General features: G+C 54.6%; 44 protein-coding genes, 2 tRNA genes and 3 pseudogenes (2 of these 49 cut by a window edge). 20 read left to right on the forward strand and 29 right to left on the reverse strand.

What is annotated here, in order from left to right; all coding sequences use genetic code 11:
* Together RHK62_RS00975 and RHK62_RS00980 are read left to right on the forward strand one after the other, a co-directional pair.
* Positions 1–358: the 3' end of a phosphoketolase gene (locus RHK62_RS00975; protein WP_206200674.1), read on the forward strand. Its footprint begins 1,841 nt before the window's first position; 358 of the gene's 2,199 nt are visible here — the last part of the coding sequence; its start codon lies beyond the left edge, outside the window; it ends in the stop codon at positions 356–358.
* Positions 359–364: 6 nt separating this feature from the next.
* Positions 365–1,555 (forward strand): Coenzyme F420 hydrogenase/dehydrogenase, beta subunit C-terminal domain, encoded by a 1,191-nt coding sequence (locus RHK62_RS00980; RefSeq protein WP_206200675.1) that lies wholly within the window; start codon positions 365–367, stop codon positions 1,553–1,555.
* 73 nt (positions 1,556–1,628) lie between these two features.
* Here the strand turns inward: RHK62_RS00980 and psbA (RHK62_RS00985) are convergent, their stop codons facing one another.
* Positions 1,629–2,711, reverse strand: coding sequence for a photosystem II q(b) protein (gene psbA, locus RHK62_RS00985; RefSeq protein ID WP_181494996.1), 1,083 nt, complete (start codon positions 2,709–2,711; stop codon positions 1,629–1,631).
* Between the two features lie 312 nt (positions 2,712–3,023).
* A complete protein-coding gene (gene psbA, locus RHK62_RS00990; RefSeq protein WP_206200677.1) occupies positions 3,024–4,106 on the reverse strand; it encodes a photosystem II q(b) protein in 1,083 nt (360 codons plus the stop codon).
* Between the two features lie 263 nt (positions 4,107–4,369).
* Between psbA (RHK62_RS00990) and RHK62_RS00995 the strand changes: the two genes are divergently transcribed.
* Positions 4,370–5,557, forward strand: a complete 1,188-nt coding sequence (locus RHK62_RS00995) for a TRC40/GET3/ArsA family transport-energizing ATPase (protein ID WP_206200678.1) — start codon at positions 4,370–4,372, stop codon at positions 5,555–5,557.
* Between the two features lie 19 nt (positions 5,558–5,576).
* Positions 5,577–6,278, forward strand: a complete 702-nt coding sequence (locus RHK62_RS01000) for an ABC transporter ATP-binding protein (protein ID WP_399377877.1) — start codon at positions 5,577–5,579, stop codon at positions 6,276–6,278.
* Here RHK62_RS01000 and RHK62_RS01005 read toward each other — a convergent pair.
* Together RHK62_RS01005 and purD are read right to left on the reverse strand one after the other, a co-directional pair.
* Entirely contained in the window at positions 6,275–6,568 is a 294-nt protein-coding gene (locus RHK62_RS01005; protein ID WP_206200680.1) for a DUF3082 domain-containing protein, read from the reverse strand. The two genes, RHK62_RS01000 and RHK62_RS01005, sit on opposite strands and share 4 nt — an antisense overlap.
* Positions 6,565–7,869, reverse strand: a complete 1,305-nt coding sequence (gene purD, locus RHK62_RS01010) for a phosphoribosylamine--glycine ligase (protein WP_310453131.1) — start codon at positions 7,867–7,869, stop codon at positions 6,565–6,567. The genes RHK62_RS01005 and purD overlap by 4 nt, the downstream gene beginning before the upstream one ends.
* A gap of 559 nt (positions 7,870–8,428) precedes the next feature.
* Here purD and RHK62_RS01020 point away from each other — a divergent pair.
* Positions 8,429–9,104: pseudogene (locus RHK62_RS01020) on the forward strand (IS630 transposase-related protein).
* Here RHK62_RS01020 and RHK62_RS01025 read toward each other — a convergent pair.
* The 8 genes and pseudogenes from RHK62_RS01025 to RHK62_RS01060 all read right to left on the reverse strand — a co-directional run.
* A pseudogene (locus RHK62_RS01025) lies at positions 9,057–9,608 on the reverse strand (type III restriction endonuclease subunit R); the annotation flags it as partial. The pseudogenes RHK62_RS01020 and RHK62_RS01025 overlap by 48 nt on opposite strands.
* A gap of 65 nt (positions 9,609–9,673) precedes the next feature.
* The gene (locus tag RHK62_RS01030; protein ID WP_310453133.1) at positions 9,674–13,108 is read right to left on the reverse strand and encodes a DEAD/DEAH box helicase family protein; all 3,435 of its coding nucleotides are present in this window, start codon (positions 13,106–13,108) and stop codon (positions 9,674–9,676) included.
* A gap of 2 nt (positions 13,109–13,110) precedes the next feature.
* A complete protein-coding gene (locus RHK62_RS01035) occupies positions 13,111–14,979 on the reverse strand; it encodes a DNA methyltransferase (protein WP_310453134.1) in 1,869 nt (622 codons plus the stop codon).
* Between the two features lie 42 nt (positions 14,980–15,021).
* Positions 15,022–15,760 (reverse strand): annotated as a pseudogene (locus RHK62_RS01040) (DEAD/DEAH box helicase family protein); the annotation flags it as partial.
* The gene (locus tag RHK62_RS01045) at positions 15,760–17,697 is read right to left on the reverse strand and encodes an AAA family ATPase (RefSeq protein ID WP_310453136.1); all 1,938 of its coding nucleotides are present in this window, start codon (positions 17,695–17,697) and stop codon (positions 15,760–15,762) included. The pseudogene RHK62_RS01040 and the gene RHK62_RS01045, both read right to left, overlap by 1 nt.
* Positions 17,694–20,240 (reverse strand): DUF559 domain-containing protein, encoded by a 2,547-nt coding sequence (locus RHK62_RS01050; RefSeq protein ID WP_310453137.1) that lies wholly within the window; start codon positions 20,238–20,240, stop codon positions 17,694–17,696. Before RHK62_RS01050 ends, RHK62_RS01045 begins: the two co-directional genes overlap by 4 nt.
* A 311-nt stretch (positions 20,241–20,551) precedes the next feature.
* Entirely contained in the window at positions 20,552–21,421 is an 870-nt protein-coding gene (locus RHK62_RS01055; protein ID WP_310453138.1) for a DNA methyltransferase, read from the reverse strand.
* 437 nt (positions 21,422–21,858) lie between these two features.
* Positions 21,859–24,702, reverse strand: coding sequence for a UPF0182 family protein (locus RHK62_RS01060; RefSeq protein ID WP_310453139.1), 2,844 nt, complete (start codon positions 24,700–24,702; stop codon positions 21,859–21,861).
* A gap of 102 nt (positions 24,703–24,804) precedes the next feature.
* Between RHK62_RS01060 and RHK62_RS01065 the strand changes: the two genes are divergently transcribed.
* Positions 24,805–25,344, forward strand: coding sequence for a peroxiredoxin (locus RHK62_RS01065; RefSeq protein ID WP_310453140.1), 540 nt, complete (start codon positions 24,805–24,807; stop codon positions 25,342–25,344).
* Between the two features lie 4 nt (positions 25,345–25,348).
* On the opposite strand, the gene RHK62_RS01070 is transcribed toward RHK62_RS01065, so the two are convergent.
* Positions 25,349–26,194, reverse strand: coding sequence for a tetratricopeptide repeat protein (locus RHK62_RS01070; protein WP_310453141.1), 846 nt, complete (start codon positions 26,192–26,194; stop codon positions 25,349–25,351).
* Between the two features lie 135 nt (positions 26,195–26,329).
* Here RHK62_RS01070 and RHK62_RS01075 point away from each other — a divergent pair, with 135 nt between their 5' ends.
* From RHK62_RS01075 to RHK62_RS01085, 3 genes are all read left to right on the forward strand, one after another.
* Positions 26,330–26,557, forward strand: a complete 228-nt coding sequence (locus RHK62_RS01075) for a hypothetical protein (protein WP_206200692.1) — start codon at positions 26,330–26,332, stop codon at positions 26,555–26,557.
* Positions 26,558–26,569: 12 nt separating this feature from the next.
* Complete coding sequence (locus RHK62_RS01080; protein WP_302677774.1) at positions 26,570–27,595, forward strand: ABC transporter permease; 1,026 nt, start codon at positions 26,570–26,572, stop codon at positions 27,593–27,595.
* 70 nt (positions 27,596–27,665) lie between these two features.
* Positions 27,666–28,103 carry a peroxiredoxin gene (locus RHK62_RS01085; RefSeq protein ID WP_310437896.1) on the forward strand — a complete coding sequence of 146 codons (438 nt, stop codon included), beginning with the start codon at positions 27,666–27,668 and terminating at the stop codon, positions 28,101–28,103.
* Between the two features lie 68 nt (positions 28,104–28,171).
* Here the strand turns inward: RHK62_RS01085 and RHK62_RS01090 are convergent.
* Positions 28,172–28,258 (reverse strand) — tRNA-Ser (locus RHK62_RS01090).
* Positions 28,259–28,352: 94 nt separating this feature from the next.
* Here RHK62_RS01090 and RHK62_RS01095 point away from each other — a divergent pair.
* The gene (locus tag RHK62_RS01095; protein WP_310453142.1) at positions 28,353–29,036 is read left to right on the forward strand and encodes a class I SAM-dependent methyltransferase; all 684 of its coding nucleotides are present in this window, start codon (positions 28,353–28,355) and stop codon (positions 29,034–29,036) included.
* A 34-nt stretch (positions 29,037–29,070) separates the two neighbouring features.
* Here the strand turns inward: RHK62_RS01095 and RHK62_RS01100 are convergent, their stop codons facing one another.
* The 5 genes from RHK62_RS01100 to RHK62_RS01120 form a co-directional block, all read right to left on the reverse strand.
* Positions 29,071–29,424, reverse strand: a complete 354-nt coding sequence (locus RHK62_RS01100; RefSeq protein WP_310453143.1) for a hypothetical protein — start codon at positions 29,422–29,424, stop codon at positions 29,071–29,073.
* The gene (gene cbiD / locus RHK62_RS01105; RefSeq protein WP_310453144.1) at positions 29,425–30,528 is read right to left on the reverse strand and encodes a cobalt-precorrin-5B (C(1))-methyltransferase CbiD; all 1,104 of its coding nucleotides are present in this window, start codon (positions 30,526–30,528) and stop codon (positions 29,425–29,427) included.
* A gap of 5 nt (positions 30,529–30,533) precedes the next feature.
* Positions 30,534–31,214, reverse strand: a complete 681-nt coding sequence (locus tag RHK62_RS01110) for a HEAT repeat domain-containing protein (protein ID WP_302677043.1) — start codon at positions 31,212–31,214, stop codon at positions 30,534–30,536.
* Positions 31,215–31,321: 107 nt separating this feature from the next.
* Positions 31,322–33,760, reverse strand: a complete 2,439-nt coding sequence (ppsA, locus tag RHK62_RS01115) for a phosphoenolpyruvate synthase (RefSeq protein WP_310453145.1) — start codon at positions 33,758–33,760, stop codon at positions 31,322–31,324.
* Positions 33,761–34,120: 360 nt separating this feature from the next.
* The gene (locus RHK62_RS01120) at positions 34,121–35,416 is read right to left on the reverse strand and encodes a glutamate-5-semialdehyde dehydrogenase (protein WP_302677045.1); all 1,296 of its coding nucleotides are present in this window, start codon (positions 35,414–35,416) and stop codon (positions 34,121–34,123) included.
* Between the two features lie 121 nt (positions 35,417–35,537).
* Between RHK62_RS01120 and glgA the strand changes: the two genes are divergently transcribed.
* From glgA to RHK62_RS01145, 5 genes are all read left to right on the forward strand, one after another.
* Entirely contained in the window at positions 35,538–36,962 is a 1,425-nt protein-coding gene (gene glgA / locus RHK62_RS01125; RefSeq protein ID WP_302678627.1) for a glycogen synthase GlgA, read from the forward strand.
* A 20-nt stretch (positions 36,963–36,982) separates the two neighbouring features.
* Entirely contained in the window at positions 36,983–38,281 is a 1,299-nt protein-coding gene (locus RHK62_RS01130; RefSeq protein WP_310453146.1) for a recombinase family protein, read from the forward strand.
* A gap of 136 nt (positions 38,282–38,417) precedes the next feature.
* The gene (gene hrcA / locus RHK62_RS01135; protein WP_206200703.1) at positions 38,418–39,476 is read left to right on the forward strand and encodes a heat-inducible transcriptional repressor HrcA; all 1,059 of its coding nucleotides are present in this window, start codon (positions 38,418–38,420) and stop codon (positions 39,474–39,476) included.
* Positions 39,477–39,569: 93 nt separating this feature from the next.
* Complete coding sequence (gene carA / locus RHK62_RS01140) at positions 39,570–40,718, forward strand: glutamine-hydrolyzing carbamoyl-phosphate synthase small subunit (protein ID WP_206200704.1); 1,149 nt, start codon at positions 39,570–39,572, stop codon at positions 40,716–40,718.
* Positions 40,715–41,593, forward strand: a complete 879-nt coding sequence (locus RHK62_RS01145; protein WP_206200705.1) for a carbohydrate ABC transporter permease — start codon at positions 40,715–40,717, stop codon at positions 41,591–41,593. Before carA ends, RHK62_RS01145 begins: the two co-directional genes overlap by 4 nt.
* Here RHK62_RS01145 and RHK62_RS01150 read toward each other — a convergent pair.
* From RHK62_RS01150 to RHK62_RS01185, 8 genes are all read right to left on the reverse strand, one after another.
* Complete coding sequence (locus RHK62_RS01150; protein ID WP_310453147.1) at positions 41,586–43,613, reverse strand: IMS domain-containing protein; 2,028 nt, start codon at positions 43,611–43,613, stop codon at positions 41,586–41,588. The genes RHK62_RS01145 and RHK62_RS01150 overlap by 8 nt on opposite strands.
* Positions 43,614–43,837: 224 nt before the next feature.
* Positions 43,838–44,296, reverse strand: coding sequence for a hypothetical protein (locus RHK62_RS01155; protein WP_302677050.1), 459 nt, complete (start codon positions 44,294–44,296; stop codon positions 43,838–43,840).
* A gap of 25 nt (positions 44,297–44,321) precedes the next feature.
* Positions 44,322–44,852: a hypothetical protein gene (locus RHK62_RS01160; protein WP_302677051.1), complete on the reverse strand. Its 531-nt coding sequence runs from the start codon at positions 44,850–44,852 to the stop codon at positions 44,322–44,324.
* 42 nt (positions 44,853–44,894) lie between these two features.
* Positions 44,895–45,488: a 2OG-Fe(II) oxygenase gene (locus RHK62_RS01165; RefSeq protein WP_206200709.1), complete on the reverse strand. Its 594-nt coding sequence runs from the start codon at positions 45,486–45,488 to the stop codon at positions 44,895–44,897.
* 33 nt (positions 45,489–45,521) lie between these two features.
* Positions 45,522–46,751 (reverse strand): LPS export ABC transporter periplasmic protein LptC, encoded by a 1,230-nt coding sequence (gene lptC, locus RHK62_RS01170; RefSeq protein WP_302678631.1) that lies wholly within the window; start codon positions 46,749–46,751, stop codon positions 45,522–45,524.
* Positions 46,738–47,433, reverse strand: coding sequence for an NYN domain-containing protein (locus RHK62_RS01175; RefSeq protein ID WP_149821272.1), 696 nt, complete (start codon positions 47,431–47,433; stop codon positions 46,738–46,740). Before RHK62_RS01175 ends, lptC begins: the two co-directional genes overlap by 14 nt.
* A 65-nt stretch (positions 47,434–47,498) precedes the next feature.
* Complete coding sequence (gene metG, locus RHK62_RS01180; RefSeq protein ID WP_206200712.1) at positions 47,499–49,088, reverse strand: methionine--tRNA ligase; 1,590 nt, start codon at positions 49,086–49,088, stop codon at positions 47,499–47,501.
* A 13-nt stretch (positions 49,089–49,101) separates the two neighbouring features.
* Entirely contained in the window at positions 49,102–51,168 is a 2,067-nt protein-coding gene (locus RHK62_RS01185; RefSeq protein ID WP_310453148.1) for a hypothetical protein, read from the reverse strand.
* 60 nt (positions 51,169–51,228) lie between these two features.
* Here RHK62_RS01185 and pxcA point away from each other — a divergent pair, with 60 nt between their 5' ends.
* Positions 51,229–52,614 (forward strand): proton extrusion protein PcxA, encoded by a 1,386-nt coding sequence (pxcA, locus tag RHK62_RS01190; protein WP_310453149.1) that lies wholly within the window; start codon positions 51,229–51,231, stop codon positions 52,612–52,614.
* Here the strand turns inward: pxcA and RHK62_RS01195 are convergent, their stop codons facing one another.
* Entirely contained in the window at positions 52,615–53,031 is a 417-nt protein-coding gene (locus RHK62_RS01195) for a heavy metal-responsive transcriptional regulator (RefSeq protein ID WP_302678636.1), read from the reverse strand.
* A gap of 123 nt (positions 53,032–53,154) precedes the next feature.
* Between RHK62_RS01195 and RHK62_RS01200 the strand changes: the two genes are divergently transcribed.
* Positions 53,155–53,235: transfer RNA gene (locus tag RHK62_RS01200), tRNA-Leu, on the forward strand.
* Positions 53,236–53,239: 4 nt separating this feature from the next.
* Here the strand turns inward: RHK62_RS01200 and cax are convergent.
* Positions 53,240–54,310, reverse strand: coding sequence for a calcium/proton exchanger (gene cax, locus RHK62_RS01205; protein ID WP_302678637.1), 1,071 nt, complete (start codon positions 54,308–54,310; stop codon positions 53,240–53,242).
* 12 nt (positions 54,311–54,322) lie between these two features.
* On the opposite strand from cax, the gene folB reads away from it, so the two are divergent.
* The 3 genes in view from folB to gcvT are tightly spaced (each overlapping or abutting the next) and all read left to right on the forward strand, a layout consistent with a single transcriptional unit that may run on beyond the window.
* On the forward strand, positions 54,323–54,706 hold the full coding sequence (gene folB / locus RHK62_RS01210; protein ID WP_255521478.1) for a dihydroneopterin aldolase: 384 nt from the start codon (positions 54,323–54,325) through the stop codon (positions 54,704–54,706).
* Positions 54,690–56,726, forward strand: coding sequence for a thioredoxin domain-containing protein (locus RHK62_RS01215; RefSeq protein ID WP_310453150.1), 2,037 nt, complete (start codon positions 54,690–54,692; stop codon positions 56,724–56,726). Before folB ends, RHK62_RS01215 begins: the two co-directional genes overlap by 17 nt.
* A protein-coding gene (gcvT, locus tag RHK62_RS01220) for a glycine cleavage system aminomethyltransferase GcvT (RefSeq protein ID WP_302678638.1) crosses the window boundary here: on the forward strand, positions 56,719–57,671 show its 5' portion. 124 nt of this gene lie beyond the right edge of the window; 953 of the gene's 1,077 nt are visible here — the first part of the coding sequence; its start codon is at positions 56,719–56,721; the stop codon falls past the right edge of the window. Before RHK62_RS01215 ends, gcvT begins: the two co-directional genes overlap by 8 nt.

Below are 57,671 nucleotides of genomic sequence, written 5' to 3' on the forward strand. Positions count from 1 at the left end.
CGTGTATAGTGCCCTACCCCAGTTGGAACAGCTCGGCTATCGGGTGCGCATTGTCTCGGTCATTAACCCCCGCCGCCTATATCGGCCTACGGATGTGGCTTGGCAAACCTGTGCCGAACCCGATGGTGGCTTTGCCGATGAGGCCACCTTCCAACGACTTTTTGGTGGTGATGCCCTTTTGGGAGTCACGGGCGGGCCTGCGGCACTGTTGGAGCCAATTCTTTTGCGTGCCACCTGTCCCCGCGATGTCTTGGCTTGGCAACGGGGAGAAACGACGGCTAGCCCCGCCGAACTCATGGCCTACAATGGCCTCACTCCCGAAGCGATTTGCGATCGCGCCCGTTCACTGCTGAAGTAAGTGCCCATGACTGCTGCCCATCAAAAAGCCCGTGCCCTCAAGCCCGGCAGCCCTCGCCCCGCCAAAGCCCTCTGTAGCGAGTGTGGTCTTTGCGACACCTACTATATCCACTACGTCAAAGAGGCCTGTGCCTTCCTCAATCAGCAGTTTGAGACTCTCGAGCAGCAAAGTCATGGCCGTGCCCGTGATCTTGACAATTGGGATGAGTGCTACTTTGGCGTTCACCAGCAGATGATGGCGGCTCGCAAAACCGAACCCATTGCGGGGGCGCAGTGGACGGGCATCGTCAGCAGTATTGCCATTGCCATGCTGGAGTCGGGGCGGGTTGAAGGGGTGGTCTGCGTTCAAAATAGCGAGAGCGATCGCTTTACCCCCAAGCCCGTGATTGCCCGCAGCCGTGAAGAGATTCTCGCTGCTCGCGTCAATAAACCGACCCTGTCTCCCAATCTATCGGTTCTCGAGCAGGTGGAACAATCTGGACTCAGGCGGCTGTTGGTGATTGGGGTTGGCTGTCAAATTCAGGCGCTGCGAGCGGTACAGGACAAACTGGGTCTTGAAAAGCTCTACGTCCTAGGCACTCCCTGCGTGGACAATGTCACCCGTGCCGGTCTGCAAAAATTCCTAGAAACCACCAGCCGATCGCCCGCAACCGTCATTTACTACGAGTTCATGCAAGACTTTCGGGTGCATTTCAAGCACAGCGACGGCTCCACGGAAACCGTGCCCTTCTTTGGCCTCAAGACCAATCAACTCAAGGATGTCTTTGCCCCCTCCTGCATGAGTTGCTTTGACTACGTGAATGGCCTTGCCGATCTGGTCGTGGGCTACATGGGCGCCCCCTTTGGTTGGCAGTGGCTGGTGGTGCGCAACGAGCTTGGCCAAGAAATGCTTGACCTCGTGCGCGATCAGTTAGACATTCAGCCTGTTACGAGTGCCGGCGATCGCCACGCTGCCGTGCAACAAAGCATTCCTGCCTACGATAAAGGCGTCACGCTCCCCATGTGGGCGGCGAAACTAGTCGGCCTAGTAATTGAGCGCATTGGTCCCAAAGGGCTTGAATATGCCCGCTTTTCCATTGACTCCCACTTCACCCGCAACTATCTCTATGTGCGGCGCAACTATCCCCAAAAACTGGCTGCTCACGTGCCCGCCTTTGCCAAAAAAATTGTTGATCAGTATCAACTCCCTGCTCAATAATCGCGACAAAAAAAGCCCCCCTGTGGGGAGCGATATTTGGACTTATCACTAGAGAGGTTTAGGAGCGACCTGTTTAGGCTTCAATGCTTGGGGCAATCATCGCCACAGGAGCCGATTCACCGCTTGCCAAGTCGAGGGGGAAGTTGTGGGCATTACGTTCGTGCATCACCTCAATCCCAATGTTGGCGCGGTTGATGATGTCGGCCCAAGTATTGATGACATTCCCTTGCGCATCCACAACGGAGTGGTTGAAGTTGAAGCCATTGAGGTTAAAGGCCATCGTGCTAATGCCAAGGGCAGCAAACCAGATGCCCACCACTGGCCAAGCAGCGAGGAAGAAGTGCAGCGAGCGGCTATTGTTGAAACTGGCGTATTGGAAGATCAGCCGACCAAAGTAACCGTGAGCTGCCACGATGTTGTAGGTTTCTTCCTCTTGACCAAACTTGTAGCCATAGTTGGTGGATTCGGTTTCGGTGGTTTCACGGATCAGGCTGGAGGTCACCAGAGAACCGTGCATAGCGGCAAACAGGGCACCACCAAAGACACCCGCCACACCCAGCATGTGGAAGGGGTGCATGAGGATGTTGTGCTCAGCTTGGAACACAATCATGAAGTTAAACGTACCGGAAATGCCCAGCATCAGGCCATCGGAAAAGCTGCCTTGACCAATGGGGTAGATCAACAGCACAGCCGTTGCCGCTGCCACGGGAGCCGAGAAGGCCACGGGAATCCAAGGCCGCATCCCCAGACGGTAGCTGAGTTCCCATTCCCGACCCATGTAGCAGAAAATGCCGATCAGGAAGTGGAAAACAATCAGTTGATAAGGACCACCGTTGTAGAGCCACTCATCGAGGGAAGCAGCATCCCAGATCGGGTAGAGGTGTAGCCCAATGGCATTAGAGGAGGGCACCACTGCCGCTGTAATGATGTTGTTGCCATAGAGCAAGGAGCCAGAGACAGGCTCACGGATACCATCAATATCCACGGGGGGTGCCGCAATAAAAGCAATGACAAAGCAAATCGTTGCGGCAAGGAGCGTCGGGATCATGATCACCCCAAACCAGCCAATATAAAGGCGGTTTTCTGTGCTGGTAATCCAATCGCAAAAACGCTCCCACAGATTCGCTGTCTGACGACGTTGCAGAACTGTAGTCATAGTCGTTATGAATCCATGAATAACAACAGAACTTAAGCAGCAGCAACGAACGCTGCAAGCTCCTATTTATTGATTATATGGTTATATTTCTGAGCGGCAAGGGGTTTGAGGTCGGCTTTTATAGAATCAAAAGACCTTTGTCTATCCATTGACTTTTATCAATCTTTTAGATTGACGTTGGGCGGGTAGCAGCGTCTCTGAGACGTGGTTTCTTACCGTGTTGAGCGTGTTAATGCCTGTGGGCTATAACGCAATAAAAAACCGCCCCTAGGGCAGGAGCGGCTGTGTCAAAGTTCAGCAGATGAGTGTTGCTTAGCTGTTGATGCTGGGAGCAATCATGGCCACAGGAGCAGATTCAGCGCTAGCCAAGTCGAGGGGGAAGTTGTGAGCATTGCGCTCGTGCATCACTTCCATACCCAAGTTGGCACGGTTGATGATGTCTGCCCAGGTGTTGATCACGTTGCCCTTGGCATCAATGACCGAGTGGTTGAAGTTAAACCCGTTGAGGTTGAAGGCCATCGTGCTGATACCCAGAGCGGTGAACCAAACCCCGACCACCGGCCAAGCGGCGAGGAAGAAGTGCAGCGCACGGCTGTTGTTGAAGCTGGCGTATTGGAAGATCAAGCGACCAAAGTAACCGTGGGCAGCCACGATGTTGTAGGTTTCTTCCTCTTGACCGAATTTGTAGCCGTAGTTGGTGGATTCCGTTTCGGTGGTTTCACGGATCAGGCTGGAGGTCACCAGAGAACCGTGCATGGCGGAGAACAGTGCGCCACCAAAGACACCGGCCACACCCAATTGGTGGAAGGGGTGCATTAGGATGTTGTGCTCAGCTTGGAACACAATCATGAAGTTGAAGGTACCGGAGATACCGAGGGGCATCCCGTCAGAGAAGCTGCCTTGACCAATGGGGTAGATCAAGAAGACCGCAAAGGCAGAGGCCAAGGGAGCGGAGTAGGCCACGCAAATCCAAGGCCGCATACCGAGGCGGTAGCTGAGTTCCCACTGGCGCCCCATGTAGCAGGAGGCACCCAACAGGAAGTGGAAGACAATCAACTGGTAGGGGCCACCGTTGTAGAGCCACTCATCGAGGGAAGCAGCTTCCCAAATGGGGTAGAAGTGCAAGCCAATGGCGTTGCTGGTGGGCACCACTGCACCAGTGATGATGTTGTTGCCATAGAGCAAGGAGCCAGAAACAGGCTCACGGATGCCATCGATGTCCACAGGGGGAGCAGCGATGAAAGCAATCACAAAGCAAATGGTTGCGGCCAGCAGGGTGGGGATCATAATCACACCGAACCAGCCCACATAGAGGCGGTTATCGGTGCTGGTCACCCAGTTACAAAACCGCTCCCACAAATTCGCGCTTTCGCGACGTTGGAGAGTTGTGGTCATAGTCGTGATAAGTCCAAATATATTTCCCGTTACAAACCCTTGAAAACAGTTATAAACTGCAAGGGCTTAAGCATTAACTTAATATTTGCCCCAAGGGATCGGGGAGAGGCCTAAATTATTGTTAGTAAAGCTAAATAAGTAGTTGTATTTATTTATTTTTCTTAATGATTTTATTTCCATTGATTGCGAGCGATCGCCCCCCCTGAGGACAAGCTCAAGGGTTAAGATATTTTAAGCAACCGTGTTTAGGGCAGGGCCTTCCCATGCGCGTAATTTTAATGACTGGCAAAGGTGGCGTTGGTAAAACCTCAGTGGCGGCAGCAACGGGGTTACGCTGTGCTGAGTTGGGGTACAAAACGCTGGTGCTGAGCACCGATCCCGCCCACTCCCTTGCTGATAGTTTTGACCTTGAATTGGGGCATGTCCCTGTGCCCGTCGCCGAAAATCTCTGGGGAGCGGAACTCGATGCTCTCATGGAACTGGAGGACAACTGGGGTGCGGTGAAGCGCTACATTACCCAAGTCTTGCAGGCGCGCGGGCTAGAGGGCGTTCAAGCTGAAGAATTGGCGATTTTGCCGGGGATGGATGAAATTTTTGCCCTTGTGCGCATGAAACGCCACTATGACGAAGGCCAATACGATGTCTTAATTATTGACTCTGCCCCCACAGGTACGGCACTGCGGCTGTTGAGTCTACCCGAGGTGAGCGGCTGGTACATGCGCCGCTTCTATAAACCCCTACAGCGGATGTCCGTGGCCTTGCGACCGATTGTGGAGCCAATTTTCAAGCCCTTGGTGGGGTTCTCTTTGCCCGATCAAGAGGTGATGGATGCGCCCTATGAATTCTATGAGCAGATTGAAGCCCTCGAAAAAGTCCTCACCGACAACACGCAAACCTCAGTGCGCTTGGTCACCAATCCAGAAAAGATGGTGATTAAGGAGTCGCTGCGCGCCCATGCCTATCTTAGCCTCTATAACGTGGCCACCGACTTAGTCATTGCAAACCGTATTCTGCCGAACACGGTACAGGATCCCTTCTTTGCCCGCTGGAAAGAAATGCAGCAGCAATACCGTCAAGAAATTCACGACAATTTCCGCCCGCTACCGGTGAAGGAAGTGCCCCTGTTTGCTGAGGAACTCTGTGGTTTAGCGGCACTGCACCGCCTGAAGGAGACCCTCTACGCTGATGAAGATCCAGCTCAGGTTTATTACCAAGAGCAAACGATTCGGGTGGTGCCCAGTGATGGCCAGTACAGCCTTGAACTCTATCTACCGGGGGTACCCAAGGAAAAAATTGAACTGAACAAGACGGCAGATGAGTTGAATATCCGCATTGGTAACCATCGTCGTAATATGGTGCTCCCCCAAGGATTAGCAGCACTGCAACCGGTGGGCGCGAAAATGGAGGCGGACTACCTGAAAATCCGCTTTGCTAGTGCCACCAGTAGCTAATTCGGCTAATCAATGACTGATGAGACTTGCCACTGTGACAACAACTGGGCTGGCGATCGCCACCACCAATCTGACTAAAGTTTATCGTTCTGGCCATCACGAGACCCCTGTTCTTCAGGGCATTAACCTGCAAATCCAGCGCGGTTATATCCATCTGCTAATGGGACCTTCGGGGTCAGGGAAAACCACCCTGCTCTCGATTTTGGCTGGCATTCTTGCCCCCACCAGTGGCCAAGTGGTTGTCTTAGGCCAAGAGATTACGCAACTGTCCAAGGCTGCACTGGCAAAATTTCGGCTGCAAAATATTGGCTTTGTCTTTCAGAGTTTTAATCTTTTCCCCGCCTTGACCGCACTGGAAAATGTTGAAATTGCCCTCAATCTTAAGGGCATTAAAGGTAAAAAAGCGAAGGAACAGGCAGCAGCGCTTCTCAAGGCCGTTGGCTTGGGCGATCGCCTCGACTTTGTGCCCGCAAATCTTTCTGGGGGTCAGAAACAGCGAGTGGCCATTGCCCGTGCCCTAGCGGGTGAGCCGCAGATTATTTTTGCTGATGAACCGACGGCTTCCCTGGATTCCCAAAATGGCCAACAGGTGATCAAAATTCTCTACAAGCTAGCAAAGCAAAAAGGCTGCACAGTGTTGATTGTTACCCATGATCCACGGATTACAGCCATTGCCGATCGCATCACCAAAATCGAAGATGGCAAAATTAGCGACGGTTAAGCCTGCTCCCGTTGTACCCAGCGTTCCCAAAGCAGTTGCAGCGTCAGCGCCACCAGACCCACGGCAATAATGCTAAAGACCCCCGTTGCGAGGGTACACAAGCCCACCACAAGGGTGCGCACGGCCACGGCCAAGCTATAAACCAGTTGATTGTGGTAGCTCACTGCGTGAGTGGCAAAGACGTAGGCGATCGCCCCTGTTAGCCGATAAAGGAGAATCCCAAGCGTGCCAGCAATCAGCGCACCAGTTAAACAGCGTAATGGGTTAGTTTTTGGGGGGAGGAGGGTCATGGATGGTATTCACCTTTGTGAGCCGATGATTCCAGAATACGGTAGCCAATGTCACGACGATAGTAGCAGTCGGCAAATTCAATGGCGCTGACGCCCGCATAGGCCTTGGCTTGAGCCGTGGCAAAATCAGGAGCCAAAGCGGTAATGTTCAATACCCGACCGCCATTGGTGTACCATTGCCCCTCTTGCCAGCGCGTTCCAGCATGGAAAACGAGAACCCCTTGGGCGATCGCTGCGGGAATACCCTGAATCACATCCCCCTTGCGGTAACTCCCCGGATAGCCCCCCGCCGCCATCACGACGGATAGAGCTACCTCATTGCGCCATTGCAACGCTCCCAAACTGGCTAAGCGTCTCTCGACACAGGCCAAGAGCACCTCAATCAGAGGGGTTTCCAAGAGGGGGAGGACGACTTGGGTTTCAGGATCACCAAAGCGACAGTTAAATTCCACCACGTAGGGATCCCCTGCGGACGTCACCATCAGACCGGCATAGAGCACCCCACAGTAGTGGATTCCCCGATCCTGCAACGCCCCAAGGGCAGGTTCAAGAATCGTCTGTTGAATTCGTTGCATTAACTCTGGTGTCACCCAAGGGACAGGGGCATAGACCCCCATTCCTCCAGTATTTGGACCTGTGTCCCCTTCGCCAATGCGCTTGTGGTCTTGGGCGGGCAGCAGCGGCAGAATGGTTTTGCCATCCGTAACGGCGAGTACGGAGACCTCTTGCCCCTCTAGTACTGATTCAATGACCACCTGTTGACCAGCGGCGCCAAATTCACCCCCAAAAATCCGCTCGAGGGCAGCGATCGCCTCCCCTTCGGTGGCCGCTACCGTCACTCCTTTACCTGCCGCTAAACCATCGGCCTTAATGACAATGGGTGCCCCTTGGGCTTGAACATAACGAGAGGCCGCCTCATAATTGTCAAACACTGCTGCTTTGGCCGTAGGAATCTGAGCCGCCTGCATGAGCGCCTTTGCCCAAGCTTTACTGGCTTCAATTTGTGCGCCGGCCTTGACCGGCCCAAACACAGGGATGTTCAACGCCTGTAGGTGATCGGCCAAACCCACTGCCAAGGGAACCTCTGGCCCGACAACCACTAAATCAACGTTATTCTCTTTGGCAAATTCACCAATACCCGTGAGGTCGGTGGCTGCAATGGCCACATTCTCACACCGCTCCAGGCAGGCTGTGCCCCCATTACCGGGGAGACAATAGACCTGTGTCACGCGAGGAGAATCGAGTAATTTCCAAGCGATCGCGTGCTCTCGACCACCACTGCCAACGACAACGACCTTCACAGATGCACTCCAAAAAGATAAGCCATATTTTGAAATCAATCTTCAGGAGACTATCAAGTTTATCAGTCAATAGGCAACGTTCTCTCCAAAGGTAAAATGATTGGCTTATTCCTTTGCAGAAGTATTGAACAACAGTTTGAAGAGGTAGGAAAAAGAGAAGAAATATTGTATTCTTCCCTTAAAAGATTAAAAAACAGTCAATTTACTATGGCATCTTTTGGAGCTATTGTCAAGTCTATTCTCAGGCGCCTCAGCCCTTGCGACTATCCCGTCCTGAACTCACAACTGCTCTTCAAAATCTGGCTGACGTACATTTTGGACGCCAGCTTAAACAGTATGAGAGCCTTGTTTTATCGGCTCAATCAGTCAGGAATAACAGCCGTTTTCACAAGGATGACGAGAAACAGTAATCTGGCTATGGCGTAAAGTTACGTCCTATCAAGATATTGACCCGAATAGGAAACGGCTGTTCAGGTAGATATAGCTATTTCGAAAGGGAGTGAGATATTTTCAAGAGGGATAGGCTATACTCAAAGCGTCATGAATGTTACTCAAGAATATGAGCTATAGCTTGGACTTACGAGAGCGGGTTGTCTCCTATATCAAGCAAGGTGGCAAAATCAGTGAAGCGACTCAAATTTTTCAGGTCAGTCGCGCCACCATCCATCGCTGGCTGAAGCGAGAGGACTTAGCGCCCACGGTTGTCCCCCGTCGTCCTTGGAAACTGGATTGGGCGGCCTTAGCAGCGGATGTTGCTACCCATCCCGATGACCGTTTAATCGACCGTGCCCAGCGATCGAGTGGAGTCTGAGTATGGGTGGTCAGCGCGAGGCCAACGAATTGATGGAGAGCGAGCGGGGAAGCGTCAGAAAAGAGAGAGTTTAGTCGCAGGACGGTATAGATACCAGAAAGACTTCATCGCCCCAATGCTGTTTTCAGGATATTTGAATGCGTTATGTGAGTTGGTTGAGTCAGTACTGTTTGCCGGCGTTAAAGAGACCGTCGTTGTTTTAAAGAGACCGTCGTTGTTGATGATGGATAATGCACCGATTCATCCCCAAGGGGGGATGCAGGCAGTGGTGAAAGCGGCGGGTCACGCGGTGTTATTTTTACCGAAATACTCTCCTGATTTGAATGTGATTGAGCACGACTTCAGTGTGTTGAAGCGAGCGCGGATGTATGCAGGGTCAAACAGTTCGATTGATGAGGTGATTCGCAAGTATTGTGCTGGATAATGTCTCATTCTTTATTGGAATAGCTATATCCTGAATCTCACCGGGCGTCTTCGCTACTTCCGCGCGCCATCGCCCGAAGCCGCCGTGCGCGTTCACAGCTTCGCACCACTCTGCAAGATACTGACGCTTCACCTTGTCCTGCTCCGTATCCTGACCCTTTGTTTCTAGAATCAGATGATCACCGTTCTTCAGCCGCACCAGGAAATCAGGCCGATACTTGCGCACCACACCACGATAAACGTAGAGCACTTCGAAGCCTAGGTGGTCATTCTTGACCCAGGCAGCCACCGCGTCACTGCTGTCGAGCGCGAAGGCGTCGGACGCTTCCCATGTGCTGTCGTAGACGCAGACGTTGATATGGGATTTCTCCGTGCGCTCGCAGGGCTTGCCCGTGTACCAAGTGCGCATCTCGCCTGTGGAGCGGATAGGATGATCGCGGTCGAAGACCGGCTCGATGCGATCGGTGTTCTCCTGCCGAACCGCCTCCCATATATGCTGCACGACTTCTTCTCTCGCTTCCACCTCATCAAGCACCTTCGAGGCGATGTGCAGGATGCGCCTCAGAGTCATCAGGAGCGAGCCAGTTCGTGGAGCGCCGCGAGTGCCTGCAACCATTCCCTCAGCGCCCTCCACGCCTCGTCAGGATCGGTCAACGCAACCTCAGCGTGGGCTACCCGCGTATTACGGAATTTGTTAACGCGCTCCAACACCTGGTAGAGTGCGCCGAATTTCGGGGATGAAAAGGTCTGACGGACTGCTTTCCATATCCCATCGGCGAGCATTTCGCTCTGACGGGCGTAATCCAGACAAAAGAGCAGCGTCCCCAGACGTTGGATAGAGCGGCCAAAGACCAAGTTATCGCGTAGATAGCGCTGGTTTTTCTCTAACAGCGACTGCTCGCGCGGATTCAGGTGGCTCAGGTCAGGGCTAAAGAAGGCGATAGAGGCATCTTTGTTTGCCGGGATAACGGGCCTGAGCCGTTTTTCCAAAATGCGCAGGGCATAGTCGTCCAGCGAACCCAGGAGCGGTTGAAAGGCATGAGCCAGGGTAGGATGTCGGGATTGAATCGCATGGTCCAGTAGCGACACAGCCTGGCGCATCAGGTCAGCGATCTCTGCCGGCGGTTGCGCAACGCCGGCTTCTTGCAGGACGCGCTGAAACAAGGCTTCGGATTCCGATTGAACGGTGGCTTTTTGCAGGGGCAACGTCTGTTGCTTTGTTTTCCACTCCTCCAGCAGGGTCTTCAAAGACGGCTCGCAGGTGCGCGCCAGCTCTGCAATGGTGGTAGCTGTTCCCTGCTGGAAAAGGTGATAGGGCACATAGAGGTAATGCCAGCGCGCCTCCTCGCTGGATGCAGTCTTGCACCACTCCGCCGCAGCGCTGGCTTTGAGCGGTACCAGCTCATCCTGGCGGCCCTTCAATTCCACCAGATAATGGTCACCACCTTCCGCGCGTACAATGAAGTCAGGGACATAGAACGCACGTTGGCCGTCTGGCTTCAGATAGTCTATCATCAACTTCTGTGGACCAGCGTTTTTTGCAAAGGCCACCACGTCTTGCGCCGTGTCCAGAAAATCGGTGAACACCTGCTCAAAATCGTTGTCACAGGGCACGAGGTTGAACATGGTGCGCTGTGCGGGCAGGGCAGGGCGCTTGTTGTGGCTGGTAGCCTGATAGGGTTTCCAGGTGGAGAGACGCTGCCCGCGGCTGATGCGCTGGCGCTTTTTCTGGCGCACCGTCTTTTCCAGAATTAGCGGCGTAAAGGTGGCGCGGATGTGTTCGAGCACATCCAGGTCACGCATCCGGTGGTCTACTTCGCCGCTATACAGGCCCACCGGGCGCTCAAACAGTACCTCGGCGATAAAACGTTCGACCAACGGAGCCAGTACCTGATGTGGGTTGCTGATACGGCAGGTGCGCCCCAACATCTGGGCAAAGTAGGCCGGCGCCGACCAAGCGTTGTTCAACAGCCCAGCATCCAACTTCATCGTGGCCACGATCTCGTCGGTGAACAGGTGTCGCTCTTTATACTCAATATACTCAATGGGGCCTTCCCGTTTTTCCCCGATGGGTAACGGCTGGAACCTAGCGTGAAACGCCTCACGCACCTCCTCAAAGGTCAGCCCCTGCAGATCCTGGGTGGTCTCAACGGCATCGGTAAGCAACGGGATTTCGATCTCCAGTGCCTCCACGTCCTTGTGCTCGTGGTCCACGAAAATCGTGACCGTCTGCTTGAAGACCTCCCGCACCGGCAATACGGCAATATCCAGCCCCTCTTGTGCCAGTTCATCCTCATAGAGTTTGCGGAAGGCAGGATGTTCAATAACAGTAACGATCTCCGGCGTCTCACCCAGGGGGAACATGCGGCGCAGGCCGCGCCCTAGGGTCTGTTCCGGTAAGATGCCCGATTTGGCGGAGTAAGGGCGCAGGGGCACGATTGTGGTCACGTTGCGCACATCCCAGCCCTCGCGCAGCATCATCACCGAAACCACGCAGCGGAATTTGCTATCGGGACTATCCAGTTCGCGGGACATCTCGCGCAGCGCCCGGAGGTCGTCCGGCTTCATAGCCGTTTCGTTTTCCACGAATTCCTTATAGGTTCTGCCGCCGCGGGTCACCTTCTTGATGCGGCCTTTCAGGCGGGTATGGATGTTGAGCACGCGCCCTTTGAGCAAGGGGAAAGCATCGCTATCCAGATAATCGGCGATTTCGTTGGCAGCCTGGGCGTCCTCCGTCATCACAAAGAGCAAAGGTTTGCGCACTTTGCCCAATTCATCGTAGGTTCTGGCATAGCGCTGATAGCCTAATTGCAGGTGCATTCCGTAGCGTTCGTGGGCCGGCGTCTTCTTATCGCCGCGCACGACGAGTTCCTCCGATTCGCCTAGGACTGGCACTTTGACGATGCCAGCATCCACCGCTTCACCCAAAGGGAAGTCCACCACGATGTGACGAAAGAGCGAGCCGTCGTTGTGTTTGGGCGTGGCCGTAAAGTCCAGTTGCAGACACAGGCCTCGTTGGCCGCGCCGAAGGCTTTCTTCGTGCAGGGCGTCAATGGCACGGTTCCAGGCAAGGTCGGGATCGTGCAGGTGGTGGGCCTCGTCGTTGAGCACCATCAGGCGCGGATGGGTGGTGATGCGCGCCCGCAGGCTTTCCCCCGTGTCCAGCGCCCGGCCACGCACCACCGGCGGCCCAAAAATGGCGGACGCCCCTTCCTCAGATGTCTCCCCGCCGTTGTCGCGGCTGGGATAGAGACGGTGGATGTTGGTCAGGTAGATGGCGCCGGTCGTCGTCGCGCCGCCGGGTTCATCCTGCAGCACCACCTGCATCTGAAAGTCAGTCCGCCATTCTTCCGGGATAAGCGGGTCCGCATAAAAGATGGCGCAATTCTCAAAGTCGTCTTTCAGGCGCTCATAGACGGTCAGGTTGGGCGCGATGACCACGAAATGCCGCGCTAGGTCGGAGTTCGGTTCGTAGAGGCTGTGAAAGTAACTCCAGACGACGGCAAGGCTCATAATCTTGGTCTTTCCCGCGCCGGTGGCGATCTTGGCGCAGTACCTCGCCCAGCGATCCTGCTCCGGCGGGATGCCCAAAGCTAGGTCGGCCAGTTGTCCATCGCCGAATTCAGTGAGCAATCCGGCCACGTTGCGCACGCGGCGCAGTTCGTAGAGATAGATGAAGGTCTCGATGGCCTCCCGCTGCGCCCAGTGATAGCGGAAAGGGATCAGGTCGCCGGCTTCGTTCTTGACCAGATGCTCGTTGTTGAACCAGTGATTCAGCAGCGTGCGGGAAGTCTCGCAAACGCCGGCATAGCCGCCCCGCCGCCAGGCATCCACCTCGGCGCGGATAGCGCGCACCAGCGGCATCTTGCTAGGACGGCGCCCCGGCGCGATGATGGCCGGTTGCCCGGGCTGCGGGTTGGGCAGGCGATGCATCGTCGGCTCTTCCCACGGCTTGAAGAGCGGCTCTAGGGCAGAGACATTCTGCTGCGTGACTTCAAAGGGCATATCTACACCTCCACATTCAGCACCACGGTGGTATCCACACCGAAGACATCAATCACCTTCACTGCGATTTGATGTTTGCCAAGCGCTTCGTACGTCCAGCCCAGATCGCTGCGGGTCTTGAGCGAGCGGTCTTTGCGGGTGCGGAAGTCCTGCCAGTGGTGCTCGAAGGGTTTATCGGGCGAGTAGTCAAAGTCCACCGCCCAGAAGTCAATGAAATCAAAGGGGCTGCGCACGGCTCGCTCGCGCAGGGCGGCCAACTCGGCTTCGGGCGCCTCTGCTAAGGCCGGGGTGAAGCGCACCAGCTCCACATCAACCTTGCCATCCTTGACGATGGCGCGGGCTTCCAGCGCGCCTGCCTCGAAGAACTGCACCTCTCTGCGGTTCGGCTCCATGATCTCGCGCGGGATGTATTTCAGGCGGATGACCACGCCGGTCTCGGCTTCCAGCGCCTCCTTTTTGCGGCTGAGTTCCATCTCAAATTCCCAGGCCAAGCAGTGCACCTCGCGCCCGCCGACCTGACGCACGGCTTCGGCCACGGCGCGCAGTTCGTCATAGGAGAAGATGCTGTCTATCTGATCCACATGGACGTAGGCGGGGCCTTTCTTGCCGTACAGCAGCGGATGGGGCGGGTTGTCCAGCGGCGCCGCCTTGTAGAACTGCAGCACGATGCGGCGGTGCTCCCCATCGGCGCCCTTCAGCCGCTCCAACTGCCACCACTGCCGCTCGTAACGCCCCAGATTGTAGACATCGAAGGAGCGGTAAGGCTTTCCCGCTTCGTGCAGTTCGCGCTGCACCTGGATCAGCCGTTTGCGCGTGGTGTGGATGGCGTAGCGCCCTAGGTCCACGCCGATCCAGCGGCGCCCCAGTTTCTCCGCCACCGCCAGAGTAGTGCCGGAGCCGCAGAAGAAATCCGCTACCAGGTCGCCTTCGTTGGATGAGGCGAGAATGATGCGTTCTAGAAGGGCTTCCGGTTTTTGAGTTGGAAAACTTTCACGCTCAGGCTGGTTACCTCTAAGCGCAGGAATATCCCACACATCGCGGCAATTAACAAGAGTATACTGTCCGTTCTCGTCTGTGTGAATTTCTATGTTGGAGAATCCGTACTTGTGCATCAGATAAGATTTCTCTTTGAGGGGAATCCATACCGCAGCCATTGGGTTCTTGGCGTAAAAATGGATAGTATCGTGCTTCTTCCCAAACCCTAATTTTTCTGGCACACCCCCTGTTTTGTAAAACCAAATGACTTCATTAACATAGTTATCTGGTGAGAATACTTGGTCAAGGAGCAGTCGGAGATAACCTGTTACTCTATAGTCACAATGCACATAAATACTCCCCCGCTCACTGAGCAAATCTCGCATCAGGGTCAGCCGCTCATACATCATGTGCAGATAAGAATCCGTCCCCTTGCCCCAGGTGTCGCGGTAAGCCACGGCCTCCAGGATGGACTGTTCCTTCTGCACCGCGTCGCCCTCTTCGCCGATCTGCACCTGCATGGTGAAGTCGGCGCCCACGTCGAAGGGCGGGTCAATGTAGATCAGGTCAATCTTGCCGCGGAACTGCTCCAGCAGGGCGGCCATCACCAGTTTGTTATCACCCCAGACGAGCATGTTGCGCCAGTCGTCGCGATGGGCTTGCTGATGAAACTCCTCTTCTGAGAATGGCAAGCCCAGTTGTCGCGCCTGGGCTTTGCGCGCATCGCGTGGCTGGTCTATCGTCTCGATGCGCTGCAAGGGCAGCGGCGACGTGGGGAGCTTGACGGGTCGGCGGTTGCCGTACTCGTCGTACTTCCCTTCCCAGACCAGCTCGGTCTTCATACGGGAGAGGGGATGCGGGTTGTCTGGGCCCCAGTCACACTTCTTTTCCATCATTCACCTCTTCTCCTTGCGTACTGGATCTTCGTCCTTGCCCTCCCTGACCCCGCGTTTGTCCACAGACTTGCGTTTCTTGATCTGGTCTTCGCTTTCCCAGGCGAGGGCGTGCCAGTTGCGCACCAGCACTTTGCCTTGGCGCAATTTCTCGAGCAAGGACGAGGGCTTCGTAGTAATTGCCGTCCGCGGCGGGGTAAAGCACTTCCAGACGCTTTTTGACCGTCAGCCCCGGGGCGATGACCAGCACGTTTTTGGAGAAACGGGCATCCTGCGGGTTGGCCACCTTGTTCAGGACCTGCCAAGCGATGACCAAGGCCATGACGATGGTCTTGCCCGAACCGGTGGCCATCTTGCAGCATTGGCGGATGTACTCGCCGCCATCGCCGGGGATTTCGATGCCGGTGCGCTCAGCGGGGGCGGCCTCGGTCAGCCAGATGAGCGTCTCCACCGCCTCCAGCTGGCAGAAGAAGAAGCGCCGCCGGTCAAAGTTTTCGGGGTCGGTCCAATGTTCCAGCAGCCGCTTGGTGATGCTGGTGACGCCCGGATAGCCCGCCTCGCGCCAGGCCTTGACGCGCGGGCGGATCTGGTTGACCAGCGGAATCTCGACGAAGATGCCCGGGTCATCGAAGGCTTTTGAGCCGGGCGTCGCCACCACGTACCCCGCCGGGCGGCGGCCCTCCACCAATTCGAAAATACGCGTCTCGCGGTCGTAACGCCAGTGCCGCTGCGGCTCCTCGTAGGGCGAGTTGATGATCAGGCGGTCAATGGTGGTGCTGGGCATCAATTTTCCTCTCTATTTTCATTCTTATTAGCAAACTCCATGATCTTATTGCAAAGCTTCTCGAGAGAATCCGATTTCTTGCCAGCATCCCAAGCTATCTGGAGTCTCGATGCAATGTGCAACGCGTTCTTCTGTAGATTCCCGGCAGACCCGTATTTAGCATCTGCCTCAGATCGAAACTCATCCCAGTTCTCTTTTCCAATCTCTTGCTCAACCACCTGCCCGATGTCTGAGGACCACATGACTACAGCGGCCCCCCAGAACGTACTGGTCGGGAACGGCTCAGGATCAGATACACCGCATAACTTGAGGATTGCGCTGTTGTCTCTGCGGTGTTGCTCCCTGCTTCCGTTTTTGTCCGGCTTGTCGCCGTCCGAATCCAGTACCGCGAGAGTCGGGATCTGCAGGCACCTGGCTACCGCGAGAGGTTGAAGCATCCGACTTTTTCCACCGGTGGGGACAATGTGACAGCCGAGTCGTCTGAACTCATCCCACCGGTTGAGCAAGTGAAGGTAGGTGGTCAAATATGCAGTATCCTCTAGCCCCTCGACGAATACGATCCTAGACGCGAAGAATATTTCGCTGAGCTCAGGCTGGAGTGCTTGATGGATCTTTGCCAACTGCTCGCTCGGTTCGACAGGTTGCTGGCCTTTCACAGCCGCAATTTGATTTGCCACCTCTTGATGGGTGGTCCTAGTAATAGACGAAGCACCATTGACCTTGCGGACCATCCGGACACTCTCGAATCTCTCACCTGATATGAAGTATGGACTGTGGGTTGTAACCAAGATTTGAGAGTTCTGTTCGCTCAGCTTCACGAGCACGTTATAAAGATGCCTTGCTTGTGGGGGATGCTGATAGAGCTCCGGCTCCTCACAGGCGAGAATCAGCCGTGGATCTGCGTCGTCTCTGTCAGAGAGTTCTTGGAGCAGTGCGAGAATAAACGAACGTTGAAGCCCGTGCCCGAAACGTGTAAGCTCCCCTTCAAACCCTGCCTCACCGAGAATGGCCTGAGCAAAAGGCTCATCAACACGTACCGCCTTTTCGGGGTCTTGGTACCATTGCACTCGAAGCGTTGCGTCTTGATGCGCCCACTGCACAAGCCGATTTCGCAGAGCTGTAGATATTTCGGTTAGCTGTGCCTGACTATCGGCAAGGAGTTGTCTGTACTTCTCCTGCATTTCCTTGCGGATGGGATCAAATGACTCCCTGAGGTTGACTTTGGACCGAACCGTGCGGCTCAAAAGCTTCCCTAGGGCTGTGTCCTTAGACTCTTTCTGCTCGCTAGCCGCTTCCTTCACTGCGGGCACGTACACCCACTGGATGTATTTCTCGAGAAGGTTTTTACCCTTTGATACACCATAGAATTCGTCCGCACTAGGGAGTTCTTCGCACAATTCCGGGTGCTTTTCTTCATACTCACGAAGTGCTTGGACCATTGCATCCTTTGTGCCAGGATGCGGAAGATCAGGGTACTTCTCTCGCACCCTGGTGTATATATCCTTCAGCTCAGCAACCTTTTTCCCAGCTTTTTCGGCTTCAAAAAACAGCGCGAAATCCTTGATAACCATCCGGCGACCGTACTGCTTTACTTCGGCTGTGTTTGCAACAGGATCAAATTGTGCCTCAACTGAGACAACCAATTGATCATGGCGCACATAATGCTGGAGTTCATTCTTAGCTTCCTCTGAGAAGTCTGTAAAAGTGATCGTTATCTCGATAGGATCCGTTGTGTTTTTGGCATGGAAATCCTCCTCACTGAGCGAACGCGTGTTGAGACCGGGTATCCCTGATTCACCAAAGAAGACGTTGAGGGCATGCAGGACACTTGACTTCCCTGAGCCGTTGGCTCCGACGAAGCACGTGTAGTCATCAAGTTCGATAGTCTGTTCCTTTATCGAGCGGAAGTTTCGAATGCGGACGGATTTGATCTTCATGTGTCAATCTCCATAATCTTCAAACTCTCGATCCCCCGGTCGTCCACGATCTTGACCGCGATGCGCTTGTGCTCGCCCGGCTCGAATGGCAGCGACACCGTGCCGCGATAAGCCTCAATCAGTTCCTCGTCGATCTCGGCCTTGAGATTGCGCGCCAGTTTCGCCCAGCCTTCGCCCTCGCCCGCCATCGGGAAGAAGACTTGACGCGGGTAGAGGCTGCGCCCATCATAGTCGGTATCCAGCATCCAGACGGCAATCTTGTCCGCCCCGCCCGACTCGACCCCGCCCGTTTTCGTGTTGTAGTAGTCGAAGCCGTGCACCTCGACCACGTATTTGTCGTCGTCCTCCCGACGCACTTCCACGTCCGGCTGGCCGATGAGCCAAAACGATTCGTTGCTGGCGCGCTTTTTCTTGAGGTCGTCGGTGAGCAGATCGGCGTTCATCTGCACCTTCAGAAACTGCATACCCGCGAGTTCCGGCTTCATCTCGTCAATATCCTTGGCGGCTTCCGGGTCGAACTGGAAGGCGGCGAAGACCAGCAGTTTCGGCTTAGGGACAAGCTGCTGGGCTTCTTCCCATGCCCGTTGCACTTGGCGCTGTTCCAGCGGCGCGTGTTCAGGGCCGAAGGAGACCACCACGCGCATCGGGCTGTCGGCCGGGCCGGTCTCGCGCACCGAATCGGCACCTTCGTCGCTGGGGCGCGTCTCGCCGTCGGCGTGCAAAAAGCGGCAGCCGGGCAGCGGCTCTAGGCGCGCGAAGCGGATGTACTGCCCCGCCTTGCCGCGGATGCCGGCGCGCAGCAGTTCGTCGCGCCATTCGGCCTGGCGCAGCGTCTCGCCCGAGCGGGCGATGGATGTGTCGGCTGGTTGGGATCTGGCTTCGAGAATCTCCTCCGGCGACTTGACCGCCGGCGCGGGCACCGCCTCCACGGTGAACGGCCCGGTCACGCGCACCTTCTTGCGGTCTACGAAGGGCTGGTCGTAGAGCGTCTCCTGCGGCGCGTGGCGGGCGATCGCCTCATTCATGGCCTTTTGCATCGCGCGGCGGGCGGCATAGAAGGCGTCAAAAGGCTTGCGGGCCGCTTCGGGCCAGTCGGCAGGGAACTCAAAGGGCACCTCCCACTCCACCAGCTCATTGACCTTGACCGCCTGGCCGGCGGGCATAGTGAAGGTGGCGCTGTCCGGCGCGGCAAAATCCACGAATTGCCCGGCGCGGCCGCCTTGCGTGACCTTGAAACGGGGATAGCCCTCACCCCCGGCCCACCTGCCCCCGTCAGGGGGTCTCCCAGCGGGAGAGGGGAGACGGAGCGCGGCGTTGAGGTCTGCCAGCGCCTGTTCGATGGCCGGGTGCATGCGGGCGTAGATGCCGTCGATCTCTGGGTTGTTGGCGATGGACTTGAGTGTCACATGCGGCACGGTCTTGTACTTGAAGCCGCTGCCCACCCCCTCTTCGGGATGCGCCAGCTCGTAGTAGTCGAAGGCCGCGGTCATCAGGCGCTGGCGGGCGAGGGTGAGCGCCACGCGCGAGGTGTCGCAGGTGATCCAGCGCCGGCCCCACTGCTCGGCCACATAGGCCGTCGTGCCGCTGCCGCAGTTGTGTACGGCGCAGACTTCCGTTATAAACGAGTGAGCGTCCTCTACTTCTAAATCGTAAACCTCTTCCTCGGACAAGTCTCTAACCACCTCCACAAGGCGCACGGGAACGCGGTCGGGACCGTGGAACAGGATGTCTCCCTCTTGTATCTGCTCTGCCTCCATCCACTGGGCATACTCTGGCGAAAGTTGCTCTTTACACGCCTGTCCAATAGCAGTGCAAACCCCTTCGAGATTATGCTCTACTTCTGCGGCGGGAACACGCAGCACTTTTAGATTCAGCGCGTGCATGAACTCATCGCGGACACGGTCATGTTCCATGGCGGCCGGAGTGCCATGAGCCATGGCGCCGTCCACTTCTACCACTAAGGCAGCTTCACGGCAATAGAAATCGGCGATATAGGGGCCAATAGGGTGCTGACGTCTGAAGGTAAAGCCCAACCCATTGCCTCGCAAGACTTTCCAAAGTTTCCGTTCAGGCGGAGTCATTTCCTTGCGGAGTATTTTGCTTCTGCCGCGCAGCGCCTTGGGAATACCTGACCAGTCGGAATGTCCACCCAGGCTGTGCGGTCGTCTGTGGGCCAACACCCTGTGATCGGGCGTAAGCCATAGGGTTTGCCCGCTAAGGTCGTGCCGGATGCCGATCATCACGCCGCGATACATTCGCCGTATCGTGCGCACGACGCGATGGGGCAAGCCGTCATGCGCCAGCAGGTAGTCGCCGGGCTGGATGTCTTCGATGGCGATGAGGGTAGCCCCCCTGTCATCCCCCCGCACGCGGGGGGATAGGGCTTCTCCCTCCCCACGTGTGGGGAGGGTCGGGGAGGAGCCGCAAACCCACACCCTCGTCCCCTTCCGCACACAGGTCGGGTCGAACACCAGGTCGCCAAGGTCGGTGGTCAGCGGCAGTATCATTCCAAAGGTTGTCAATCTGCTGGAGAGGAAAATCATCAAAGCATTGCTTGTATCTTGGAATGTTGCCGGTGTCGTATAGTCTGCAAGCGGTAATAAGGCGTTGCATTCCCTCCCTATGTGTGCGCCAGCTTTTCCTTTGTGCGGATATGATCCTTCCTGAGAACTCAAAGTCATAGGTGCAAGACTCGGTGTAACCAGAAGACTTGAGGTCACCCAAAGCCAGCCTCTTTGATCCTTCAATTTGGTCAAGCTCGGTTGACAATGCACGAATTGGTTTTACCTCTCCACTCGGCAACTCTACGAATCCAAACCAGGATTCATCAAGACTCTTCTCCGTGTAAAGCTGCCTATATTTCACGCCCTCCCTGTTTTTCGCATACCAAATTAATGATATCGTGAACTCTCGGTAATTCTCCAAACCCAAGAGGCGATGTTTTGCGGAAAGATATTTGTCTTACAAAATTCCCCGCCCCGAACACCTCATCCATCAACTCCCGCACGTGGTGCACGTTCTCGTCACTGATCTGCACGAAGATGCTGCCGCTCTCGGTGAGCAGTTCCCGCGCCAGAAGCAGCCGGTCGCGAAGATACGTGAGGTAGGAGTGGATGCCCAGCTCCCAAGTATCGCGGAAGGCGCGGATCTGCTCCGGCTCGCTAGTTAAGTCCTCGTCCTTGCCGTCCTTCACGTCGCGTTTGTTGACGAAGGGCTGGAAGTTGGAGCCGTAGCGGATGCCGTAGGGCGGGTCAATGTAGGTCATCTGCACCTTGCCGGCCATGCCCTCCTTTTCCAGCAGCGAGTTCATCACCAGCAGCGAATCGCCGGCGATCAGGCGGTTGCTCCAGTCGTGCTTGTGTTGGTAGAACTCGACGGCCTTGTGCAAGGGTTCTTGGTGCTCGACCTCGAACAACCCCAGTTGCACCGGTTCCTGTTGCCCATTTTTCTTGCGCACCGCCTCGATAATTGTGCGCGGGTCAATGCGCTCGTGGACGTGCAGGGAGACGGTAGGAACTTCAAACGAGGTATGCTCGGCTTTGCCCGCCCAGACCAGTTGCGGGTCGAGGTGCGGGTCGTAGGCGTAGCGCTTTTTCTGCTGTCCGGTGTCGGGGTCGGTTTCGGGCGTGACCAGCCCAACGGGCAGGTTGTTGACGCGCGCTTTGTCCCGATGCTCGTAGGGTGCGATCGGACGCTTGGTCTCGGTCTTCTTTTTTCGGGCCATCAAGTCCTGTCTGCAGATTGGTGGTTTTGAAAGCTAAACAGTAATTAAACTGCAATAGTAGATACGTATGCAAGGACTTAATTTGTAACGATAAACAGCATAGAGACCCCATACTTAACCTGCTATCTAAGCAAAATACCCAAACAGAACAATGGCCTGAGTATCGAAAGTGAGTGCGCTTTTACCTGCATTTCTGCAACAAGTATGAGTCGGATTCTGGCAGCCTGCACTAGCTTCCAAGAGACAGACGGTGAAATAACAGGCTGAAGCCCAGCAGTCGATTGGTTATTACAGACCCCTCCTCTCGCCATTTAGTCAACCAAGGGGAAAAGCCCACTCCGAAACCATGGAATCTGTCACTGCTGATGAGAAATCAGGTGCTCCCATTACGGAAGTAATACCAATTAAACTATCTTTCAACGTTTCTGCGATGAAAGTTAATCAGGAAACAGTTTTTGCAAAGCCTCCTCTAGGGTAGGTGCCATCACAATCCGCTGGTTATCCATAACAATGACCCGTGCCAAGGTGGGCAGTTGATTTTGATCGGCTTCGAGGTAAATGGGTTCGACGTAGAGGAGCGATCGCTCGATGGGGATAATGAGGAGATTTCCCTGCACCGATCTTGACCCTTGGCGATTCCAGAGGGAAATTTGCTGTGAAATCATTGGGTCTTGATTGATCCGCGCCTCCATTTGTTCAGGGCCAAAGACCAGTTCTTGCTTGGGAAAGACGTACAGCAGGAGCTTGCCATAGTTTTGACCATCGGAGCGAGCCGCTAGCCAACCAATGAGGTTGGGACGATTCACGGGCGTAAAAGGAACAAGCAGAATAAACTCCTCAGTGTAGCCAATGGGCAGCTTGGTAATCAGATAGTAAGGGGCAACGGCTTGGGGCTTTTCGCGGTAAATCTCCTTGGGAATTTGCCAGAGGTCTTCGCGGTTGTAAAAGACCACGGGATCCGTCATGTGGTATTTCAGGAGTTGTTCCGACTGCACCTGCATCAAATCAATGGGATAGCGAATGTGGCGGTAGAGGCGGTGGGGCATGGCACTCAGGGGATGAAAGAGGGTTGGAAAAACCCGCTGCCACGTGCGAATTATGACATCGTCGGGTTCCACCACATAAAACGTGACATCGCCGTTATAGGCATCCACCACCACTTTGACAGAGTTGCGAATGTAATTAAAGGAGTGCTCGCCGGGATCGCCATAGGGATAGTAGCGACTGACGGTATAGGCATCAATAATCCAGTAGAGATAGCTCACCCCTGTGGCGCTAGGACTGGCGGCAATGTCCTGTTCAGAGCGTGGATCGGCGACCACAAGGTAGGGTTCACTGTCAAAACGTAAAAAGGGGGCGATCGCCCGCACCCGCTCTTGAATTAAGCGACGAAAAAGTACCCGTGAGTCCGGTCGTAAATTGGGGGTCAACAGCAGTTGCCAGTCACCAAAATAGACACCGTAGACCAAGCGCCGCCACCAACTGGCAATGGGAACCCCCCCCGTACCGTCGTAGTGGTTATAGACATTTTCGGCGCCACGGGGAAAATCCAGCTCTGGAACCGCCGAAGGGGCAAAGACATAGGTATGGGTAAGTTCACCGTAGTAGATCCGGGGGTAGAAAAAGGGAATGCTTTCACGGATTTGCGGCGGATCGACCAGTAGCTCACCCGTATCGCCAATATCGCGGACAAAGTATTTGGGCAGACCATTGGCTTCGGCGGTATTCACGGGACTCATGGTGAAGCCATAGCCGTGGGTAAAGACCAAGTGCTCGTTAATCCAAGTACGGGCAAAGCGCTGAACCGCACTGTAGTCCACTTCGCGAGCGGCAATGAGGACTTGGCGAATTTCTGATTGGTCTTGCTCAGGGGATAGTTTGAGATAGTAGCGATCCAAAAAGGCCGCTGGAAACCGATAGTAGGAGCGCAGTTGTTGCAGTTGCCGGTTCGTTTCTAAAAGGGGGCGGGTATCCCAAAGGCGGATATTGCGGGTGGTGGCGGCGTTGGCAGCAATGATCTCGGCGTTGAGGTTATTTTCCGGCTGAAAGGGTTCGACCCGCATTTTTTCAAGGTTAAAGCCTTCGCGGGTGTGGGTAATGGTGCGTTGAATGTAGGGGAGTTCCCGTTGCAGTTGATTGGGTTGAACAATGGCCGCTTCAATGGCTGTGGGCAGGAGCCAATCGGCAATCAGGATGACCACTAAATAGCCCAATGTAAAGCCAAAGAGGCCGGGGGCGATCGGTCCTAGCCGCCGCTGCCCTTCGCCGCCCCGTCGAATCGCTGACCAAGCCAGTAAACAGGCGACGCCAAAAGCCGAGGCTGAAAGCCAACCATAGAGGGGTAAGCGTACAGTGACGTCGGTATAGCCGGCGCCAAAGGCAGCCCCATTGGTCGAATAAAGAAGTTTGTAGCGTTCTAGCCAGAAGCTAAAGGCCACTGTGGCAAAGACAAAGGCACTTAAGCCCTGTAAATGCCGCCGTTGCGATCGCACGAAGCCGAGGAATTTGCCATGACTGAGACTTTCATTGGCAAGGAGATAACCCAAGGCCGTTCCCCCTAAGCCGACAACACTGAGGTTCACCAGCCATAGGCGCAACAGTTCCCACAGGGGGATTTCAAACAGGTAAAAGCTAATGGAATGGCGAAATAGCGGTTCCGTATGGGGATCACTGGCGGCAAACAGTCCCTTGAGCACCACCGGCCAGCTCAGGCAGGCGATCGCCCCCATGGCAACGCTCAAGAGAATTGCAACCCCCTGAAAGAGGCGCAGGGGCAACCACAACCCCAGTACCAATGCCGCCAAACTCGGCACGAGTAGCCAAGGATTCTGCACCACTAGAAGTGATAGCTCTGCCACCCGCCAGACACTCAATTGCGGCAGCAGAGGGCTGTTAAAGGTGATTTCTGAACGCTGTTGCCACAGTTGCAGCGCGATCGCCCCAATGTGGTAAGTAGCAACAATTAGCAGCCAAGTTAAACCGCTAGCACACAACAAAAGCCGCCACAGCCCCAGCCCCCGATAGGTACTCTGGGCGGTCAGGGTGGGCTCGAGGGTCACGGTGCGTTGCCGCAGGAGCCAGTGTTGCTGCCAGCCATAGAACAGTGCCGATGCCCCCGCAACCGCCAGAAACAGTACAGCTTGGACACTCCAGCGCTGCCAGACCACCGCCAAATAGCCCAGTTGATCAAACCAGAGACTTTCGGCAATGAAGCGACACAAGCCAACCCCAAGGGCGATCGCTAGAACCAGACCACCCAGCCAGCGCAGCCAGCGGGGCATCAACTGTACAAGAGGGAGTGACGGCATCAACCTCGAAAAATCGTTAAAACTACGGTACAGTGCAGCTAGATGCTTTCCTAAGGCCAGTTTAGCGATTTAACCATGTTCTTGCGCTCACTACTTGTTGCCCTTTTGAGTTTGATTCTGTTTCTGAGCCCATCAGTTCCCAGTTGGGCTCTCGGGGGTGAATTGCCGCCCCTCAATGCCCCAGCACCCGACTTTTCTCTTCCCAGCAGTGTCGATGGCCAGCCGATTTCCCTGAAGGATTATCGCGGCAAGTGGGTGGTGCTGTACTTTTACCCCAAGGACTTTACCGCTGGCTGTACCCTCGAAGCCCAACGCTTTCAGCGGGATATTGAGCAATTTCATGCCCACAATGCTGAAGTCATTGGCGTCAGTGCCGACTCCGTGGACTCCCACGAAGATTTCTGTGACAGTGAAGGCTTGACCTTTCCCCTCCTCTCTGACCCCGATGGCCGCGTCAGCAAGGCCTATGGCTCCTGGTTGGGGTTTGTCTCGCTGCGCCACAGTTTCATCATCGATCCTGAGGGGATATTGCGCGAGCGGTTTGTCAAAGTGAATCCCGCGATCCACAGTCAGGAGGTACTGGCTCGCCTAGAGGAACTGCAACAGCAAGTTTAGGCCTCTATTGCTGTGGCGGGGGTTCAGGGGTTGCTGGAGATTCCTTTTGCACCTGCTGCGCCGCCTGCTGAATGGCATCTTTATACTTGGCGGGTGCAAGTTCCACGGCTTTGGCATACAGAGGCGCAGCTTCTGTCTTTTTCCCCTGTTCCGTCAGTGCCATCGCTTGGGCAAGCACCGGGCGAAAATCGTTGGGGTTTTCTTTGCCCAGATTTTGGAAGAGGGTCAGCGCCTCATCGTAGCGTTTTTGCGCCATATAGACATCGCCAAGGAGAAGTTGTACCGCCGTGACATCGACGCTCCCTAGTTGGACTTTGTTGGCTTGCTCTGCCCCTTGCAGGGTCTCTTCAATGAGGCCAATGGCCGCTTGGGGGCGATTTTCCTTCAAGTAGAGATCCACTAAAGCCCGCAGGGCATTGAGATTGCCGGGGGATTTGGCCAGAACCCCCTGAAAGGTTTGGGCAGCCCCCTCGCGATCGCCCGTTTGCTGCTGTGCCTGTCCCAGCAGAATCGCATAATCTGTTTGTTCGGGGCGCTGAGCAGCTAAGCGGCGCAGGGGGTCAATGACGCTAGCAATTTCTCCTTTGCCCAGTTGAATCAGTTGCAGCCGAGCCAGCACCAACCCTTCTAAGGCTGTGGCATTGTTGGGTTCACGCTCCAGCACCAGTTGGTAGCCTTTTTCTTGGGCTTGCAGTTCGGCAACTTTGTCAGTGGCGGCAGGACTGGTCACGGGGCTTGGCGTGGGTTGCGCTGGGCTAAAGGCACTGCTGAGCAGGGGCATCACCGAAATGGCAATGAAAGGAACCACGCCCAACAGCAAAACCAAAAGGGTGAGCCACTTCTTGCGCATTGTGCCTCCTTGAGGGTGCCCAGCATTTCCAGTGCCAGTATGATTCTAGCCTAGGAGCCGAGGGGAATCACGGCCAATTTTCAGGTCGGCCACCTTCCCCCTGTTAAAATTTGAGCAATTCCTCGGAGAGCTGCCATGGGTGAACTAACGCCAGAAACCATCAATTGTGCAGAGGCCTGTGTCAATGGCTGTGTCTTGGGCGATCGCTGTCCCAACCGTGAGTACATTGCTGCCGCCACCAAGTTTATGAATGATACGCCCCTCGATCAAATTCTGCAAATTGCAGCGGATAGCTATCCCAAACGTCTTTTGGCCGCGATTGAGCGCGATCGCCAGCGAGCGGCGAACCCACCTCAAGAATAACTCGAGCAATTCATGTCTCGTCTGCGTGCATTGCAGGGGTACCTGCTCCTGCGGCTTTTACTTGCGCCGCTGATGCTGTGGACGATTGTCACCGTCGTCTTTTTGCTGCTGCGAGCCACGCCGGGGGATCCCGTGGATGCGATTTTAGGTCCCCGTGCCCCGGTGGCTGTCAAGGAAGCCTTGCGAGAACAATTGGGCTTGGCTCAACCCCTGTGGCAGCAATACTTGACTTACTTAGGGCAACTCCTGCGATTTGATCTGGGAACCTCCCTCACCAGTCAAGGGGAAGCCGTCACGAGTATCATTGCTCAGCATTTCCCTGCAACGGCAGAATTAGGCCTTGCGAGTCTGGCGATCGCCTTTGGTTTAGGGGTGCTCATTGGCAGTCTGGCTGCGGTCAAATCTGGCACTGCTTGGGATATCGGAGGGCGTCTCTTTGGCATCATCACCTATGCCTTGCCCCTCTTTTGGCTGGGGATGCTCTTGCAACTGCTCTTTGCGGTGAATCTGCGTTGGCTTCCCTTGGGTACCCGCTACCCAATCACGGAAACACCCCCCCAAGGTCCCACAGGGCTGTACCTGCTGGATGCGCTCCTGAATGGTAATCTCCACCAACTGGGAACTGCTTTTAGTTACTTGCTCCTGCCTGCGTTGACGCTGGCGATCGTCCTCAGTGGTATCTTTGAGCGCATTGTGCGGGTGAATCTCAAGCAAACCCTAGTGGCCGATTATGTGGAAGCCGCCCGTGCCCGTGGTATCCCTGAGCATCGGATTCTCATTCACCATGCCCTCAAGAATGCCTTGATTCCAGTGATCACGGTTTTGGGGCTGACCCTTGCCAGCCTCTTGGGGGGAGCCGTGTTGACAGAGGTGACGTTTTCTTGGCCGGGGCTGGGTCAGCGACTCTACGAGGCCATTGCTCTGCGGGACTATCCAACCGTACAGGGCATTGTGGTTTTCTTTGCCGTGATTGTGGTTGCCGCCAGTATTCTCATTGACTTGCTCAATGCTTGGATTGACCCCCGCATCCACTACTAACTTTTTGGCATCTGCCGATAAAATAAAGAACAAGCACGTAATAAAACTTAACATTAGGAGGTTATCCCCCATGGCTTTAGCCGTTGGTACACCCGCCCCTGCCTTTACTGCCAAAGACACCCATGGCAATACGGTGTCCCTCAGCGACTTTGCGGGCAAAACTGTGGTGCTCTACTTCTACCCTAAGGATGACACCCCCGGCTGCACCAAAGAGGCTTGTAGCTTCCGTGACAACTATGCCGCCTATCAGGGCAAAGAGATTGTCGTTTTGGGGGTGAGTACCGATGACGAAACCTCGCACCAAAAGTTCACTGAAAAATACAACCTTCCCTTTCCCCTCTTGGCAGATGTGGACAAATCCATTACTAAAGCCTACGACGTGGATGGCGGCGGCTACGCCAAGCGAGTTACCTATGTCATTGACGGCAATGGCATCATTTCCCATGTCTATACCAGCGTCAAAACCGATACCCACGCCACCGACATTTTGGCGGATCTCGGCTTATAGGTGACTCTAAAAAGTCATCATTGGGTCAGGCGGCTGGAGAGGTTCTGGCTGCCTTTTTGTTGATTGAACGGAGAGAGAGGGATTCGAACCCTCGGTGACATCACTGCCACACTCGATTTCAAGTCGAGCGCATTCGACCACTCTGCCATCTCTCCCAGTATCCTATATTGTACCCTCAGCTAGGATAAGGTAGAGCCACAAGAAGTCGCTGCCGGAAATACTCCCATGAGTTTTAGTCCAGAGTACCTAATGACAACAGAAGCCTTAGCCCATAACCAGAAAAGAATGGACGGCTATTTTGGGGATTTTTTTGGCCTGATGCGGAAGGCACTCGTTGCTGGTGGCTCAGAGCTGGGGTTAGGAATGACCCTATTTTCTCTAGCCGTAAGTATTCGCGCTACTCGGATCATTGAAATTGGACGTTTTAAGGGCTTTTCAACTCTCTGTCTAGCAAGTGCCCTACGATTCATTGATATTGGCTGGCAAGAACCACAACAACATAAGCAGCGACCTGACATCAATTACAACGAATTTGAAGCGCCGAAAAAACGACAACTGCTTTCAATTGATCCATTTCCAACCAAGGAAGCTGAGGAATTAATTCTTGAAGCAAATCTTGAAAACTATGTTGAATTTATTAATACCCGTTCAGATGAAGTCACGATTGACGGTTTAGTTGATCTCATTTTTATTGATGGCGATCATAGTTATGAGGGGTGCAAAGCGGATGTTTTTAATTATGTGCCTTGGTATTTACGACCGGGTGGCTACTTTATTTTGCATGATTACTATGGCTGGTATGATGCTGAAGGTAATAATAACTCACCCGTGAAGCAAGTTATTGATGAATTGATTGCAGAGGAACTATTTGAGCATATCTTAATTGATACTGGCTATCAATCTTTTACCGTCTTTAGAAACCCCAATCCTTAGTAGACTGCTTTTCTTAGCTTCTATGAGATCAACCCTAACTCTGAGATAGATATTCGTTAATGTTCAGTTCATCACTAACATTGATATTGGGATTTTCCTCATCGGGATAGAATACAATTTCTAATCCCACTCTACCCTTATGCCAACCCGTCTTATCGAGCATCATAACTCTTGCTGAGCAACCTCTAACTAATGGTGGAATCAATCTAGCATCATTAAAAATAAGATTTAGAAATTCTCCTGGATAAGTAATATCAGTATTACGGTGTTTGTAAATAATTCTTGAGTTATCATCTTCATTCGGGATAAAACGAATGACCTCTTCGCGATCAAGAACATGGCAGTTTGTACTCATAAGTGCTGGTACACATTTTATTGAGTCTTTCACTTAGTATAGCCTAATCCTTGTCAAAATTAGGTTTCCTGCCTCGCTGATGGCAACAATTTGGCGATCGCGCCCAAACAAGGCACATCCCACCTGTAATGACCGCCCCATGGGAGCAGCACAATGGGCATGGATATAGGTAATGGCGCGCTCATCAATGCGGTTGGCAATGTGGCTGAGAATCTCAGGCAAGGCTTGGGGAGCCATTGTTGCTAAAAATTTGAGGGCAGCTTCAACCGTTGGTGCTTGCCACACCTGATGCAGAATCTCTGGGTCTAAACCTGCAAGGGCACAAAAGGCGGTGAGAATTTCTTGGCGAGCATCCGCAAGGTGGTGATGGGTATGGAAAATGCCGCCAGCGAGTTTAATTAATTTGCCGTGGTAGCCCAAGAGGAGCAACTGTTGAACCTTGTGTTGAGCAGCGGCCACCAGCATTGGCCCTAGCCAATTGGCAGTTTTTACACACAGGGAAGGGGGAATCTGGAGTTGCTGCGCCACCTGAAGGCCGTTCTCGCCAATACAAAAGACGAGGATGGGAGATTTTGCTGCCTTCTGGGCTAAGTCCTCGCGATAGCGATCCAGTTGCTCCGAGGCTGTGAGGGGTTGGGCTAAGGCAGTGGTTCCCAGTAGGGAGAGTCCCTCAACAATGCCAAAAGCCGCATTCGAGGTGCGCTCTGCCAAATCTCGCCCTTGGGGCAGGAGAATCGTGACGGCGATCGCCCGCTCCTTAGGACAATAGAGCAACAGGTTAGTGGTTAACAACAAGCGGGCATAGCGATAGATAGCTGCCTCGCCCGTGGCGCGATCGCGCCCAACCCCAAAGCCTCCCTCAATGTGAATTTTGGGAGCAGTTGCAAGGTCTTGCCAGCGCACCCAAGCCCAGATCGGGGTATGGCGGGTGAGATCAAGGGGATCACTGGGTTCACTGTAGGTAATGGCTAAGGCCTGTTGGGCATCTAAGCATGCCCCTTGGGCAATCCTAAAGGTTTCACAGCGGTTGGGGCGCAGCAGCGCAAGGGTGATTTCCTTAGGACAGGTTCCTTCCGTAAGGCAACGCAATGCCGCCACCGCCGCCGCCGCCGCAAAAACTGGTAGCGTATAACCCACGGGTGTTAAGTAGTTAACTGAGCCAAACTAGTGCGAGCCGCTTCGGCAACCGCTTCCGCAGAATCAGTGGTCAACTGTTCCAGCAGGGGGCGAGTCTCTGGAGTGCCAATTTGGCCAAGGGCGATCGCTAGGCGATGGCGGACTTGCCAATCGGGATACTCGACAAACTGCCGCAGCTGGACAATGCTTTCTGGTTGTTTCAGTTCACCCAAGGAACCAATGGCGGCTAATTTCACCAATTCTTGGGGATTATTGAGGGCTTCCGTGAGCAGCCCAACAGCAGCAGGATTGCCTAGGGCACCCAAGGCGGCAATGATACTAAACTGCAACAGCCAATCATCGGTACTGTGGTAGGCCGTTTCTAAATCTTCAAGGGCAAAGGGAACTTGTAGGGCAGCCATCGCATCCGCTGCAGCAGCACGGACATCCGTTTCGCTGTCATGGAGCAGGCGATCGCGCAACAGGTCATGGGCTTGATTGAGATTGACGTGCCCAAGGCTGGCAATTTGACTCACCGCAGCGTAGCGGACACGGGAATTTTCATCTTGGCTGAGGGGTTGAATGAGCCGAAAGGCATCGTTGGGGTCAAGGCTACGCAGTTGATTGATGCCCCGCAGGCGATCGCCCACATCCGCTGAGGTAATGAGTTCCTGAATTGCTGCTGTGTCCACGCCAATATTCTCCACCTGATTCCTTTGATCCTACTGGGTTGCGTCACCCACAGAAAAGGGCAGAGCGATCGCGGCTTCAATTCTCTGCCCTCAGCTTAGGCGTTGTCACTGGGTTGTGCACTCTAGACCTGTTTTTCAGCCTCAGCAATTTGCAGCATCGTCTTCAGGACGGAGTCGGGGTTGAGGCTAATGGAGTCAATCCCTTGCGCCACCAAGAATTGAGCAAACTCAGGATAGTCACTGGGGGCTTGACCACAGATGCCAATTTTGCGCCCCTTGGCCTTCGCTGTTTGAATCGCTTGCGCCACCATGCGTTTGACCGCTTCATTGCGTTCATCAAACAGGTGCGCCACCAAGGCCGAATCGCGATCCAACCCCAGTGTGAGTTGCGTCAGGTCATTGGAGCCAATGGAGAAGCCATCAAAGACCTCGGCAAAGGCATCCGCCAACACCACGTTGCTGGGGAGTTCGCACATCACATAGACTTGCAGACCATTTTCCCCTTGCTTCAGCCCATGTTTGGCCATCTCTGCCAGTACTCGCCGTCCTTCCTCTGGGGTACGACAGAAGGGAATCATCAGAATCACGTTCGTCAGCCCCATCTCATCGCGGACTTTCTTCATGGCGCGGCATTCAAGGGCAAAGCCTTCGGCATAGTTGGGGTCGTAGTAACGGGAAGCGCCCCGCCAGCCAATCATTGGGTTTTCTTCATGGGGTTCAAACTGGCGACCGCCCAAGAGGTTGGCGTACTCATTGCTTTTGAAGTCGGACATGCGTACGACCACAGGCTTGGGATAAAAGGCGGCAGCGATCGCCCCAATCCCCTGAGCCAACTTATCGACAAAGTATTCCGCCTTGTCGGTGTAGTTTTGAGTCAGCTCGGCAATTTTCAGCTTCGCCACCTCATCGGTCAACTCATCGTAGTGGAGCAATGCCAAGGGGTGCGCCTGAATGTGGTTAGCAATAATGAACTCCATACGTGCCAACCCCACCCCATCATTGGGAATTGCCGCCAAGCTGAAGGCTTCCTCGGGGTTACCGACATTCATCAGGATTTGGGTGCGGGTTCGCGGCAGATTTTCCAGAGCCACTTCCTCCACATGGAAGGGCAGCAATCCTTGATAGACGTGCCCCTCTTCCCCTTCAGCACAGGAGACCGTGACCTCAACACCATTGGGGATGGTTTCGGTGGCATCGCCACAACCGACAATGGCAGGAATGCCCAACTCACGGGCAATAATCGCCGCATGGCAGGTGCGTCCCCCCTGATCGGTGACAATGGCACTGGCTTTTTTCATGATGGGCTCCCAATCAGGATCCGTGCGGTGGGTCACCAGCACTTCCCCCGCTTGGAACTGATCGATATTGCGGACATTGAGAATGACGCGGGCACGGCCTTGGCCAATCATTTCGCCAACTGCCCGACCTGTGGCAAGGAGCGTTCCTTTTTCTTTGAGATGGTAGCTGCGCAGCACGTTCGTGGCTTTTTGGGATTGGACGGTTTCGGGGCGCGCCTGCACGATAAAGAGTTCACCTGTGAGGCCATCCTTTGCCCACTCAATATCCATCGGGGTGTAGGTTCCCCGCAAAGCAGAGTAGTGCTCCTCAATGAGGCAGGCCCAGCGGGCTAGGGTGAGGATTTCTTCGTCGCTGAGGGCAAATTGTTTCCGCAGGGGCTCAGGCACGGGTTCATTGCGGGTGAGCTTCGTTCCGCCAAGGGCATAGACCATGCGAATTTCTTTGGTGCCGAGGGCTTTTTTCAGGATCGGCTTATAGCCCGCCTTCAAGGTTGGCTTAAAGACCAAGTATTCATCGGGGTTGACGGCGCCTTGAACAACGTTTTCACCCAAGCCATAGGCGGCCGTGATCAGGGCAGTGTCCTTAAAGCCCGTTTCTGTGTCAATGGAGAACATCACCCCAGAGCAGGCCAAGTCGGAGCGCACCATTTTTTGCACCCCCACCGACAGGGCCACATTGAAGTGGTCAAAGCCTTTGATCTGGCGGTAGGAGATCGCCCGATCCGTAAAGAGTGAGGCAAAGCAGCGATGACAGGCGTCGAGAACGCCCTTGAGACCATGGACATTGAGGTAGGTTTCCTGCTGACCGGCAAAGCTAGCATCGGGCAAATCTTCAGCGGTGGCACTGGAGCGAACCGCCACGTCCGTATTCGGGCCATAGCGATCGCACATTTTTTGGTAGGCGGCAGCAATCGCATCCGTCACTTCTTGGGGAAACGGCGTGTGCAAAATTAGCGAGCGAATCGCTTGCCCCACGCGGTGGAGTTCTGTGACATCCTCGACATCGAGACCTTCAAGGAGCCGCCGCAGTTGGGTATCAAGATTTCCCGCTTGGATAAAGTAACGGTAGGCATAGGCTGTGGTCGCAAAACCATCGGGGACATTAATGCCTTTGGGCGTCAGTTGTTGGAGCATTTCCCCCAAGGAAGCGTTTTTGCCCCCCACTAGGGGCAGGTCTTTGCAGCTCAAGGAATTCAGTTCTAAAACAAACGCTGTTTCCCGATGGGTCACTTCACTGGTTGGTCTAGGGATGGATTGAGTCATTGTTATGCTCCCAAACATTAAGTTTCATTGATTAAATTGCCGTTTGCTGTCCCTCTGGGGATGCAACAGCAGTGCTTGAGCCGTTAAAGTTTTGAGTGTCTTTGGCTCCCTTTGCTATCGTGAATCTGTGAATCACCTAACTGCACGCAATTCCCAAGTCAGACTTGTCCGTTGCCAAACGCAGGCTGCTCCTTTGCTCAGACACTGGGTAAAGCACGCAACACATTTCCAACGGAGACTGGATAGGCAAAGTTTGCAGCGGTCATCATCTGCACGGTGGTTAAATCACTATTGCCCTATATCTCCATTCTGAAACAGAAAAATTGGCTGTGTTTGTTGCTTAACAATCCCTTAAATTCGTTAGGATTCCAAATCACGATGGGTAAAGGGTTTGGCATTGGCGCCGCTATAGGTTGCCACAATGTGGCCATTCCCCACCAGTTGGTATTTGTAGGTAACTAATCCCTCTAGCCCCACCGGGCCTCGCGGCGGTAGTTTGTGGGTACTGATACCGACTTCAGCGCCAAAGCCATAGCGGAAGCCATCGGCAAAGCGGGTGGAGCAATTGTGAAAAACGCCAGCGGCATCCACCTCTTGCAGAAAACGGGCGGCGGCGGCAGCATCCTCGGTAACAATGGCTTCAGTGTGCCCCGATCCATAGGTGGCAATGTGATCCAGCGCGGCATCGAGATCGGGAACAACTTTGATGGAGAGGATCAAATCGCAGTATTCTGTCGCCCAGTCGGCTTCACTGGCAGGGGTCATGGGCACAAGGTGGCAGGCGATCGCATCCCCCCGCAATTCCACCCCTGCTTTCTCAAGGGCAGCAGCCACTTTGGGTAAAAAGGCCTCGGCAATGCCCCGATGGACAAGAAGCGTCTCAATGGCGTTACAGGCAGCCGGGTACTGGGTTTTGGCGTCGAGGGTAATGGCGATCGCCTTCTCCAGATCCGCAGCGACATCCACATAGAGATGACACAGACCATCGGCGTGCCCCAGCACAGGAATCCGCGTGTTGTTCTGGATATAACGTACAAATTCATTGGAACCCCGCGGAATGATCAGATCAACCCATTGATCCAGTTGCAGCAATTCCGTAATTTCTGCCCGCCGCATCAGGAGGGCGATCGCCCCAGCGGGCACTGCCGACTTTTCTAGCCCTCTGTGAATGGCCTGCATAATCGCTTGGCACGAGCGACTCGCCTCCTGTCCTCCCTTGAGAATGGCGCCATTCCCCGATTTAATTGCCAAGGAAGCGATCTGCACGACGGCATCGGGACGCGCTTCAAAAATTACCCCCAGCACCCCCAAAGGGCAGGTGACGCGACTGAGAATTAAGCCTGTATCCAATTCGCGATGGAGTTGGCGCTGACCTAGAGGATCCGCAAGGGTCGCCACTTGACGCACCCCGGCGATCGCCGCCGCTAGTTTACTGGGACTCAGTTCCAACCGCGCATAGAGAGAAGGATTGAGCTGATTGGCCTTGGCCTGCTCACAGTCGGCAGCATTGGCCGCCAGAATCTCCTCCCGCGCCGCTTCAAGGGCACAGGCCACCTGCTCTAGGGCATCATTGCGGGCAGTGGCATCCAGCTGAGCCAACAGACGCGCCTGCTCATGAACTTCTTTGACCCGTTGCACGAGGGGAGAATCTGCCATAGGGGTTGCCAATTCCAAAGACGTATAAGAGCGATCGTACGCCAAATTGTCCCGCACTTGTGGTAGGTTAACGGCAATTGCGTTGCCCTAGAATTGGCCAAAAAACAGGTTCAGGAGGATCATGCGAATTCTATTTGTTGCTGCTGAGGCGGCACCGCTGGCGAAAGTGGGGGGCATGGGAGATGTGGTGGGTTCCCTGCCCAAGGTGTTACGCCGCATGGGACATGATGTGCGCATCTTTATGCCCTACTATGGCTTCTTGCCCGACAAGGTGGAGATTCCCAAGGATCCGATCTGGATTGGCCATGCCATGTTTCAGACGTTCCATGTCTATGAAACGGTGTTGCCGGGGTCGGATGTTCCCCTTTACCTGTTTGGCCATCCCTGCTTTAATCCCCGCCGCATCTACTACGGGGAGGATGAGGACTGGCGGTTCACCTTCTTTGCCAATGGGGCAGCAGAATTTGCTTGGAACTACTGGAAACCCCAGATTATCCATTGCCACGATTGGCACACGGGAATGATCCCAGTGTGGATGCATCAGGATCCCGACATCACCACTGTGTTCACCATTCACAACTTGGCCTATCAAGGGCCCTGGCGGTGGCGCCTCGAGCAAATTACTTGGTGTCCGTGGTACATGCAGGGGCACAATACGATGGCAGCAGCACTGCAGTATGCCGATCGCGTCAATACGGTTTCGCCCACCTACGCCGAACAGATTAAAACCCCCGAATATGGTGAGAAATTGGAAGGGCTGCTGTCGTTTATTAGTGGCAAGCTCTCCGGCATTCTCAATGGCATTGATACAGAGGTCTTTGATCCCAGTACCGATCGCGCCCTTGTGCAAAACTACACCGTAGATACCCTTGAGCGGCGTAAGGCCAACAAAATTGCGCTCCAAGAGGAACTGGGGTTGGAGGTGAATTCCGGTGCTTTCTTGGTGGGGATGGTCACCCGCTTGGTGGAGCAAAAGGGGTTGGATCTGTTGATTCAGGTGCTGGATCGCTTTTTGGCCTACACCGATAGCCAGTTTGTCCTCTTGGGAACGGGCGATCGCTACTACGAAACCCAAATGTGGCAAATTGCCTCACGGTTTCCGGGGCGCTGTAGTGTCCAGTTGCTCTACAGTGATGTCCTGTCGCGGCGGATCTATGGCGGTGCCGATGCCTTCATCATGCCGAGTCGCTTTGAACCCTGTGGCATTGCTCAGATGATTGCCCTGCGCTATGGCTGTGTGCCGATTGTCCGTCGCACGGGTGGCCTTGTGGATACCGTCTCTCACCATGATCCAGAGCGGCAAACGGGAACGGGCTACTGCTTTGACCGCTATGAACCCCTTGACTTCTACACCTGTCTAGTGCGGGCGTGGGAAGGGTATCGCTACAAACGGGAGTGGCACACCCTCCAGCAGCGGGGTATGCGCGAGGACTTTAGCTGGACAAAATCAGCACTAGCCTACAATGCCCTCTATAACTCCATTTATGGCTTGCCGCCAGAGACCATGCCCAATCCTAGTCCAACCCTAGTACCGGCAACGACCTGATCCTCAGGACGATGTAATGTGTGGTCATTATTGCCTACGAGTACATTGATCCCCTCTGGCAGCCCCTCCCCGATCCCCAAGGGTGGGGGCAGGAGATTGACCACTGGGTACTGGATGTGGAGGCTGCTCGGCCGCAGTTGCGGTACTGGTTGCAGCGGTTAGCACCGGGCTATTGGCTGTTACACCAATTAAGTGCCCTTGGCCAAACGGTGATGGAAGTGAGCGATCGCCTGCGGCAACTGGAGGCAGCGGGTATTATGGTGATTGCCCTAGCCGAAGGCTACGTAAGCGATCGCCCCCCCAGCGGAGATCAGCTGCTATCCCTTTGGGATCAAGTAAAGCAGCAACTCCATCACCACACTCTCTGCCATGGCCATGCCCGCAATCGCCTCAAGCATCGTCCGCCGCCGGGTCGTGCTCCCTATGGCTATCGCCGGGGCAAAGAGCACTATGTCATTGATCGAGCGGCAGCCGTTGTCGTCAAGGATTTTGTCGAGCATTTTCTCCTCTATGGCTCCCTCAGTGCAGCGGTGCGCTTTATTGCCACCACCCACCACAAGCAGATTAGCGTAGCGACCGGTCGGCGCTGGTTGACCCACCCCGTCTATCGCGGCCATCTGTACTACCAAGGGAAAACGGTGATTCCTCAGACCCATGCCCCCCTGATTGCCCCCGATGAAGCGGCTCAGGTGGATCGGCTGTTGCGACGCCAACGCTCTCTGCCTCGTCGCAGTGCTAGTGCCCCCCATCCTCTGGCAGGATTGGTGATTTGCCGCCAATGTCAGCAACGCTTTGGCCGGACTCAGGTGCAGCCTTACCGCCAACCGAGTCAATATGCTTATTTGCGTCCCCTGCACTGTCCCCTCTCCCCCAAATGTCGCAGCATTCCCTACGACGCGGCCTTGGCTGCTGTGATTGATCACATTGCTGAGCGCCTGCCGCCCGCGATCGCCCAACTGTCGCTGCCGCCGCCACCGTTGACGGCTCAACTGCAAGCAATTGAAACCCAACTGCACCGCCTTGCCGAACTAGAAGCCCAAGGCCTCTTGGATCCCGAAACCGCTCAACTGCGCCGCTATAAACTGGCTGGGGAACGGGCACAAATTGAGGCACAGCAGGCCCAATTGCCCCCTAGTAATCTTTTGCAACTGGCGGTGACCCTTGGTCAGCCGCAATTTTGGTACCAACTCTCGGCAGCAGAGCAACGGTTCTATCTACGGGAGTTTTTACATGCCATAGCGGTCACCAGCCGCCCGCCACAGCCTTGGTCGATCCATCTGCAATTTATTTGGGAATCCCCCATTGGCAGTACTGCTTAGCCATTTCTAGCTGAGTTTTTAGTCACAAAAGACCAATCGCCATAGCCGCAAGTTGCAACTCAGAATTGCTGAAATACAAAGGCTAGTTTATAGATAGATAAAAAACACAGATAACAAGTCACAGGTGTAAGGGGTTATGACGATTGAACTCAGCGATCGCCAAAAACAAATTCTTGGCGCCACGATTAACCATTACATTGCCACGGCAGAACCCGTCGGCTCAAAAGCGATCGCCACGGAATACAACCTCAACGTCAGCCCGGCCACGGTGCGCAATACGATGCTGCTCCTCGAAAAAAGTGGCCTGCTTTACCAACCCCACACCTCCGCAGGGCGGGTGCCCTCTGATTCTGGCTATCGCGTCTATGTGGATGAACTGATCCAGCCCATTCCCGATGTGGCTCGCAAAGCCGAGAGTCTCTTGAGTGAGCGGTTTATCTGGGGACAACAACGCCTTGAGGTGATCTTGCGGCAAGCGGCGCAGTTGCTCTCGGATCTCAGTGGTTACATTACCCTGATTACGCTCCCCAATCGTTTGGAGCGGCAGATTCGGGTGATTCAACTGGTCGCCTTGGATTCCCAGCAGGTGATGGTGATTCTTGTGCTCGATACCTACGAAACCCAGTCGGCACTGATCCAATTGGGGCAAGGGGAAGAGGATCCTGAGCTGCGGGAGCGCACCCTCCAGGTACTGACCAACTTCCTCAATCATCAGTTGCAGGGGCGATCGCTGGTGGAACTCAGTGCCATTGACTGGCAAAAACTGGATTTGGAGTTTCAGACCTACAGTCAGCAGCTTCAGACCCTACTGCGGCAGTTGAGCGATCGCTACAGCCACCAAGGCACTTCCTTTGTCATCAGTGGTCTTGCCGATGTTCTGCAGCAGCCGGAGTTTTCCCAAGTGGAGCAGGTACAAATGCTACTGCATCTTCTCGAAGACCAACAGGATCAACTGGCTCCCTTGATCAGTGGCGATAGCCAAGCCCCCTCGCAGGTGCAAATCCGCATTGGCAGTGAAAATACCTTAGCGCCGATGCAGTCCTGTACACTGGTTTATTCCTGCTATTGCTATGGGGACTCCCCCGTGGGCAGTATTGGCATTCTAGGGCCGACGCGGATGCCCTATGCACGGATTATTCCCCTAGTGGCCACAGCGGCAGATTATCTAACCGAACAGGTGAGTCGCCGCAAGTAAGAAAATCAAAACATCCGAGAATTCTTGTGCAGTCAACGGCCAGCTTTATCATGCACAATAAACTATTGGGCTTTCCCAGTTGGAGATATTGAAATGCCGACACCCGCCTTGCTGGTTCTTGCCGATGGTTCAGTCTTTCGCGGTTTTTCCTTTGGGGCACCGGGAACAGCCATTGGCGAAGTGGTCTTTAATACCGGCATGACGGGTTATCAAGAGGTACTCACTGACCCAAGCTATTGTGGTCAAATCGTGACATTCACCTACCCTGAGTTGGGCAATACTGGAACCACGCCCGAAGACGATGAATCCGATCGCCCCCAAGTGCGCGGTGCGGTTGCTCGCCATATCTGTGACATTCCCAGTAACTGGCGATCGCAACAATCCTTACCTGATTACCTCAAAGCCCATCGCATTCCCGCCATTTACGGGATTGACACCCGCGCCCTCACCCGCAAAATTCGTACTGTCGGTGCCATGAATGGCGGCATCTCCACGGAAATCCTTGATCCCGTTGAACTGCTGCAAAAAGTCCTTGCCGCTCCCAGTATGCAGGGACAAAATCTAGCCAAGGTGGTGACCACCCGCACCCCCTATGAATGGACAGAACCGACGCCCCCGGCTTGGGAATTTCGTCCCCAAACAGCCACCGAAGAGCCACCCTTGACGGTTGTGGCCATTGACTTTGGCGTGAAGCGCAACATTCTCCGTCGCTTGGCTAGTTATGGTTGCCGTGTGATTGTTGTGCCGGCGGATACCCCAGCGGAAACGATTCTCAGCTATGACCCCGATGGCATTTTCCTCTCCAATGGCCCCGGCGACCCTGCGGCGGTTCAGGAAGGCATTGAAACCGCACGCAAATTACTGGCGGCTCAGCGTCCCATGTTTGGCATTTGTCTGGGGCATCAGTTGTTGGGACTTTCTTTGGGGGCGGAAACCTTCAAACTGAAATTTGGTCACCGCGGGTTGAACCAGCCCGCTGGCCTGACCCGGCAAGTGGAAATTACCAGCCAAAACCACGGCTTTGCCATTACTGAAGAATCCCTTGCCCAAACCCCCGTTGAGATTACCCACTTTAACCTCAATGACAAAACCGTTGCCGGTCTGAAGCACCAAACATTGCCGATTTTCTCAGTGCAGTACCACCCTGAGGCCAGCCCCGGCCCCCACGATGCTGATTATCTCTTTGGCGACTTTGTGGCGCAAATGCGTGCCTATCGTCAACAACACCCCCGCAGCCAATGAAAGGGCGATCGCTCACCCCCTATCTCTTTCTTGCCCCGGCCTTGGGGTTACTCACACTGACGGTCTTTTGGCCAGCCCTACAGGCCTTTTTCCTGAGTTTCACCCGCTATGAGATGGATCTCCTGAGTCCGCCTGTGTGGGTGGGATGGGCCAACTTTGCGCAATTGTGGCGCGATGGTGTTTTCTGGAAAACCTTGGCCAATACTTTCCTCTATTTAGTGGTCGTGGTGCCGATTCTGGCGATCGCCCCCCTGCTGTTGGCGATTCTGGTCAATCAACCTCTGCGGGGCATCCACTGGTTTCGTGCTGCCTACTACAGCCCCGTGATTATCTCAATGGTGGTGGCGGGGATTGCTTGGCGCTGGCTCTATGCCCCCAATGGCCTCTTCAATCAACTGGTACAGGGTCTGCATCTGCGGGACACCCCGATTCCTTGGCTGACAAGTCCCCAACTTGCCCTCTTTAGTGTCATGGCCGTCACGATTTGGAAAGGCTTGGGCTACTACATGGTGATCTATCTGGCGGGACTTCAGGGGATTAGTGGTGAACTCTACGAAGCGGCAGCACTCGATGGCAGTGACGGCTGGCGACAGCATTGGGATATTACCCTACCGCTGATGCGTCCCTATATTCTTTTGGTGAGCATTATCTCAGCAATTTCTGCCACGAAGGTCTTTGAAGAGGTCTATGTCATGACCCAAGGGGGGCCCCTCAATAGCTCCAAGACAATTGTTTATTACATCTATGAGAATGCCTTTCAGCGCTTAGAGATCAACTACGCCTGTACGATGGGACTGGTCTTATTCCTATTTATCCTGTCGTTGTCTCTCTTGAATCTCAAGTTTGGCCGACAGGTGGAAATGCCCCTTAGCTAACCACCTGCATGCGTTGAATCAACCATTGATTGCCGCGACGGGTAAAGGTGTAAATGACGCGGTAGGGATCGCTATAGGAAATATCATTGCGTAGGGTTCCCTGTTCATAGAAACGGGCATCCTCATTGACTTCCACCAATACATCCACGCGATCGCTGCCTCGGGGACGGACTTCCTTCACTTCTAGGTTCCGCAGGGTATAGACCCAATGGCTGCCCTCGGATTTTAAGCTCTGTGCCCGCGATCGCCAGCGGCTGAGTTCTGGCTCCGCCAAAATCGTTGCTAGTTTGTCCATCTCAAATGCCGTGCCAAGGGCTTGGGCTTTAATTTGCTGCCACGTGCGGAGGCGATCGCGTGCCATCTCCGGCGTTAAGGTGGTGGCTAAGGTCGTTGGTTGTGGCGTTGGGGTTGGCGTTGCCACAGGAGTTGGCGTCGGGGTCACTGGCGGTGGTGGTGGTGGGGCTTCAGCCGTTTTGGCTGGCCAATAGACTTTTGCCAAGGCGCCTAACCCAACAAGAACAACCCCTGCACCCATCCAAAACCAAGTCTGACGTTTTTTGTGGTGACTGGTTGGAGGGCGGCGCCGTTTGCGAGTGGATGCTGGGGGCGTGTCGGTCTCCGTTGCGGTTGAAGAGCGGGTAGCAGCCGCTGCCGAAAAGCCTTGACCCAGCCCAGTATGATACTCCAAGGGCAACGTTTCCGCTGTGAAGGAGACGGGCGGCGGCACGGCCACCGTTGGTCTAATGACTTCGGGGAGGGCAGAGGCAGTGGTGCTGGGCGGTTCAGGGGCAAAGGAGTCGTCACTGAGAGCCTCTAAGTAGGTTTGGATATCGGGATCCGCAAAGTAGGCATCCAAGGCCACCGGCGTTTCCCCCAAATCCCGAAAAGCAGGATAAATTTCTTCCCGTAGCCATTGCTCTGTGTAGTAGTACAGGCCCGGCAGCAGATCGCTGGAGTCATGGGAATGACGGCGGATAAAGGCGAGACTCTGCTGATCTTGAGATTTATCGAGAGCGGCCAAGGCCTCAGCAGGTTGTCCCAACAGCAGTAAACAACTGGCCAGTTCGAGGTAGATGTCTTGATTGGGAGAGAGCCGCTCTAGTAAATTCTTGGCACGGCGAATATAGCTCGGCTGAAGTTCCTGTACGCCCCGTGCCACCAGCGCATGCACTGCCAGATAGGTCGCTACTGCTGAGGGACGGCGGGATTCTCGTTCAAAGAGTTCCTGTTGCTCTGCTACGGTGAGATGGCTGCGCAGTTGCAAAATAAATTTGAGAAAATCCTCAACCCCTAGGCCAGAGTGATCGTCATGACGACCTTCAATGCCCCCGCGATCGCTGAGCATCTCCCGCAGCAATAAAATACCCCGCTGCCGATTCACACTATCGGATAGAGGCAGTGCCAGTAACTCCAGAATGCGGTAGGGACGCAGCCGATGCAGTTCCGTCTCCAACTGCTCCTGGAGGTCGGGAAACAGGTTCGCCCGCTGAAGTACCTCTAGACCGGCTTCGAGGCGAGAGGCGGCTGCTTGGTAGGACTGCCGCTGCCATTCCTCGCGTCCCAATTCCAAATAGGCCAAAGCCACAGTCAGCGTAATGTCAGCAACGGCGGCAGAGGAAGTATAGGGGCGGTTGAGATCAAAAGCATCCTCCTTTAGGAATTGTTCTCCCAGTTTGACCACTTGGGAGTAGTTCCCCAGTTCATAGAGCAGGAGGAGCGCCCCCGAAAATTGCTGATCACTAATTTCAAGGTGGGGAGCGGTGGCATCGGGATCCAACTGGGCAATCAAATCATTGGGGTCAACGGCACAGCAGTGGCGATCGTAGGCATGGCGCTGCTCAGGTTCTCGCAAAACCGCATAGGCTTGCTCAATGAGTTCACGACGGGTGGCAACGGTGGTGGGGGAGTGTTGATGGGTGGGCAGTTGCAACAGCCGATCCTGAAACGCTTGCTCGATTTGCTCCGGCGTTGCCTGAATTGGCACACCCAGCACTTGGTAATAGTCGAGGGGAATGCGCACCTGAACCCAAACCTCTAGAGATAAACCAGTCCATCAACCGCAACACGTGCCTTGATTTAGGAAGAACAGGGAACCCCTCCAAAAATGGCTAAGGGTTTAGAAATGACACCAGAACCCTTTGGGAATAACCCTACAGAGGATTCCCAGAAAAAAGGGAGCATCAAACATTCTAGGATATCACAATTTTTGCCCCTCAGTGCGAGTTTGCGCAGAGATTGGCTGGCTTAGCCGCGCACTTTTGCTGTAAAGCCAGAGGCCTTAAATTGCTCCAACTGCAAAGGTGTTGGTTGGTCGTAGGGCACGCTAATGCGAATTTCAAAATCGCTAATGCCGGGTGGAATCACATCAATTGCCCCAACCCGTGTGCGGTTTTGCAACACTGGATTGCCATTGGCATCGTAGATGCGGCCAAAGACATCGGCATCCACCACTGTTTTGCCGGATTTATTCTCTGCTTTGCCAGTAATCAGGTAGCAGTTGGCCTTGAGGGTCGTGCCCCCGGGTGTGACTGAACCTTCACCAATTTCTGGCGGGCATTCGTGGTAACTGAGGTCAAAGAGCCGCACTTGAATAGCGGCGATCGCCGGCAGCGGGGCGATACTTGACCAGCACAGGACACTCAGGAGCAAACACACCACTCCTCGACGCAGATATGCCACAAACCGATTCGCACTCATGGTCATCGCTCAGCACTTCAACACGCCCCTATTATCCCACAGTGGTCAAAATCCACAGATCAACCGCTCCCAATAGCAGCGTAAAGACGGCCAAAATACCGTACATCCAAGGCTGAGCAAGGGGCTTAATCACCTCTGTGGGCAATCCCGTATGAGCTTCAATGGCACGCATCATTTGGGCAAACCCCGCCACTCGCATCGGCAGAAGATACCCCTGACCTGTGGCAGTGACTAGATAATAGACCAAGCCCCCTTGGCTGGTACTGCGGGGCTGAAGCCCTTGAATCTCTGACCAAGCCAGTTGCCACTGCCGCCGCAGGAAGGGGGGCACCCAACCGGGATAGGTGAGGCAAATCCCTTGCGCGTCCAGTTCTACCCGCTGACTCAGTGCCCCCCAGAGCAAAATGCCCCCACAGGCGATCGCCCCCCAAAGCAGCAGGGGTGAAACAGGCGCCGCCGTCTGTGCCGCCAAAAAGGGGAGAGGAAGTGTGAGTGCGCCATAGAGGGCAATGAGCGTTCCAGAAATCAGGGGCGAGGTTTTGAAGCGCAGAGGTTCAGTCATGGTTGTTGCTGAGTTATTGCCTCAAGGGTTCATGATCATCCATCAATAGAATAGCCAAGTGGCAAAGGCATATTTAGTCCCCTGCACCACGGGCAAAGCCGTATGGGGATGGGTGTAGTAGGCGGGAAAGACAACGACATCACCGGTGCGGGGTGTGACCTTCACCCCTTGGCGATCGAAATAGGTTTCTCCCCCCTGAAAGTCCTCGTTGAGATAGCCCACTAAACTCACATCCCGTGTTGGGATACCTTGCGCCAGTTCCATTTGCCGACTGGCCAGCAGCAGGTTGTCCACATGGCGGCGATAGCCCTCGCCCACGCGATAGCGCAGGATCGAGAAGTTCTCAATTTCAGGAAAGCGAATGCCATAGTGCTGGTAGAGAACAATCTGAATCGTTTGTGTGGCTTGAAGCAGAATCTGCCGCATTGTCGCCTGTTGGGGATCTTGGGGATCAAAGCGGAGCAAACTGCCGCCGCGCACTGAGCGATCGACCGTCCCCATGAGAATTTGTGCATCCTCAAACCCCACCTTCTCAGCCGTAGCAATCACCTGCTGACACTGGTGAGCCGGAATCAAACGCTGAAAAAGGAGAATCTCACCCCCCAAGTCAAGAATTTGCAATGGTGCAGCACTCATAGGGCAAAGATTGTTGCTATCTCTACCATCGGTTTAGGGGAGGCGTAGTTGCAGCGGTACTTCACTTTGGACATTGCCACTGACAATCACCTCTTGGCGATCGAGCCACCCCTTTGCCCGCTGTCCCTGAATTTGAATGCGGGGATTGCGCTGGCGGTAAAAGACGCCCCCTTGGGCTTCCACTTCCTGTTGAGGAATCCGCCAAATCAGTTGAGCCGTGCGCAGGTGGGCATTGGGGCGCTGAATTTCCACTTGACCGCTGGCTTCCACCCGCTCTTGGGGAATCCACCAATTGAGGCGTTGGGCACGCAGTTGTGCCTGTTGAGGTTGGCTATTGATCTGGGCATTGTCAAAGATGGCGCGGTTTTCAGCCATCAGGAAGACACCACGATTGGCCTGCCCTTGAATGCCTTGAGTGGAGGACTGCACCCGCACCGGGCGATCGCTCACCAATTGCTGCTGCGGAATCAACCAGCGTACCGTTTCTCCTTCAACCCGTAGGGCAGGGTTGGGAAGCTGCACTTGAACACCCCCCTCAAGGGTAACTACCTGATCGCTAATCGACCAGATGGCCCTTTGGGCTTGCAGCCGCTGCCCTTGGCGATCGCCCGCCACACCGCGGACGGTGACCCCCCCTTGACCAATCACCCCTGCCAACAGTCGATTGGGTTGCTGCTGCCACACTAGACTCTCCGTACTGAGTCGCAAATCCTTGGCCTCCTTGGCTGACGAGGTCACCTGAACGGCATTGAGGGCACGCAGTTCTTGGCGTTGGCTATCGGCTTCGAGGCGCTTAGCAGTAACAGTGACTTGGGGATAGCGGGCTTGCAAGTTTTTCTGGGCAATGAGAACGCCGCGATCGCCCTGCCAGACCAATTGATCGGCCACAATCGTCCCCTTTTGCTGGAGATCAGTGACGGTGGTGCGGCCTTCAATCCAGAGTTGTCCATCCCGCTGCCGCACATTGACTGCCTTAGCTTGCACCTTGTAAGCAGTTTTGCCCTCTGCCTTTAATTCCCCCGTCAGGTTTTGAATCTCCAATTGCTGGCGATCGTCATCGCGATAGCGCGCTCCCGCCGCTTGTAATAACCAGAGAAGTTCACCTTTGGCATTGGTTTGCCGTAGGGTCAGATTTTGCAGCTTGACATCCCCCGTGATTTCTGGTTCTGGTGAGGGTTCCTCGCCCACCCATTGATCCACCCAGCCGCAGCCTGTCAAGGCCAGTACAAGGCAAAGGGGGAGGAGGGGTCTAGGCAGAGGCATTGTTGTCTAGGTTCTCTAGGGTCTCGGGTGACTTATTGGGCGCAGCTTCATCTTTCCCTTCGGCGGTATCTTGCTCCCAATGGGGAGTCACAATGGGGGGCGGCGTCAGGCTACCCGTGACGGGGCGATAGGTATAGGTTGGGCGGGGTGCTTTTTGGATTTCTTCGCGGATGCTTTCGAGATCAATGTAGCGATCGGCAACGTTAATCAGGCTATCGCTCGTCATCGATCGCAAGCTCACCACCTCGACCCGTGCCCCCCGATAACTCACAGCATCCACCGCATAGGCCAAATCCCCATCGCCGCTAACCAAGATGGCCGTATCATAGCAGCCCACCAGTGCCATCATATCGACGGCAATTTCCACATCAAGGTTGGCCTTTTTCGAGCCATCCGGCAGCTGCACCAGTTCCTTGGAGACGACACGGTAGCCATTGCGGCGCATCCACAGCAAAAACCCCTGCTGTTTTTCATTGGTGGGGTCAACCCCTGTATAGAAGAAGGAGCGAAAGAGACGGGAACCTTGGGTCAAGTAGCAGAGGAGTTTTGAATAGTCAATTTCAATGCCCAGTTGCAGTGCTGCATAGAAGAGGTTGGAGCCATCAATAAAAATGGCAACGCGCCCGCGATTTTGTAACACCTGTTCTGGCGTGTAAATAGCTGAAGACGAAGATGTAACCATGTAGAAATCATCTCAAAAAAAGTGTGTTATCGAAATATGAAGTCATACCTCTAGCGTATCGCGCGTCAAGGGGAATCGGCGACAGTTGCAGGCAGCGACAGTTTTTGGAAAATCGGCTCTGGATTGGCCAGAGGTTGTGACGCAGGTAAAACACCCCACTGGGCTTGGCGATCGCCCAAAAGGTCGGGGTCAACTGATCCGTTAAATTTAATACTATAGCCCAACTGCCCATAGATAGCCTCACTCAGTTGGGGGATAATCGGGGCAAGGACATAGGCCACAAGGCGCACTGACTCCAATACACAGTAGAGAATCTCCGCCACCGCTTGCGTTTCCCCAGCCTTATAGCGTTGCCACGGTGCCTCTTCATCAAGGAACTTATTCCCCGCCCGTGCCAGCGTCAGTGCCTGTTGACACACCTCATGGAAGGCCAGTTGCCGATACCCTTGGCCATAGGTTTGGCAGAGGTGCTCCGCCAGTTGCCGCAGGGGATGCTCGCGCGGAATCGCTGACCCTTGGACATTGGGTACTTTCCCATCGGTATATTTCCAAGCCATTTTCAGCGTGCGATTGAGCAAATTGCCCAGATCATTGGCCAGATCCGCATTGAGGATATTGACAAAGCGGGTCTCGCTAAAGTCACCATCGCGGCCAAACTCCACCTCTTTCATGAAGTAGTAACGCACGGCATCGGCACCGTATTGCGCCACCAAGGCAAAGGGATCAAGGGTATTCCCCAGACTTTTGCCCATTTTTTGACCATCCTTGGTGAGAAAGCCATGGACAAAGATCTGCTCTGGCAGTGGCAAACCCGCCGACATTAACATTGCCGGCCAAGAAATGGCATGGAAGCGAAGAATATCCTTGCCAATAATGTGCAGATCAATCGGCCACCAAGTTTTGAGGGCATTGGCTAAGGTTGGCTCATCTTCTGGTTCCAAGAGGGCAGTGACATAGCCCAAGAGGGCATCAAACCAGACATAGAGGGTCTGATCTGGATCCGTGGGCACGGGAAACCCCCATGCCAGATTCACCCGCGAAATGGAAAAGTCCTGCAGCCCCCGCTCAATAAAACTCAGCACCTCATTGCGACGGCTAGGGGGCTGGACAAAGTCAGGATGTTCAGCGTAGTAGTCCAAGAGCGCCGGCTGATACTTCGAGAGGCGGAAAAAATAGTTGCGCTCATCTCGCCATTCCACCGTCCGATTCACGTGGATCGGGCAGCGCCGACCCTCAAGCAGTTCGCGTTCCTCCTTGAATTCTTCGCACTCGACACAGTACCAACCCTGCTGCTGACCGAGGTAAATGTCGCCGTTGTCCCATACCCGCTGAAAAAACTCGTTGACAATGGCGTGGTGGCGAGGACTGGTGGTGCGGCTAAAGCGATCGTAGTGGATATTCAATTGTTGCCACAGGGCTTGAAAACCAGCGGCAATCTCATCGCAGTGGGCTTGGGGACTGAGACCCCGCTGTTGGGCGGTGCGCTCAATTTTTTGGCCATGCTCATCGGTACCGGTAATGAACCGCACCTGATAGCCCTGCAAACGATAGAAGCGAGCAAGCACATCGGCAGCAATGGTTGTGTAGGCACTGCCAATGTGGGGAAGGGCATTGACGTAGTACAGGGGGGTAGTGAGTGAAAAGTGCGGTGACAAGCAGTGTTTCTCCCTAGGAGGACGAGCAAATCGCGTTATTTATCATAGTGCCATCGGTAACAGCTTGGAGGCGATCGCCCACCGCCAGATCCACCCAAGGACTCAGGGGGCCTTCTTGCTCACTGCCATTGGCAGCCAAGTCACTGTGGCAGAGGTACAGGCGATCGCTCACCCGTGAACATAAATCCACCAGTAAATGCTCCAGACGTTCTGACTCCAATTGCCACACCCGTGCACTGGGACTCGCCGTTCCCTGCCGCAAAAAGATCGGCGCCTGCCAAAGACATTGCAAGCCGCCATCCTGCCAACGCGGACTGCCGACATCTAACCAAAAATGCCAGCGATGAGCCAGTTGGGCACTGCGATATTGAAATGTGGTTGCCAGTAAGACCCCTTGGGGCTGCCGCAGGGGTGGAGCGGGATCAGCGGTTACAATTCCCCGCCGCAGTAGGGCGATCCATTCCCGTAGTCGCTCAGCCGTTGGCGTAGCTCGGTGTTCTGGGAGGTGATCATAAATTTGCCAGTAGGCGGCTGTGCCCTCAAGGAGCGATCGCAGGGGAGCCAATTCACTGGCTGTCAGGTTGTGTGGCCAGAGATAGCGTTGAATCGCCGCCTCTAGGAGATACACAGGCATTTGGCTAGGATCTAGTGTGCTCAGCCAATGACGCAAGTTCTCATAGGCGTCCGTGGCACGATGACCAAAGCGATCCCAATGGCTGTACTGGGTTGTACTCAGCAGTTCGGCTTTCTCCAGACCCGGCTGAAAACAATAGCAAGAGAGCAGGCCTGCCCGCACAGGATCAATCGCTCGCGGCAGCAAAACCGTTAACATCTCCGCAACCGCCGTTGCCTCTGGGATCATTCCCGTTCGCGGATAAACAAACAGCAACAGCGTCAAAAGGGCACGCACAAAGGGGGATTGAATCAGAGGGCGCTGCTCATTCCAGATCACCAAGGGAATGTCGCGTTTTTTTAACTCAGTGCTAAAGACATGGCGGGCAACGCTATCTAAACCGGGGGCAAGGATGGCGATCTCGTTTGGTTGCACCATCCCTTGATGAATGGCGGTGGCGATCGTTGCAACCACTTCCTGCAACAGTTGCATCCGCGAAGTGGTCTGAATAGCCGCGATGTTTTCGGGCAGCGTAGCTTGGGGCGTAGTGAGGCGTTCTTGAATCTCAGTTTGGAGAGGGGTGTTGCCAAAAATCGTTTCGGCAGGGCAGGGTTGCTCAATGACGGTGGCTTGGTTTTTCAGGCTGAGAAACGCATCGGGATCAGCTCCCAGACCGAGACGGACAGCGCCAATGGGTTGGTGAGTCAGGACAATCTTGATCCCCTGTTGGTTGAAGCGGGCGATCAAATCCGCCATCACCGCTGGATAGTTGTGGGTGTTGTCAGCCAAAAGACACTGAAACCGTTGCCCCAAGGAGGCTTGGTATCGAGGATGGTCAAGGAGAACTCGGCCAAATAAATCCGTGGTAATGCCGTAGGTGAGAAGGCTGTGGGCAGTACACCAATTTTGCCACTGTTTCAGGGCAGTGACGATCGCCCCCACGGTTTCTGAAGGCATCTCAAGCTGATGATCCCAAATGAGTTGGGGTAGATCATCAAGGCTGAGGCGGGCAAAGGCAGCCAATTGAAAAATATCAAGCAGATGGCGAGTGGCGCGATCGCGATTTTCACTGAGGACAGCAAACGTCTGGTTGGCAAGCCAAGGCTGCCACAACCGCTGTGCCCATACCAACTCCGTTTCTGGTTTCAGACGCAAAGGGGGATGCGGATCGACGGCCTTCGCCTGCACCAGAAGCGGCCAAAAAAGTTCCACCTCATCCTGCATGAAGCCCACTGGCGTGGTGATATAAGGTCTGTAGCCACTGCCCAACTGTGACTCAATTTCCCGTTGGATGGCTTGGCGGCCTTCTACGCTATCCGTCAAAAAGAGGAGCGATCGCTCACGGGGAATCACGGACTTGTCCTGCCCGACCCACTGGGCAAATTCCCTTACCAGTGCACAGGTCTTGCCACTGCGACTACCGCCACTGATCCACTGCAACACCGCCAACAAAGCCCGCAAAGCCAATTTGCTACGATTCTATCTATCCTATCGATTTATTGCTGCTGCGGTAAGAGAACAATAGCAATGTCCAGCAACCCCTTTATTCGCCTCAGAGACTGGATCAAGCGTGCAGAGCAGTGGTATCGCACAACTCCGAACCGCGCCCTACAGGAAGCCTATGAAGCCGCTCTGAAAATTCGCGCCATTGAACTGGAACACTTTGACGGTCAACCGATTAGTCTCCTCAATCTGCCCGTGGGAGAAGTCTCTAGCTACTTCGAGACAGAGCTAAAACAACTGCTAAAAACCATTCGTATGCGGATGATGGAGTTTCGCGCCAGCCGTCAAATTTTGCCCCTTGCTCCCCCCCAAAGCCCCCCCACTCCTGTCAACGATAGTGTCAATGGTGCAACGGCAACCTATACGGTGACGGCTACCGTCAGTAGCACGACCGAGGAACCCAGCGTTTATGAAAAGCTGCGGGTGATTGATGCCACCCTCAACCGCTATAAACGGCAGCGCGAAAAGGAACTCAATGCCCTTGCCCGTCCCAGCCTCAGTCGCCAAGATCCCCAACAACGCCAGCAGGCGGCTGCCCTCGACAAAATTGAGGATGATTCCCTTTATCTCTCGGAATATATCAGTGATGATCTCACCGATGATTCCAAGCTGGACAGCAGCAGCTTTATTCCCCGCTCGATTTTGCGCACCGCCGATCGCTTTCGTCGTGAACTCAATTCTGATGAAACCACCGAAGCTGAAGTCGTTCGTGATTTTCGCACCTCAAAGCTGCGCACCCGTCTGGCGGTTCGTTTTATGCTCTTGCTGGTGATTTTGCCCCTGTTGACCCAGCAAATTTCCAAGGCACTCATTGTCAGCCCCCTCGTCAACCACTTTAAGGCGGTGGGGCAAATTGAACGCATCATTAACTCCCAACTGGAGGACAACATTCTCGATGAACTGGCTCGCTTTGAAAATAAAATTCGCTTTGAAAGTCTGGTGAGCAATGTTCCTGTTTCTGCAGAGGAAATTCAAGCCCGCATCCGCGAGAAGGCGATCGAGCTATCCACGGAATACCAAAAGGAACTGATTGAACCCCTGAAAAACATCCTTTCCGATGCCTTGGGGTTTACCGTCTTTCTGGTGCTGGTTTTCACAGGTCAGCGGCAACTGGCCATTGTCAAGGCCTTTTTGGATGAAGTGGTTTATGGCCTCAGTGACAGTGCCAAAGCCTTTATCATTATCCTATTTACGGATGTCTTTGTCGGATACCACTCCCCCCACGGCTGGGAAGTGTTGGTGAACAATACCCTCGAGCACTTTGGCTTTCCGCGCAATGAGGACTTTATCAACATGTTTATTGCCACCTTTCCGGTGATGCTCGATACGGTATTTAAGTATTGGATTTTCCGCTATCTCAACCAGATTTCCCCTTCGGCAGTGGCCACCTACAAGAATATGAACGAGTAGTTAGGAGCACACCACTGGCTGGAGAATGGGACAGATCCTGCCCTCTTGGAGTTGCGCGGGCGATCGCCAGCCGGAGAGGAGGCCTTGCAATTCCTGTTTAAGAATCTGCAACTGCTGAATTTGTGCCTCAATGGCCGCCAATTTTTCCTCTAACTTTTCCTTGATGTGATCACAGGGAATCTCACCGCGATCGTATACCTCAAGCAAGGCTTTGATGTCGCTCAGGGTGAGGCCAAGGGACTGGGCACGTTTGATAAAACTTAGGCGAGCAAAAACATCCTCAGCAAAGAGGCGATAGCCCCCACTGGTTCTGCCAACAGTTCGCAACAGCCCCAATTCCTCGTAATAGCGAATGGTCTTGACGGGCAGGCCACTACTGTGGGCAACGGTACCAATCAAGTAGGCAGCTGCATTCATGGCAGTTCTCCCAAGATCAGCAAGACAGCGATTTTAGAGAAGGGCACTTTAATTTTCTGCCATCGAGAGGCCAGATCACCACTTTCAGAAATTCAGCTATCTGCGCTATAATCATAGAGCTACGCGGATGTGGCGGAATTGGTATACGCGCACGTTTGAGGGGCGTGTGGCTTTGCCTTGCGAGTTCGAGTCTCGCCATCCGCATTGTTTATGGGTGAATAAAGAAGGCGATCGCCAGCACGAGGTAAGTCATTATCAGCAGGACGCCCTCTAGCCAATTGCTGCGCCCATCACTACTGATGGAGTTAGTGATCGCGACAGCAGCCACAACTGCCAGTAGCTCAAAGAGGTTAAAGCTCAGGTTCATCTCCCGTTGTCCCAAGAGCCAGCCCACCAGCACAAGCACCGGCGCCACAAAAAGGATAATCTGCAGGCTAGACCCAATCGCCACCGCCACTGCCCCTTCCATACGATTATTGAGGGCAAACTTGATACAGGTGATGAACTCAACCACACTGCTGAAAATGGGAATGAGAAACACGCCTGTAAACAATTGGGTCAACCCGATTTCACTAATGCTGTCCTGCAAACTATCCACGAGGATGTCGGAAACAAAGACTAGCAAAATCGTACCCACCAGCAGAATGGCAAGGGGCACCTTGAGATTGACAGTGGGAGAGGGTTCCTGACCAGCGATCGTCTCATCCATCAGGTAGAGGTGACGATGGGTTTTCATGGAAAAGAGCAACATCAGACCGTAAAAAATCAGCAGCAAAATCGCCGACGCATAGGAGAAGTGATCAATCAAGTGAAGCGGCACACTGGGTGCCGCCGCCTGAATCGCGGTCGGGGTCATCAGCACAATCACCGATAGGGTGAGGGCAGAGGCATTAATGCGTGCCACAGGTGCTGAGAACTGTTGCTCTGGAAATCGGATGCCCCCAACAACAATGGCCAGACCCAATCCCAAAAGCAAATTGGCAATAATGGCACCGCTGAGACTGGCTTTTACCACCTCTGCCAGACCCTGACGCAGGGCGACAATGGCGATAATCATCTCAGTGACATTGCCAAAGGTGGCATTCAAGAGTCCGCCAAGGGCAGGGCCAATGACTTCGGCGATCGCCTCTGTGGAATTGGCAATCCCAGCCGCAAGGGGCACAATGGCGAGACCACTGAGGATAAAGCTCACCATTGGCGGCATTTTGACGATAAAGTTAAGGAGGGCAAGGGGCACAAAAATCAGTAGGCCCAGCAGAATTTTTTCCTGTGTTGTCATGGATCGATCCCCTTGAGCGAATCATCAACTGACTGTCTCCACCTCTCGGGAATTCGCTACTACGGCTATACGGGCGCCCTACCAGAGGAACAAATTCTCGGCCAGTGGTTTGAGATTGATATTAAGCTCTGGTTGGATATGGCACAAGCGGCGGCCAGCGATCGCCTTGAGGACACCCTTGACTATCGCCCCCTCTTGCAAGCCATCGAGCAGTTAATGCAGCAGCAACGCTTTCACTTAATTGAGACCCTAGCAGCAGCAATTATGAAACTGTGCCTAGCGCCCCCCCAAGTGCAGCGAGCTGCTGTGCGTGTAACCAAACTTGCCCCCCCCGTGCCCAATTTTACGGGTCAAATTAGTGTTGAAATGGTGCGCTGCCATGCCGAATCGCCTTAGCCAGTGCCAAAGTCTCTATTTGCGCAAGCATGCCGAAAACCCCATTGACTGGTGGCCGTGGTGTGATGAAGCCCTTGCCAAAGCAGCGGCAGAGGATCGGGTGATTTTTCTCTCGATTGGTTACTCCAGTTGCCACTGGTGCACTGTCATGGAGGGGGAAGCCTTTTCGGATCTGGAGATTGCCGCCTATCTCAATGCCCATTTCCTGCCGATTAAGGTGGATCGCGAGGAGCGACCCGATCTGGACAGTATTTACATGCAGGCACTGCAACTGATGACGGGTCAAGGAGGCTGGCCGCTCAATGTATTCCTGACGCCGCAGGATCGCCGTCCCTTTTATGGTGGTACCTACTTTCCTGTGCAGCCGCGCTATGGCCGTCCGGGCTTTTTACAGGTGTTGCAGGCGGTGCGCCGCTTCTATGACCAAGAAAAGGACAAGCTCGCTGCCCAACAGGCCACGCTCTGGCAATATCTCGCTCCCCCCCCTGAGATGGGAGAAGCCGTCCCCTTGACTGAAGAACTCCTAAGGGCAGGGATTCGCCAAGTGACGCCGATTTTGCGCGATCGCCCCCAAGGCACCTGCTTCCCCATGATGCCCTATGCCCAAATGCTCCTACAGGGGCTGGCGTTCAGTCCCGATCCCCCAGAACTGTTGCAGCTGTGTCAGTTGCGGGGACACAACCTCTTGCGGGGGGGGATCTATGACCATGTGGGCGGTGGTTGGCATCGCTACACCGTGGATCCCCAATGGACAGTGCCCCACTTTGAAAAAATGCTCTACGACAATGGCCAAATTGTGACCTATCTAGCGCGGCTGTGGCAGCAGGGCGATCGCGCCCCCCAGATTCCCGCTGTAATTGCCCAAACGATTCAATGGCTTGATCGCGAAATGACGGCTCCTGAGGGCTACTTCTATGCAGCACAGGATGCCGATAGCTTTATCAGTGCCAATGATCCTGAACCCGAGGAGGGCGCCTTTTATTGCTGGCAATATGCAGAGCTAGAGCAGACCCTAACCCCAACGGAATTGGCACAACTGCAAGCCCACTTTGACATCTCTCCCAGGGGCAACTTCGAGGGCAAGATTGTGCTTAAGCAAGTGCGCCCGCCGGCGAATCCTGAGGTGCTAGCACCGATTCTGCGTAAACTCTTTGCTCGCCGCTATGGTGCCGATACGCCCATGGATCAACCCTTTCCCGTGGCCACGGATAATGCAACCGCAAAGGGACAGGCTTGGCCGGGACGGATTCCGCCGGTCACTGATACAAAAATGATTTTGGCTTGGAATAGCCTGATGATCACTGGCTTAGCAACGGCAGCCCAAGTCTGGAGAGAGCGCACCTACTGGCAGCGAGCGGCTAAAGCGGCACAATGGCTCCACGAGCATCAATATCAAGAAGGCAAACTCTACCGCCTCAACTATGGCGGCACCGTGGCCGAAGTGGCGCAGGCCGAGGATTATGCCTACTGGATCCAAGCCCTGCTTGCCCTGCATCAAGCCAGTTTAGCGGTGGGGGAGGCGGCTCAGCCGTGGTTGGAATTGGCCACGCAGTATCAAACCCTCTTTGATCAGGAATTGGCGGCAACAGAGGGGGGCTACTACAATGCACCGGAGCGCGCCGATTTGATTGTGCGCCAGCGGGAAGGTCTCGATAATGCTACACCTTCTGCGAATGGGGTGGCGATCGCCAACTTGGTGCAACTCTTTTTGCTCACAGAGAATCCCGCCTACCTCGAACAGGCAGAAAAGGGATTGCGTTTCTTTAGCCCATTGATGAAGGAGTCTCCCCAGAGTTGTCCGAGCCTTTTGGCGGCGTTGCAGTGGTATCTGCGTCCTGTCTGTGTGCAAGCGCGGCCTGATCAGGTTACAACCCTCTGGGAGCGCTACTTGCCAACGGCTGTCCTCAAAGTTCGCGATGACCTCGAGCCAGTCGCCCTTGTCTGTGAAGGCTTGCGCTGCCGCGAACCGGCACTGACCCCCACCCAACTACAACAACAACTGGATAATCTCTATGGCTGAAGCGTTGCGTCGTACGCCCCTCTATTCCCTGCATCAAGGGGCACGGTTTACCCCCTTTGGCGAGTGGGAGATGCCCTTGCAGTACAGCAGCATTTTGCAGGAACACCAAGCGGTGCGGCAGCGGGTGGGGATGTTTGATATTTCCCACATGGGCAAGTTTCTGCTGCGCGGCTCTGAGGCGATCGCGGCACTCCAAGAACGGGTACCCACCAATCTCAGTCGTCTCCAGCCCGGCCAAGCGAAATACACCGTTCTCCTGAATGAGGCCGGGGGCATTGTCGATGATGTCATTCTCTACATAGGCGAGGGTCAAGTGCGTTGTATTGTCAATGCAGCCACCACTGCCAAGGACTGGGCATGGTTGCAGACCTATTTACCCGCCAGTATTGAGTTCATTGATGAGTCAGCGACACAGGTACTGATTGCCCTTCAAGGCCCTGCCGCGACAGCGACCTTAGCTCCCCTGTGCGATCGCCCCCTAAATGACCTCAAGGCCTATCGCCATGCTCAAGTGAACCTGCTGGAACAGCCCGCTTGGATTGCGCGTACGGGCTACACCGGCGAAGACGGTTGGGAAATTCTTGTGGCACCAGAATTGGGGCAACAGTTGTGGCAAACCCTGCTGGCGGCGGGTGTGACTCCCTGTGGCTTGGGGGCGCGGGATACCCTGCGCTTGGAGGCGGCCATGCTCCTTTACGGCCAAGACATGGATGAGCAAACCACTCCCCTAGAGGCGGGTCTCGATTGGCTGATTGATTGGCAAAAGCCCGATTTTGTGGGTCGTGCGGCTCTCTTAGCCCAAAAGCAGCAGGGGATTGAGCGGCAATTGGTGGGGTTAGAACTGGTGGGCAAAGGCATCGCTCGCCACGGCTATCCTATCTATGCGGGGGCACAGGCTGTGGGGGAGGTTACCAGTGGCACCCTATCTCCCACCTTGGGGAAGGC

The organism is Thermosynechococcus sp. HY213, from assembly GCF_031460975.1.
Taxonomy (GTDB): Bacteria; Cyanobacteriota; Cyanobacteriia; order Thermosynechococcales; family Thermosynechococcaceae; genus Thermosynechococcus.

Excerpts from the sequence above, each read along its gene's own strand:
- ppsA (WP_310453145.1), bottom strand. The coding sequence starts at position 33,760 with ATGACTCAATCCATCCCTAGACCAACCAGTGAAGTGACCCATCGGGAA.
- RHK62_RS01175 (WP_149821272.1), bottom strand. The coding sequence starts at position 47,433 with ATGGTTACATCTTCGTCTTCAGCTATTTACACGCCAGAACAGGTGTTA.
- cax (WP_302678637.1), bottom strand. The coding sequence starts at position 54,310 with ATGACAACACAGGAAAAAATTCTGCTGGGCCTACTGATTTTTGTGCCC.
- RHK62_RS01085 (WP_310437896.1), top strand. The coding sequence starts at position 27,666 with ATGGCTTTAGCCGTTGGTACACCCGCCCCTGCCTTTACTGCCAAAGAC.
- glgA (WP_302678627.1), top strand. The coding sequence starts at position 35,538 with ATGCGAATTCTATTTGTTGCTGCTGAGGCGGCACCGCTGGCGAAAGTG.
- hrcA (WP_206200703.1), top strand. The coding sequence starts at position 38,418 with ATGACGATTGAACTCAGCGATCGCCAAAAACAAATTCTTGGCGCCACG.
- RHK62_RS01060 (WP_310453139.1), bottom strand. The coding sequence starts at position 24,702 with ATGCCCCGCTGGCTGCGCTGGCTGGGTGGTCTGGTTCTAGCGATCGCC.
- psbA (WP_181494996.1), bottom strand. The coding sequence starts at position 2,711 with ATGACTACAGTTCTGCAACGTCGTCAGACAGCGAATCTGTGGGAGCGT.
- RHK62_RS01070 (WP_310453141.1), bottom strand. The coding sequence starts at position 26,194 with ATGCGCAAGAAGTGGCTCACCCTTTTGGTTTTGCTGTTGGGCGTGGTT.
- RHK62_RS01005 (WP_206200680.1), bottom strand. The coding sequence starts at position 6,568 with ATGACCCTCCTCCCCCCAAAAACTAACCCATTACGCTGTTTAACTGGT.
- RHK62_RS01195 (WP_302678636.1), bottom strand. The coding sequence starts at position 53,031 with ATGAATGCAGCTGCCTACTTGATTGGTACCGTTGCCCACAGTAGTGGC.
- RHK62_RS01145 (WP_206200705.1), top strand. The coding sequence starts at position 40,715 with ATGAAAGGGCGATCGCTCACCCCCTATCTCTTTCTTGCCCCGGCCTTG.
- RHK62_RS00980 (WP_206200675.1), top strand. The coding sequence starts at position 365 with ATGACTGCTGCCCATCAAAAAGCCCGTGCCCTCAAGCCCGGCAGCCCT.
- RHK62_RS01120 (WP_302677045.1), bottom strand. The coding sequence starts at position 35,416 with ATGGCAGATTCTCCCCTCGTGCAACGGGTCAAAGAAGTTCATGAGCAG.
- RHK62_RS00995 (WP_206200678.1), top strand. The coding sequence starts at position 4,370 with ATGCGCGTAATTTTAATGACTGGCAAAGGTGGCGTTGGTAAAACCTCA.
- RHK62_RS01165 (WP_206200709.1), bottom strand. The coding sequence starts at position 45,488 with ATGAGTGCTGCACCATTGCAAATTCTTGACTTGGGGGGTGAGATTCTC.
- RHK62_RS01155 (WP_302677050.1), bottom strand. The coding sequence starts at position 44,296 with ATGACCATGAGTGCGAATCGGTTTGTGGCATATCTGCGTCGAGGAGTG.
- lptC (WP_302678631.1), bottom strand. The coding sequence starts at position 46,751 with ATGCCTCTGCCTAGACCCCTCCTCCCCCTTTGCCTTGTACTGGCCTTG.
- RHK62_RS01080 (WP_302677774.1), top strand. The coding sequence starts at position 26,570 with ATGTCTCGTCTGCGTGCATTGCAGGGGTACCTGCTCCTGCGGCTTTTA.
- psbA (WP_206200677.1), bottom strand. The coding sequence starts at position 4,106 with ATGACCACAACTCTCCAACGTCGCGAAAGCGCGAATTTGTGGGAGCGG.
- pxcA (WP_310453149.1), top strand. The coding sequence starts at position 51,229 with ATGTCCAGCAACCCCTTTATTCGCCTCAGAGACTGGATCAAGCGTGCA.
- RHK62_RS01065 (WP_310453140.1), top strand. The coding sequence starts at position 24,805 with ATGTTCTTGCGCTCACTACTTGTTGCCCTTTTGAGTTTGATTCTGTTT.
- RHK62_RS01160 (WP_302677051.1), bottom strand. The coding sequence starts at position 44,852 with ATGACTGAACCTCTGCGCTTCAAAACCTCGCCCCTGATTTCTGGAACG.
- RHK62_RS01095 (WP_310453142.1), top strand. The coding sequence starts at position 28,353 with ATGACAACAGAAGCCTTAGCCCATAACCAGAAAAGAATGGACGGCTAT.
- RHK62_RS01055 (WP_310453138.1), bottom strand. The coding sequence starts at position 21,421 with ATGGCCCGAAAAAAGAAGACCGAGACCAAGCGTCCGATCGCACCCTAC.
- RHK62_RS01035 (WP_310453134.1), bottom strand. The coding sequence starts at position 14,979 with ATGATGGAAAAGAAGTGTGACTGGGGCCCAGACAACCCGCATCCCCTC.
- RHK62_RS01050 (WP_310453137.1), bottom strand. The coding sequence starts at position 20,240 with ATGATTTTCCTCTCCAGCAGATTGACAACCTTTGGAATGATACTGCCG.
- RHK62_RS01000 (WP_399377877.1), top strand. The coding sequence starts at position 5,577 with ATGAGACTTGCCACTGTGACAACAACTGGGCTGGCGATCGCCACCACC.
- RHK62_RS01045 (WP_310453136.1), bottom strand. The coding sequence starts at position 17,697 with ATGAAGATCAAATCCGTCCGCATTCGAAACTTCCGCTCGATAAAGGAA.
- RHK62_RS01030 (WP_310453133.1), bottom strand. The coding sequence starts at position 13,108 with ATGCCCTTTGAAGTCACGCAGCAGAATGTCTCTGCCCTAGAGCCGCTC.
- RHK62_RS01215 (WP_310453150.1), top strand. The coding sequence starts at position 54,690 with ATGCCGAATCGCCTTAGCCAGTGCCAAAGTCTCTATTTGCGCAAGCAT.
- RHK62_RS01075 (WP_206200692.1), top strand. The coding sequence starts at position 26,330 with ATGGGTGAACTAACGCCAGAAACCATCAATTGTGCAGAGGCCTGTGTC.
- carA (WP_206200704.1), top strand. The coding sequence starts at position 39,570 with ATGCCGACACCCGCCTTGCTGGTTCTTGCCGATGGTTCAGTCTTTCGC.